At 57.9% G+C, this 55,943-nt stretch carries 58 protein-coding genes, 4 tRNA genes, 2 rRNA genes and 1 pseudogene (1 of these 65 running past the window's edge); 59 read left to right on the plus strand and 6 right to left on the minus strand.

Annotated features, from left to right (window positions below):
* From PFEN_RS05025 to bfr, 51 genes are all read left to right on the plus strand, one after another.
* Positions 1-1,540 (plus strand): 23S ribosomal RNA (locus PFEN_RS05025) (it extends 1,352 nt beyond the left edge of the window).
* Between the two features lie 171 nt (positions 1,541-1,711).
* Positions 1,712-1,827: ribosomal RNA gene (gene rrf / locus PFEN_RS05030) — 5S ribosomal RNA — on the plus strand.
* 197 nt (positions 1,828-2,024) lie between these two features.
* Positions 2,025-2,984 (plus strand): bifunctional biotin--[acetyl-CoA-carboxylase] ligase/biotin operon repressor BirA, encoded by a 960-nt coding sequence (gene birA, locus PFEN_RS05035; protein ID WP_191485928.1) that lies wholly within the window; start codon positions 2,025-2,027, stop codon positions 2,982-2,984.
* Between the two features lie 101 nt (positions 2,985-3,085).
* Complete coding sequence (locus PFEN_RS05040) at positions 3,086-3,532, plus strand: hypothetical protein (protein ID WP_191485929.1); 447 nt, start codon at positions 3,086-3,088, stop codon at positions 3,530-3,532.
* Between the two features lie 141 nt (positions 3,533-3,673).
* A tRNA-Tyr gene (locus tag PFEN_RS05045) sits at positions 3,674-3,758 on the plus strand.
* 26 nt (positions 3,759-3,784) lie between these two features.
* Positions 3,785-3,858 (plus strand) — tRNA-Gly (locus PFEN_RS05050).
* Between the two features lie 26 nt (positions 3,859-3,884).
* Positions 3,885-3,960, plus strand: a tRNA-Thr gene (locus PFEN_RS05055).
* 85 nt (positions 3,961-4,045) lie between these two features.
* A complete protein-coding gene (tuf, locus tag PFEN_RS05060; protein ID WP_100944345.1) occupies positions 4,046-5,239 on the plus strand; it encodes an elongation factor Tu in 1,194 nt (397 codons plus the stop codon).
* A gap of 54 nt (positions 5,240-5,293) precedes the next feature.
* Positions 5,294-5,369, plus strand: a tRNA-Trp gene (locus tag PFEN_RS05065).
* A 45-nt stretch (positions 5,370-5,414) separates the two neighbouring features.
* Positions 5,415-5,783 carry a preprotein translocase subunit SecE gene (gene secE / locus PFEN_RS05070; protein ID WP_191485930.1) on the plus strand — a complete coding sequence of 123 codons (369 nt, stop codon included), beginning with the start codon at positions 5,415-5,417 and terminating at the stop codon, positions 5,781-5,783.
* A 9-nt stretch (positions 5,784-5,792) separates the two neighbouring features.
* Positions 5,793-6,326 carry a transcription termination/antitermination protein NusG gene (gene nusG / locus PFEN_RS05075; RefSeq protein ID WP_010443972.1) on the plus strand — a complete coding sequence of 178 codons (534 nt, stop codon included), beginning with the start codon at positions 5,793-5,795 and terminating at the stop codon, positions 6,324-6,326.
* A gap of 117 nt (positions 6,327-6,443) precedes the next feature.
* Positions 6,444-6,875 carry a 50S ribosomal protein L11 gene (rplK, locus tag PFEN_RS05080; RefSeq protein ID WP_003176435.1) on the plus strand — a complete coding sequence of 144 codons (432 nt, stop codon included), beginning with the start codon at positions 6,444-6,446 and terminating at the stop codon, positions 6,873-6,875.
* A complete protein-coding gene (gene rplA, locus PFEN_RS05085; protein WP_100944347.1) occupies positions 6,875-7,570 on the plus strand; it encodes a 50S ribosomal protein L1 in 696 nt (231 codons plus the stop codon). Before rplK ends, rplA begins: the two co-directional genes overlap by 1 nt.
* Positions 7,571-7,768: 198 nt before the next feature.
* Positions 7,769-8,269, plus strand: a complete 501-nt coding sequence (gene rplJ / locus PFEN_RS05090; protein WP_191485931.1) for a 50S ribosomal protein L10 — start codon at positions 7,769-7,771, stop codon at positions 8,267-8,269.
* Positions 8,270-8,347: 78 nt separating this feature from the next.
* Positions 8,348-8,713 carry a 50S ribosomal protein L7/L12 gene (rplL, locus tag PFEN_RS05095; protein ID WP_191485932.1) on the plus strand — a complete coding sequence of 122 codons (366 nt, stop codon included), beginning with the start codon at positions 8,348-8,350 and terminating at the stop codon, positions 8,711-8,713.
* Positions 8,714-8,934: 221 nt separating this feature from the next.
* Entirely contained in the window at positions 8,935-13,008 is a 4,074-nt protein-coding gene (rpoB, locus tag PFEN_RS05100) for a DNA-directed RNA polymerase subunit beta (RefSeq protein WP_191485933.1), read from the plus strand.
* 64 nt (positions 13,009-13,072) lie between these two features.
* Complete coding sequence (rpoC, locus tag PFEN_RS05105) at positions 13,073-17,272, plus strand: DNA-directed RNA polymerase subunit beta' (RefSeq protein WP_191485934.1); 4,200 nt, start codon at positions 13,073-13,075, stop codon at positions 17,270-17,272.
* A 218-nt stretch (positions 17,273-17,490) separates the two neighbouring features.
* Entirely contained in the window at positions 17,491-17,862 is a 372-nt protein-coding gene (gene rpsL, locus PFEN_RS05110) for a 30S ribosomal protein S12 (protein ID WP_003186084.1), read from the plus strand.
* Between the two features lie 120 nt (positions 17,863-17,982).
* Positions 17,983-18,453 carry a 30S ribosomal protein S7 gene (gene rpsG, locus PFEN_RS05115; RefSeq protein WP_191485935.1) on the plus strand — a complete coding sequence of 157 codons (471 nt, stop codon included), beginning with the start codon at positions 17,983-17,985 and terminating at the stop codon, positions 18,451-18,453.
* Positions 18,454-18,483: 30 nt separating this feature from the next.
* Entirely contained in the window at positions 18,484-20,586 is a 2,103-nt protein-coding gene (gene fusA / locus PFEN_RS05120) for an elongation factor G (protein WP_191485936.1), read from the plus strand.
* A gap of 30 nt (positions 20,587-20,616) precedes the next feature.
* Entirely contained in the window at positions 20,617-21,810 is a 1,194-nt protein-coding gene (gene tuf / locus PFEN_RS05125) for an elongation factor Tu (protein WP_027924378.1), read from the plus strand.
* Positions 21,811-21,968: 158 nt separating this feature from the next.
* Complete coding sequence (rpsJ, locus tag PFEN_RS05130; protein ID WP_003186070.1) at positions 21,969-22,280, plus strand: 30S ribosomal protein S10; 312 nt, start codon at positions 21,969-21,971, stop codon at positions 22,278-22,280.
* 80 nt (positions 22,281-22,360) lie between these two features.
* Positions 22,361-22,996 carry a 50S ribosomal protein L3 gene (gene rplC / locus PFEN_RS05135; protein ID WP_007253310.1) on the plus strand — a complete coding sequence of 212 codons (636 nt, stop codon included), beginning with the start codon at positions 22,361-22,363 and terminating at the stop codon, positions 22,994-22,996.
* Positions 22,997-23,008: 12 nt separating this feature from the next.
* A complete protein-coding gene (rplD, locus tag PFEN_RS05140; RefSeq protein ID WP_121135086.1) occupies positions 23,009-23,611 on the plus strand; it encodes a 50S ribosomal protein L4 in 603 nt (200 codons plus the stop codon).
* Entirely contained in the window at positions 23,608-23,907 is a 300-nt protein-coding gene (gene rplW / locus PFEN_RS05145; protein ID WP_002555488.1) for a 50S ribosomal protein L23, read from the plus strand. The genes rplD and rplW overlap by 4 nt, the downstream gene beginning before the upstream one ends.
* A gap of 14 nt (positions 23,908-23,921) precedes the next feature.
* Positions 23,922-24,746 (plus strand): 50S ribosomal protein L2, encoded by an 825-nt coding sequence (gene rplB, locus PFEN_RS05150; protein ID WP_191485937.1) that lies wholly within the window; start codon positions 23,922-23,924, stop codon positions 24,744-24,746.
* Between the two features lie 16 nt (positions 24,747-24,762).
* The gene (gene rpsS, locus PFEN_RS05155; protein ID WP_002555486.1) at positions 24,763-25,038 is read left to right on the plus strand and encodes a 30S ribosomal protein S19; all 276 of its coding nucleotides are present in this window, start codon (positions 24,763-24,765) and stop codon (positions 25,036-25,038) included.
* An 11-nt stretch (positions 25,039-25,049) separates the two neighbouring features.
* Positions 25,050-25,382: a 50S ribosomal protein L22 gene (gene rplV / locus PFEN_RS05160; protein WP_003103908.1), complete on the plus strand. Its 333-nt coding sequence runs from the start codon at positions 25,050-25,052 to the stop codon at positions 25,380-25,382.
* Positions 25,383-25,395: 13 nt separating this feature from the next.
* Positions 25,396-26,082, plus strand: coding sequence for a 30S ribosomal protein S3 (gene rpsC / locus PFEN_RS05165; RefSeq protein WP_008065719.1), 687 nt, complete (start codon positions 25,396-25,398; stop codon positions 26,080-26,082).
* Positions 26,083-26,094: 12 nt separating this feature from the next.
* Positions 26,095-26,508: a 50S ribosomal protein L16 gene (gene rplP, locus PFEN_RS05170; RefSeq protein WP_003186052.1), complete on the plus strand. Its 414-nt coding sequence runs from the start codon at positions 26,095-26,097 to the stop codon at positions 26,506-26,508.
* A complete protein-coding gene (gene rpmC, locus PFEN_RS05175; RefSeq protein WP_002555481.1) occupies positions 26,508-26,699 on the plus strand; it encodes a 50S ribosomal protein L29 in 192 nt (63 codons plus the stop codon). The genes rplP and rpmC overlap by 1 nt, the downstream gene beginning before the upstream one ends.
* A 2-nt stretch (positions 26,700-26,701) precedes the next feature.
* Positions 26,702-26,968 (plus strand): 30S ribosomal protein S17, encoded by a 267-nt coding sequence (gene rpsQ / locus PFEN_RS05180; RefSeq protein ID WP_040071277.1) that lies wholly within the window; start codon positions 26,702-26,704, stop codon positions 26,966-26,968.
* Positions 26,969-26,991: 23 nt separating this feature from the next.
* On the plus strand, positions 26,992-27,360 hold the full coding sequence (gene rplN / locus PFEN_RS05185) for a 50S ribosomal protein L14 (RefSeq protein ID WP_002555479.1): 369 nt from the start codon (positions 26,992-26,994) through the stop codon (positions 27,358-27,360).
* An 11-nt stretch (positions 27,361-27,371) separates the two neighbouring features.
* On the plus strand, positions 27,372-27,686 hold the full coding sequence (gene rplX, locus PFEN_RS05190; RefSeq protein WP_007896770.1) for a 50S ribosomal protein L24: 315 nt from the start codon (positions 27,372-27,374) through the stop codon (positions 27,684-27,686).
* A gap of 20 nt (positions 27,687-27,706) precedes the next feature.
* The gene (rplE, locus tag PFEN_RS05195; RefSeq protein WP_040071276.1) at positions 27,707-28,246 is read left to right on the plus strand and encodes a 50S ribosomal protein L5; all 540 of its coding nucleotides are present in this window, start codon (positions 27,707-27,709) and stop codon (positions 28,244-28,246) included.
* Positions 28,247-28,259: 13 nt separating this feature from the next.
* Positions 28,260-28,565, plus strand: a complete 306-nt coding sequence (gene rpsN, locus PFEN_RS05200) for a 30S ribosomal protein S14 (RefSeq protein WP_100944356.1) — start codon at positions 28,260-28,262, stop codon at positions 28,563-28,565.
* Between the two features lie 211 nt (positions 28,566-28,776).
* Positions 28,777-29,169, plus strand: coding sequence for a 30S ribosomal protein S8 (gene rpsH / locus PFEN_RS05205; RefSeq protein ID WP_003228724.1), 393 nt, complete (start codon positions 28,777-28,779; stop codon positions 29,167-29,169).
* A 12-nt stretch (positions 29,170-29,181) separates the two neighbouring features.
* On the plus strand, positions 29,182-29,715 hold the full coding sequence (gene rplF, locus PFEN_RS05210) for a 50S ribosomal protein L6 (protein ID WP_003176412.1): 534 nt from the start codon (positions 29,182-29,184) through the stop codon (positions 29,713-29,715).
* Positions 29,716-29,725: 10 nt separating this feature from the next.
* Complete coding sequence (gene rplR, locus PFEN_RS05215; protein ID WP_003186037.1) at positions 29,726-30,076, plus strand: 50S ribosomal protein L18; 351 nt, start codon at positions 29,726-29,728, stop codon at positions 30,074-30,076.
* A gap of 3 nt (positions 30,077-30,079) precedes the next feature.
* Positions 30,080-30,580 carry a 30S ribosomal protein S5 gene (gene rpsE, locus PFEN_RS05220; protein WP_010443918.1) on the plus strand — a complete coding sequence of 167 codons (501 nt, stop codon included), beginning with the start codon at positions 30,080-30,082 and terminating at the stop codon, positions 30,578-30,580.
* 2 nt (positions 30,581-30,582) lie between these two features.
* Positions 30,583-30,759, plus strand: coding sequence for a 50S ribosomal protein L30 (gene rpmD / locus PFEN_RS05225; protein ID WP_191485938.1), 177 nt, complete (start codon positions 30,583-30,585; stop codon positions 30,757-30,759).
* Between the two features lie 3 nt (positions 30,760-30,762).
* A complete protein-coding gene (gene rplO / locus PFEN_RS05230; RefSeq protein WP_007924183.1) occupies positions 30,763-31,197 on the plus strand; it encodes a 50S ribosomal protein L15 in 435 nt (144 codons plus the stop codon).
* Entirely contained in the window at positions 31,198-32,526 is a 1,329-nt protein-coding gene (gene secY, locus PFEN_RS05235; protein WP_100944359.1) for a preprotein translocase subunit SecY, read from the plus strand.
* A 24-nt stretch (positions 32,527-32,550) separates the two neighbouring features.
* Entirely contained in the window at positions 32,551-32,667 is a 117-nt protein-coding gene (gene rpmJ / locus PFEN_RS05240; protein WP_002555468.1) for a 50S ribosomal protein L36, read from the plus strand.
* Positions 32,668-32,796: 129 nt separating this feature from the next.
* Positions 32,797-33,153 carry a 30S ribosomal protein S13 gene (gene rpsM, locus PFEN_RS05245; protein ID WP_003186020.1) on the plus strand — a complete coding sequence of 119 codons (357 nt, stop codon included), beginning with the start codon at positions 32,797-32,799 and terminating at the stop codon, positions 33,151-33,153.
* Positions 33,154-33,183: 30 nt separating this feature from the next.
* Entirely contained in the window at positions 33,184-33,573 is a 390-nt protein-coding gene (rpsK, locus tag PFEN_RS05250; protein ID WP_007924177.1) for a 30S ribosomal protein S11, read from the plus strand.
* Between the two features lie 18 nt (positions 33,574-33,591).
* Complete coding sequence (gene rpsD / locus PFEN_RS05255; protein ID WP_017123253.1) at positions 33,592-34,212, plus strand: 30S ribosomal protein S4; 621 nt, start codon at positions 33,592-33,594, stop codon at positions 34,210-34,212.
* A 22-nt stretch (positions 34,213-34,234) separates the two neighbouring features.
* Complete coding sequence (locus tag PFEN_RS05260; protein ID WP_003176403.1) at positions 34,235-35,236, plus strand: DNA-directed RNA polymerase subunit alpha; 1,002 nt, start codon at positions 34,235-34,237, stop codon at positions 35,234-35,236.
* Positions 35,237-35,278: 42 nt separating this feature from the next.
* The gene (gene rplQ, locus PFEN_RS05265; RefSeq protein WP_100944360.1) at positions 35,279-35,665 is read left to right on the plus strand and encodes a 50S ribosomal protein L17; all 387 of its coding nucleotides are present in this window, start codon (positions 35,279-35,281) and stop codon (positions 35,663-35,665) included.
* A 239-nt stretch (positions 35,666-35,904) separates the two neighbouring features.
* Positions 35,905-37,353 (plus strand): catalase, encoded by a 1,449-nt coding sequence (locus tag PFEN_RS05270; RefSeq protein ID WP_191485939.1) that lies wholly within the window; start codon positions 35,905-35,907, stop codon positions 37,351-37,353.
* 156 nt (positions 37,354-37,509) lie between these two features.
* On the plus strand, positions 37,510-37,974 hold the full coding sequence (gene bfr, locus PFEN_RS05275) for a bacterioferritin (RefSeq protein ID WP_191485940.1): 465 nt from the start codon (positions 37,510-37,512) through the stop codon (positions 37,972-37,974).
* Between the two features lie 196 nt (positions 37,975-38,170).
* Here bfr and uvrA read toward each other — a convergent pair whose 3' ends face one another.
* On the minus strand, positions 38,171-41,005 hold the full coding sequence (gene uvrA, locus PFEN_RS05280) for an excinuclease ABC subunit UvrA (RefSeq protein ID WP_191485941.1): 2,835 nt from the start codon (positions 41,003-41,005) through the stop codon (positions 38,171-38,173).
* A gap of 177 nt (positions 41,006-41,182) precedes the next feature.
* On the opposite strand from uvrA, the gene PFEN_RS05285 reads away from it, so the two are divergent.
* Positions 41,183-42,580, plus strand: a complete 1,398-nt coding sequence (locus tag PFEN_RS05285; protein ID WP_191485942.1) for an MFS transporter — start codon at positions 41,183-41,185, stop codon at positions 42,578-42,580.
* A 9-nt stretch (positions 42,581-42,589) separates the two neighbouring features.
* Positions 42,590-43,114 (plus strand): single-stranded DNA-binding protein, encoded by a 525-nt coding sequence (locus PFEN_RS05290; protein ID WP_191485943.1) that lies wholly within the window; start codon positions 42,590-42,592, stop codon positions 43,112-43,114.
* Between the two features lie 666 nt (positions 43,115-43,780).
* Here PFEN_RS05290 and PFEN_RS05295 read toward each other — a convergent pair.
* From PFEN_RS05295 to PFEN_RS05305, 3 genes and pseudogenes are all read right to left on the minus strand, one after another.
* A pseudogene (locus PFEN_RS05295) lies at positions 43,781-44,059 on the minus strand (DUF3077 domain-containing protein).
* A 225-nt stretch (positions 44,060-44,284) separates the two neighbouring features.
* Complete coding sequence (locus tag PFEN_RS05300; RefSeq protein ID WP_191485944.1) at positions 44,285-44,791, minus strand: AAA family ATPase; 507 nt, start codon at positions 44,789-44,791, stop codon at positions 44,285-44,287.
* A 166-nt stretch (positions 44,792-44,957) separates the two neighbouring features.
* On the minus strand, positions 44,958-45,896 hold the full coding sequence (locus PFEN_RS05305) for a LysR substrate-binding domain-containing protein (protein WP_191485945.1): 939 nt from the start codon (positions 45,894-45,896) through the stop codon (positions 44,958-44,960).
* 278 nt (positions 45,897-46,174) lie between these two features.
* Between PFEN_RS05305 and PFEN_RS05310 the strand changes: the two genes are divergently transcribed.
* Both PFEN_RS05310 and PFEN_RS05315 read left to right on the plus strand, forming a co-directional pair.
* Positions 46,175-47,479 (plus strand): dicarboxylate/amino acid:cation symporter, encoded by a 1,305-nt coding sequence (locus PFEN_RS05310; RefSeq protein WP_191485946.1) that lies wholly within the window; start codon positions 46,175-46,177, stop codon positions 47,477-47,479.
* 11 nt (positions 47,480-47,490) lie between these two features.
* Complete coding sequence (locus PFEN_RS05315) at positions 47,491-48,990, plus strand: amino acid racemase (RefSeq protein WP_191485970.1); 1,500 nt, start codon at positions 47,491-47,493, stop codon at positions 48,988-48,990.
* Positions 48,991-48,992: 2 nt separating this feature from the next.
* Here PFEN_RS05315 and PFEN_RS05320 read toward each other — a convergent pair whose 3' ends face one another.
* The gene (locus tag PFEN_RS05320) at positions 48,993-49,649 is read right to left on the minus strand and encodes a response regulator (protein ID WP_191485947.1); all 657 of its coding nucleotides are present in this window, start codon (positions 49,647-49,649) and stop codon (positions 48,993-48,995) included.
* Positions 49,650-49,750: 101 nt separating this feature from the next.
* Entirely contained in the window at positions 49,751-50,455 is a 705-nt protein-coding gene (locus tag PFEN_RS05325) for a response regulator transcription factor (RefSeq protein ID WP_224770893.1), read from the minus strand.
* Positions 50,456-50,795: 340 nt separating this feature from the next.
* Between PFEN_RS05325 and PFEN_RS05330 the strand changes: the two genes are divergently transcribed.
* The 4 genes from PFEN_RS05330 (at position 50,796) to PFEN_RS05345 (ending at position 55,928) form a co-directional block, all read left to right on the plus strand.
* Entirely contained in the window at positions 50,796-51,374 is a 579-nt protein-coding gene (locus tag PFEN_RS05330) for a fimbrial protein (protein ID WP_191485948.1), read from the plus strand.
* 90 nt (positions 51,375-51,464) lie between these two features.
* Positions 51,465-52,229 carry a molecular chaperone gene (locus PFEN_RS05335; RefSeq protein WP_191485949.1) on the plus strand — a complete coding sequence of 255 codons (765 nt, stop codon included), beginning with the start codon at positions 51,465-51,467 and terminating at the stop codon, positions 52,227-52,229.
* Between the two features lie 20 nt (positions 52,230-52,249).
* Entirely contained in the window at positions 52,250-53,017 is a 768-nt protein-coding gene (locus PFEN_RS05340) for a molecular chaperone (RefSeq protein WP_191485950.1), read from the plus strand.
* Between the two features lie 256 nt (positions 53,018-53,273).
* Complete coding sequence (locus PFEN_RS05345; protein ID WP_191485951.1) at positions 53,274-55,928, plus strand: fimbria/pilus outer membrane usher protein; 2,655 nt, start codon at positions 53,274-53,276, stop codon at positions 55,926-55,928.
* The last annotated feature ends 15 nt before the right edge of the window (positions 55,929-55,943 follow it).

Here is a 55,943-nt window from a genome sequence, read left to right on the forward strand (position 1 = left end):
AAAAGCGTAGTCGATGGAAAACAGGTTAATATTCCTGTACTTCTGGTTATTGCGATGGAGGGACGGAGAAGGCTAGGCCAGCTTGGCGTTGGTTGTCCAAGTTTAAGGTGGTAGGCTGGAATCTTAGGTAAATCCGGGATTCCAAGGCCGAGAGCTGATGACGAGTTATCTTTTAGATGACGAAGTGGTTGATGCCATGCTTCCAAGAAAAGCTTCTAAGCTTCAGGTAACCAGGAACCGTACCCCAAACCGACACAGGTGGTTGGGTAGAGAATACCAAGGCGCTTGAGAGAACTCGGGTGAAGGAACTAGGCAAAATGGCACCGTAACTTCGGGAGAAGGTGCGCCGGTGAGGGTGAAGGACTTGCTCCGTAAGCCCATGCCGGTCGAAGATACCAGGCCGCTGCGACTGTTTATTAAAAACACAGCACTCTGCAAACACGAAAGTGGACGTATAGGGTGTGACGCCTGCCCGGTGCCGGAAGGTTAATTGATGGGGTTAGCTAACGCGAAGCTCTTGATCGAAGCCCCGGTAAACGGCGGCCGTAACTATAACGGTCCTAAGGTAGCGAAATTCCTTGTCGGGTAAGTTCCGACCTGCACGAATGGCGTAACGATGGCGGCGCTGTCTCCACCCGAGACTCAGTGAAATTGAAATCGCTGTGAAGATGCAGTGTATCCGCGGCTAGACGGAAAGACCCCGTGAACCTTTACTATAGCTTTGCACTGGACTTTGAATTTGCTTGTGTAGGATAGGTGGGAGGCTTTGAAGCGTGGACGCCAGTTCGCGTGGAGCCAACCTTGAAATACCACCCTGGCAACTTTGAGGTTCTAACTCAGGTCCGTTATCCGGATCGAGGACAGTGTATGGTGGGTAGTTTGACTGGGGCGGTCTCCTCCTAAAGAGTAACGGAGGAGTACGAAGGTGCGCTCAGACCGGTCGGAAATCGGTCGTAGAGTATAAAGGCAAAAGCGCGCTTGACTGCGAGACAGACACGTCGAGCAGGTACGAAAGTAGGTCTTAGTGATCCGGTGGTTCTGTATGGAAGGGCCATCGCTCAACGGATAAAAGGTACTCCGGGGATAACAGGCTGATACCGCCCAAGAGTTCATATCGACGGCGGTGTTTGGCACCTCGATGTCGGCTCATCACATCCTGGGGCTGAAGCCGGTCCCAAGGGTATGGCTGTTCGCCATTTAAAGTGGTACGCGAGCTGGGTTTAGAACGTCGTGAGACAGTTCGGTCCCTATCTGCCGTGGACGTTTGAGATTTGAGAGGGGCTGCTCCTAGTACGAGAGGACCGGAGTGGACGAACCTCTGGTGTTCCGGTTGTCACGCCAGTGGCATTGCCGGGTAGCTATGTTCGGGAAAGATAACCGCTGAAAGCATCTAAGCGGGAAACTTGCCTCAAGATGAGATCTCACTGGAACCTTGAGTTCCCTGAAGGGCCGTCGAAGACTACGACGTTGATAGGCAGGGTGTGTAAGCGCTGTGAGGCGTTGAGCTAACCTGTACTAATTGCCCGTGAGGCTTGACCATATAACACCCAAGCAATTTGCAGGCTTCGAGCTGAAGAGCGAAGGAGCACCAGATTGCGGTGTGTGAAGACGAAACGAACCGAAAGTTTGCGACTCACAAAACACCGAGCTGTCACATACCCATTTGCTGGAGCGTGATCTCGCAAGAGAAAACGAGCTGGCTACCGAATTTCTTGACGACCATAGAGCATTGGAACCACCTGATCCCATCCCGAACTCAGCAGTGAAACGATGCATCGCCGATGGTAGTGTGGGGTTTCCCCATGTGAGAGTAGGTCATCGTCAAGATTAAATTCCAGAACCCCTGATTGCTAACGCGATCAGGGGTTTTGTTTTTGTGGCGTCGAAATATTGGGTGCGGGGCTTGAGGGCCTATTCGCCGCACCGCCGCGAAGAGGTCGAATAGGCGCTGCAAGGCCCAAGGATCATATGCAAGCCCTCGACGCATGGCTATCATGCCTACCTCATCGTGAATCGAGACCTGCATGCTGACGTTGTTGAAACTCCTCAAAGATGGTCGATTCCACTCCGGGCAAGCGCTAGGGGTGGCGTTGGGTGTAAGCCGCAGCGCCGTCTGGAAGCAGCTCCAGCAACTGGAGGCGGAATTCGGGCTGGTTATCCATAAGGTCCGTGGCCGGGGTTACCAACTTGCCAGTCCGCTGGTGCTATTGAACGAGCTGGAGATAGCAGCTGCAAACCCCATGGCATCCTGGCCAGTGCATGTCTACGACACCATTGACTCAACCAATGCCGAGGCGCTACGTCTGGTGGAGAAAGGCGTTGCCGCGCCTTTTATCGTGGTGGCCGAGCGGCAAACCGCCGGGCGAGGACGTAGAGGGCGGCAGTGGGTCAGCCCGTTCGCCGAAAATATCTATTACAGTCTGTTGCTCAGGATTGAAGGCGGCATGCGCCAGCTGGAAGGCCTGAGCCTGGTGGTCGGCCTGGCCGTGTTAACCGTATTGCGTGAGCTCGGCATCGCCCGGGCCGGGCTGAAGTGGCCAAATGACGTGCTGGTCGACAACAAGAAGATCGCCGGCATTCTTCTGGAGTTGGTCGGCGATCCGGCGGATGTCTGTCATGTCGTGCTGGGTGTTGGGATCAACGTCAATATGCAAACGGCCGACCAGGTGGATCAGCTGTGGACGTCGGCCCGGCTGGAAACGGGGCGCTCGATCGATCGCAACCAACTGATCGCCAGTCTGGGAGAAAAGCTGCGCTTTTACCTGGATTGGCATCAGTCCTCCGGTTTTGCCGCGATCCAGGCGGAGTGGGAGCAGAATCATCTCTGGCAGGGGCGCAAGGTTGCCCTGGTCGCCGGGGTGAACCAGGTCGAAGGGATCGTGCTGGGCATCGATCAGCAGGGCGCGCTTCGTTTGCAGGTGGATGGCGTGGAAAAGGTCTTCAGTGGTGGCGAGCTCAGCCTGCGCTTGCGCGATGATGCTTGAGTTCTGGGCTGCGGACGGCTTTGGCAAGGGCTGGGTGCGTCGGATGCCCGTCCCGGTGTTGGTTGGCTTGGCGGTGGTCTATCCGCTCGATTGAGGTTCCTATGCGTTGGTTGTTTCTATTGCTGCTGGTGCTCAATGGTGTCTATTACGTCTGGCACCAGCAGGAAGCACCCTTGAGGGCCAAGGAAGTCGCTCCTCTTTCGCTGTACCGTAGTGCTCACCAGGATATCCAGTTGTTGAGCGAGTCGGATGGCGCCGGGGCGCGTCGTGCGGCTTCTGGAGCGCCCGAGCGCGAGGGTGATTGTGTCTATCTGGGGCCTGTTGCTCGCCAGGATCTGGCGCAATCCATTGCCCAGCGTCTCCAGGGTGGAAATATCAAAGCGCGGATCGGACAGCTCAATGTGCCGGATTCGGCCGGCTACTGGGTGCGGATCGCACCTGAAAGCCAGCATTTGCTGGACGACGCGCTGTTGCAGAACCTTGCTAAAGAATTCAATGAGTTAAAACATAAAATAATGCCGTGCGAAGGCATTGCAACTGTCGAATAGTTTGAATAGAATGGCGCCCGCTTCGCAGTGAACACCTCTTGAGGGACTGGCTACGAAGCGGGTCAACGCAGCTAACCTCATAATTTAAATGAGAAAATGCTTGACAGAAGGCTGGCATGATGTAGAATGCCGGCTCGCTTAGGAGGGGTTCCCGAGCGGCCAAAGGGATCAGACTGTAAATCTGACGTCTACGACTTCGAAGGTTCGAATCCTTCCCCCTCCACCATAATTTAAGCGTGAGCTGCAAGCTCCGCGGGTATAGTTTAGTGGTAGAACCTCAGCCTTCCAAGCTGATGATGCGGGTTCGATTCCCGCTACCCGCTCCAAGTTTGCTGTTTGTGCACCGTGTTTCGCTCTTGTAGCTCAGTTGGTAGAGCACACCCTTGGTAAGGGTGAGGTCAGCGGTTCAAATCCGCTCAAGAGCTCCATAATAACAAGGCAGATATGCAAATATCTGCCTTTGTTTTAATGGCTGATGTAGCTTGCTAAATTCTTCTCCTGAGGGTGATTTCGATGGCTAAGGAAAAGTTCGAACGTAATAAGCCGCACGTCAACGTTGGTACTATCGGTCACGTCGACCATGGTAAGACCACGCTGACCGCAGCCCTGACCCGCGTTTGTTCCGAAGTGTTCGGTTCGGCCAAGGTTGACTTCGACAAGATCGATAGCGCTCCGGAAGAAAAAGCTCGCGGCATCACCATCAACACCGCTCACGTTGAATACGATTCGGCCGTGCGTCACTACGCACACGTTGACTGCCCAGGTCACGCCGACTATGTAAAAAACATGATTACCGGTGCTGCTCAGATGGACGGCGCTATCCTGGTTTGCTCGGCCGCTGATGGTCCGATGCCGCAAACCCGTGAGCACATTCTGCTGTCCCGTCAGGTAGGCGTTCCTTACATTGTGGTCTTCCTGAACAAGGCTGATCTGGTGGATGACGCCGAGCTGCTGGAACTGGTTGAAATGGAAGTGCGCGATCTGCTGAGCACCTACGATTTCCCAGGCGATGACACGCCTATCATTATCGGTTCGGCCCGTATGGCGCTGGAAGGTAATGATGAAAATGGCATGGGGACTTCGGCTGTCAAGAAGCTGGTCGAGACTCTGGATAGCTACATTCCCGAGCCTGAGCGTGCTATCGACAAGCCTTTCCTGATGCCGATCGAAGACGTTTTCTCGATCTCCGGTCGCGGCACTGTGGTAACTGGTCGCATTGAGCGCGGTATTGTTCGTGTTCAAGATCCGCTGGAGATCGTAGGTCTGCGTGACACCGCTGTCACCACCTGCACCGGTGTTGAAATGTTTCGTAAACTGCTCGACGAAGGTCGTGCGGGTGAAAACTGCGGCGTTCTGCTGCGCGGCACCAAGCGTGACGATGTCGAGCGTGGCCAGGTACTGGTCAAGCCAGGTTCGGTCAAGCCGCACACCAAGTTCACCGCCGAAGTCTACGTTCTGAGCAAGGAGGAAGGCGGTCGTCATACTCCGTTCTTCAAAGGTTACCGCCCACAGTTCTACTTCCGTACGACTGACGTGACGGGTAACTGCGAGCTGCCGGAAGGTGTTGAAATGGTAATGCCGGGTGACAACATTCAGATGACTGTCACGCTGATCAAGACCATTGCGATGGAAGATGGCCTGCGTTTCGCTATCCGCGAGGGTGGTCGTACCGTCGGTGCTGGTGTCGTAGCAAAAGTAATCGAATAAGTAGTTGAAATACCTCTCTCAGGCCGACATAATGGTCGGCCTGATTCAAGTTTTAGGTCAGTAGCTCAATTGGCAGAGCGACGGTCTCCAAAACCGTAGGTTGGGGGTTCGATTCCCTCCTGACCTGCCAGATTCACTCGGTGTGTCTGGCTTTCTTTTCACAGGATCCTCTTAGATGACCTCCAACGCTGAAGCCCAAGGCTCTCGCTTCGATCTTCTCAAGTGGCTCGTCGTAGTCGCTTTGGTGGTGATTGGTGTTGTTGGCAACCAGTACTATCATGGTTCGCCGATCCTGTACCGCGTGCTGGCTCTACTTGTCATTGCTGCTGTAGCTGCCTTTGTAGGCCTGCAGACCGCGAAAGGCAAGTCGTTCTTCGTGCTGGCAAAGGAAGCTCGTGCCGAGATTCGTAAAGTCGTGTGGCCGACTCGCCAAGAAACCACGCAGACCACGTTGATCGTGGTGGCTGTTGTTCTGGTTATGGCGTTGCTGTTGTGGGGGCTTGATTCCCTGCTCGGCTGGCTTGTTTCCTTGATTGTAGGCTAAGGGTGTCCCGTGGCTAAGCGTTGGTACGTTGTGCATGCTTACTCGGGTTACGAGAAGCATGTCATGCGCTCGTTGATCGAGCGTGTAAAGCTGGCAGGCATGGAAGATGGCTTCGGCGAAATTCTGGTCCCTACTGAAGAAGTAGTGGAAATGCGTAACGGCCAGAAGCGCAAAAGCGAACGCAAGTTCTTCCCTGGCTATGTGCTGGTACAGATGGACATGAACGAGGGTACTTGGCACTTGGTCAAGGATACGCCTCGGGTGATGGGTTTTATCGGCGGTACCGCCGACAAGCCCGCACCGATCACCGACAAAGAGGCGGAAGCGATTCTGCGTCGAGTCGCTGATGGTAGCGACAAGCCGAAGCCGAAGACATTGTTCGAACCGGGCGAAGTCGTACGTGTTACCGATGGTCCGTTCGCCGATTTCAACGGCACCGTCGAAGAGGTCAACTACGAAAAGAGCCGCATCCAGGTGGCTGTGCTCATTTTCGGACGCTCTACTCCGGTAGAGTTGGAGTTCAGTCAGGTCGAAAAGGTCTAGCTGAACAAGCATCCCAACCCCACAGTCCAAGGCTGTGGGGTTTTGTCGTCACTGGGATAAACGCGCAAGTAACCGGGGAGCCTTTCGAGGCGTTCGAACCCGTAATTGGAGTGCCTCATGGCCAAGAAGATTACCGCTTACATCAAGCTGCAAGTGAAGGCCGCCCAGGCCAACCCTAGCCCACCCGTCGGTCCAGCTCTGGGTCAGCACGGCGTGAACATCATGGAATTCTGCAAGGCCTTCAACGCCCGTACCCAGGGTCTTGAGCCAGGTCTGCCGACTCCAGTGATCATCACTGTCTACAGTGACCGCAGCTTCACTTTCGAAACCAAGTCCACCCCGGCTTCGGTTCTGCTGAAAAAGGCCGCCGGCCTGACCAGCGGTTCCGCTCGTCCGAACACCGTTAAGGTTGGCACCGTGACCCGTGCTCAGCTGGAAGAAATCGCGAAAACCAAAAACGCGGATCTGACTGCAGCTGATATGGATGCAGCCGTGCGTACCATCGCCGGTTCTGCTCGTAGCATGGGCCTTAACGTGGAGGGTGTGTAATGGCTAAGCTGACCAAGCGCCAAAAGGCTATCGCCGGCAAAATCGAAGCAGGCAAGGCCTACAACTTTGTAGAAGCCGCTGCTCTGCTGACCGAGCTGTCGACTGTCAAGTTCAGCGAGTCGTTTGACGTTGCTGTAAACCTGGGCGTTGACCCACGTAAATCCGACCAGGTCGTCCGTAGCGCTACCGTGCTGCCACACGGCACTGGCAAGACCGTTCGCGTTGCTGTGTTCACCCAGGGCCCGGCTGCTGAAGCCGCTCTGGCTGCCGGCGCCGATCGCGTTGGCATGGACGACCTGGCTGCCGAAATGAAAGGCGGCGACCTGAACTATGACGTCGTTATTGCTTCCCCGGACGCAATGCGTGTTGTAGGTCAATTGGGTCAGATCCTCGGCCCACGTGGCCTGATGCCTAACCCGAAAGTCGGTACCGTAACCCCAGACGTCGCCACCGCGGTGAAAAACGCCAAGGCCGGTCAGGTTCGTTATCGCACCGACAAGAACGGTATTATCCACACCTCCGTTGGCAAGATCGGCTTCGATGCCGTCAAGCTGAAGGAAAACGTTGAAGCCCTGATCGCTGATCTGAAGCGTATCAAACCGGCTTCCTCGAAAGGTATCTACGTCAAGCGCGTTACCCTGAGCACCACCATGGGTCCAGGCCTGGTCATCGACCAAGGTTCGCTGGAAGCGTAAGACCCGATGGGTGCAAGCGATTGCATCCATCGAAAAAATTGGGGTCCCTGCCTGGCGGGGGCTATCCAAGACCGTAGGCGACGCAAGTCTTAAACCTCAAGCCTACGCAGATGGTGCTCCCGGTTCCTTACCGAATCAGACACCAAAACGACATCCGGCTCCGGCCAGATGAAACGGTAACAAGCAGGAGTTAAACCCGTGGCAATTAAACTCGAAGACAAGAAGGCCATCGTCGCTGAAGTCAACGAGGCTGCCAAAGTCGCTCTGTCCGCTGTCGTGGCTGATGCCCGTGGCGTAACAGTAAGCGCGATGACCGGACTCCGTAAAGAGGCCCGCGAAGCTGGCGTATACGTGCGTGTCGTACGTAATACCCTGCTCAAGCGCGCCGTTGAAGGCACCGAGTACTCGGTTCTCAACGACGTGTTCAAAGGCCCGACCCTGATTGCTTTCTCCAAGGAACACCCGGGCGCTGCTGCTCGTCTGTTCAAAGAGTTCGCAAAGGGTCAGGACAAGTTCGAGATCAAGGCAGCTGCGTTCGAGGGCAAGTTCCTCGCAGCGAATCAGATCGACGTACTGGCAACCTTGCCGACCCGTAACGAAGCTATCTCCCAGCTGATGAGCGTGATCCAAGGCGCTACCAGCAAGTTGGCTCGTACTCTGGCGGCTATTCGCGACCAGAAAGAAGCTGCAGCAGCCTAAGGCTCGGCACTTCCTTCCGCGTATTTTTGTTTATTTCGATGGTCGCGTAGGCCGTCCCCCAATTCAGGAATTAGAGTCATGTCTATCTCTCAAGACGATATCCTCAACGCCGTAGCTGAAATGTCCGTTCTGCAGGTTGTTGAGCTGATCAAAGCTTTCGAAGAAAAATTCGGTGTTACCGCTGCTGCTGCTTCGGCAGGTCCTGCTGCTGCTGCCGCTGTTGTTGAAGAGCAAACCGAATTCAACGTCATGCTGCTGGAAGCTGGCGAGAAGAAAGTTAACGTGATCAAGGCTGTACGTGAACTGACCGGTCTGGGCCTGAAAGAAGCCAAGGCTGTAGTTGACGGCGCTCCTGCCCTGGTTCTGGAAGCTGTTGCCAAAGACGCAGCTGACAAAGCCAAAGCAGCACTGGAAGAAGCAGGCGCTAAAGTCGAGCTGAAGTAAGCTCTGACCTTGCGTCTCCAGCCCGAGCGTTAAGCGACAGGCTGATGGCTGGTGGCTCTTGCCACCGGCCTTTTTCCGTTACTGGCGGCCGATCCGGTCGGTGCCTCTAACGTGCTTCAACCACCCGATGCGGTGGCGCAAACCATGGGGTTTGCACGATTTTCTGGCTGCTCCCGTCGGGGAGGGGCCAAACAAGCAGGTGACCAAGCTGGGGAACGCTGATGGCTTACTCATATACTGAGAAAAAACGTATCCGCAAGGACTTTAGCAAGTTGCCGGACGTCATGGATGTGCCGTACCTCCTGGCCATCCAGCTGGATTCGTATCGTGAATTCTTGCAGGCGGGAGCGACTAAAGATCAGTTCCGCGACGTGGGCCTGCATGCGGCCTTCAAATCCGTTTTCCCGATCATCAGCTACTCCGGCAATGCTGCGCTGGAGTACGTCGGTTATCGCCTGGGCGAACCGGCATTTGATGTCAAAGAATGCGTATTGCGCGGTGTGACTTACGCCGTACCTTTGCGGGTAAAAGTGCGCCTGATCATTTTCGACAAAGAATCGTCGAACAAAGCGATCAAGGACATCAAAGAGCAAGAAGTCTACATGGGTGAAATTCCCCTGATGACCGAGAACGGTACCTTCGTTATCAACGGTACCGAGCGCGTGATCGTTTCCCAGCTGCACCGTTCCCCGGGCGTGTTCTTCGACCACGACCGCGGCAAGACGCACAGCTCCGGCAAACTGCTGTACTCCGCGCGGATCATTCCTTACCGCGGTTCGTGGCTGGACTTCGAGTTCGACCCGAAAGACTGCGTCTTCGTGCGTATCGACCGTCGTCGCAAGCTGCCGGCTTCCGTGCTGCTGCGCGCTCTGGGCTACGCCACCGAGGAAGTGCTGGACGCGTTCTACACCACCAACGTTTTCCACGTGAAGGGCGAAACCCTGAGCCTGGAGCTGGTGCCTCAGCGCCTGCGCGGTGAAATCGCCGTCCTCGACATCCTCGATGACAAAGGCAAGGTGATTGTCGAGCAGGGTCGCCGTATTACCGCTCGCCACATCAACCAGCTGGAAAAGGCCGGGATCAAAGAGCTGGATGTGCCGCTGGACTACGTCCTGGGCCGCACCACCGCCAAGGTCATCGTGCACCCGGCTACCGGCGAGATCCTGGCCGAATGCAACACCGAGCTGAACACCGAGATCCTGGCGAAAATCGCCAAGGCCCAGGTCGTTCGCATCGAGACGCTGTACACCAACGACATCGACTGCGGTCCGTTCATCTCCGACACGCTGAAGATCGACTCCACCAGCAACCAACTGGAAGCACTGGTCGAGATCTATCGCATGATGCGTCCTGGTGAGCCACCGACCAAGGATGCCGCCGAGACCCTGTTCAACAACCTGTTCTTCAGCCCTGAGCGCTATGACCTGTCCGCGGTCGGCCGGATGAAGTTCAACCGTCGTATCGGGCGTACCGAGATCGAAGGTTCGGGTGTTCTGAACAAGGACGATATCGTCGCGGTCCTCAAGACCCTGGTCGACATCCGTAACGGCAAGGGCATCGTCGACGACATCGACCACCTGGGTAACCGTCGTGTTCGCTGTGTCGGCGAAATGGCCGAGAACCAGTTCCGTGTTGGCCTGGTACGCGTTGAGCGTGCGGTCAAGGAACGTCTGTCGATGGCTGAAAGCGAAGGCCTGATGCCGCAAGACCTGATCAACGCCAAGCCAGTGGCTGCGGCGGTGAAAGAGTTCTTCGGTTCCAGCCAGCTGTCGCAGTTCATGGACCAGAACAACCCGCTGTCCGAGATCACCCACAAGCGTCGTGTCTCCGCACTCGGCCCAGGTGGTCTGACCCGCGAACGCGCGGGCTTCGAAGTCCGTGACGTACACCCGACGCACTACGGTCGTGTTTGCCCGATCGAAACGCCGGAAGGTCCGAACATCGGTCTGATCAACTCCCTGGCCGCCTATGCGCGCACCAACCAGTACGGCTTCCTGGAAAGCCCGTACCGTGTGGTGAAAGACGCCCTGGTCACCGACGAGATCGTGTTCCTGTCCGCCATCGAAGAGGCCGATCACGTGATCGCCCAGGCTTCGGCGACCATGAACGAGCAGAAAGTGCTGATCGACGAGCTGGTAGCCGTGCGTCACCTGAACGAGTTCACCGTCAAGGCGCCGGAAGACGTCACCCTGATGGACGTTTCGCCGAAGCAGGTTGTCTCGGTGGCTGCGTCGCTGATCCCGTTCCTCGAGCACGACGACGCCAACCGTGCGTTGATGGGTTCCAGCATGCAGCGTCAGGCTGTACCGACCCTGCGTGCCGACAAGCCGCTGGTAGGTACCGGCATGGAGCGCAACGTTGCCCGTGACTCCGGTGTTTGCGTTGTGGCTCGCCGTGGTGGCGTGATCGACTCCGTCGATGCCAGCCGTATCGTGGTTCGTGTTGCCGATGATGAAGTTGAAACTGGCGAAGCCGGTGTCGACATCTACAACCTGACCAAGTACACCCGCTCGAACCAGAACACCTGCATCAACCAGCGTCCGCTGGTGCGCAAGGGTGATCGCGTTCAGCGCAGCGACATCATGGCCGACGGCCCGTCCACCGACATGGGTGAACTGGCACTGGGTCAGAACATGCGCATCGCCTTCATGGCATGGAACGGCTTCAACTTCGAAGACTCCATCTGCCTGTCGGAACGCGTTGTTCAGGAAGACCGTTTCACCACGATCCACATCCAGGAACTGACCTGCGTGGCGCGTGACACCAAGCTTGGGCCAGAGGAAATCACCGCGGACATCCCGAACGTGGGTGAAGCCGCTCTGAACAAACTGGACGAAGCCGGTATCGTCTACGTCGGTGCCGAAGTCGGCCCGGGCGACATCCTGGTTGGTAAGGTCACTCCGAAAGGCGAGACCCAACTGACTCCGGAAGAAAAACTGCTGCGTGCGATCTTCGGTGAGAAGGCCAGCGACGTCAAAGACACCTCCCTGCGCGTACCGACCGGTACCAAGGGTACCGTCATCGACGTACAAGTCTTCACTCGTGATGGCGTCGAGCGCGATAGCCGCGCGCTGTCCATCGAGAAGAGCCAGCTCGACGAGATCCGCAAGGACCTCAACGAAGAGTTCCGCATCGTTGAAGGCGCGACCTTCGAACGTCTGCGTTCCGCGCTGGTTGGCCACAAGGCCGAAGGCGGCGCTGGCCTGAAGAAAGGTCAGGACATCACCAACGAAGTGCTCGACGGTCTTGAGCACGGCCAGTGGTTCAAACTGCGCATGGCTGAAGATGCGCTGAACGAGCAGCTCGAGAAGGCCCAGGCCTACATCGTTGATCGCCGCCGTCTGCTGGACGACAAGTTCGAAGACAAGAAGCGCAAGCTGCAGCAAGGCGATGACCTGGCTCCGGGCGTACTGAAGATCGTCAAGGTCTACCTGGCTATCCGTCGCCGCATCCAGCCGGGCGACAAGATGGCCGGTCGTCACGGTAACAAGGGTGTGGTCTCCGTGATCATGCCGGTTGAAGACATGCCGCACGATGCCTATGGCACCCCGGTCGACGTCGTCCTCAACCCGCTGGGCGTACCTTCGCGTATGAACGTCGGTCAGATCCTCGAAACCCACCTGGGCCTGGCGGCCAAGGGCTTGGGCGAGAAGATCAACCGTATGATCGAGGAGCAACGCAAGGTCGCTGACCTGCGCAAGTTCCTGCACGAGATCTACAACGAGATCGGCGGTCGCAACGAGGACCTGGACAGCTTCTCCGACCAGGAAATCCTCGACTTGGCACACAACCTGAAAGCTGGTGTGCCAATGGCCACCCCAGTATTCGACGGTGCCAAGGAAGTTGAAATCAAGGCCATGCTGAAACTGGCAGACCTGCCGGAAAGCGGCCAGATGCAACTGTTCGATGGTCGTACCGGCAACAAGTTCGAGCGTCCGGTTACCGTTGGCTACATGTACATGCTGAAGCTGAACCACTTGGTAGACGACAAGATGCACGCCCGTTCTACCGGTTCGTACAGCCTGGTTACCCAGCAGCCGCTGGGTGGTAAGGCGCAGTTCGGTGGTCAGCGTTTCGGGGAGATGGAGGTCTGGGCGCTGGAAGCATACGGCGCGGCATACACTCTGCAAGAAATGCTCACAGTGAAGTCGGACGATGTGAACGGTCGGACCAAGATGTACAAAAACATCGTGGACGGCGATCACCGTATGGAGCCGGGCATGCCCGAGTCCTTCAACGTGTTGATCAAGGAAATTCGTTCCCTCGGCATCGATATCGATCTGGAAACCGAATAACACGTGACGCGAATCGAGAGCGGGGCCGTACTGCCCGCTCTCTGCTCCGCCAGGAGGAAAGGCCTTGAAAGACCTACTGAATTTGCTGAAAAACCAGGGTCAAGTCGAAGAGTTCGACGCCATCCGTATCGGATTGGCCTCGCCTGAGATGATCCGTTCGTGGTCGTTCGGTGAAGTTAAAAAGCCGGAAACCATCAACTACCGTACGTTCAAACCTGAACGTGACGGCCTGTTCTGCGCCAAGATCTTTGGCCCGGTCAAGGATTACGAGTGCCTGTGCGGTAAGTACAAGCGCTTGAAGCACCGCGGTGTGATCTGCGAGAAGTGCGGCGTTGAAGTCGCCCTGGCCAAGGTTCGTCGTGAGCGCATGGCGCACATCGAACTGGCTTCGCCGGTTGCCCACATCTGGTTCCTGAAGTCCCTGCCGTCGCGTATTGGCTTGCTGATGGACATGACCCTGCGTGATATCGAGCGCGTTCTCTACTTCGAGAGCTATGTCGTTATCGATCCGGGCATGACCACCCTTGAAAAAGGCCAGTTGCTGAACGACGAGCAGTACTTCGAAGCCCTCGAAGAGTTCGGTGATGACTTCGACGCCCGCATGGGTGCTGAAGCTGTCCGCGAACTGCTGCACGCGATCGACCTGGAGCACGAGATTGGCCGTCTGCGCGAAGAAATTCCGCAAACCAACTCCGAAACCAAGATCAAGAAGCTGTCCAAGCGTCTGAAGTTGATGGAAGCCTTCCAGGGTTCCGGCAACCTGCCAGAGTGGATGGTGCTGACCGTTCTGCCGGTTCTGCCGCCAGACCTGCGTCCGCTGGTTCCGCTCGATGGCGGTCGCTTCGCGACTTCCGACCTCAACGATCTGTATCGTCGAGTGATCAACCGTAACAACCGTTTGAAGCGCCTGCTGGACCTGTCCGCGCCTGACATCATCGTGCGCAACGAAAAGCGCATGCTGCAGGAAGCGGTGGATGCCCTGCTGGACAACGGTCGTCGCGGTCGCGCCATCACCGGTTCGAACAAGCGTCCTCTGAAATCCCTGGCCGACATGATCAAGGGTAAGCAAGGTCGTTTCCGTCAGAACTTGCTCGGTAAGCGTGTTGACTACTCCGGTCGTTCGGTAATTACCGTAGGTCCGACCCTGCGTCTGCACCAGTGCGGTCTGCCGAAGAAGATGGCTCTCGAGCTGTTCAAGCCGTTCATTTTCGGCAAGCTGGAAATGCGTGGTCTGGCGACCACCATCAAAGCCGCCAAGAAAATGGTCGAGCGTGAACTGCCAGAGGTTTGGGACGTTCTCGCTGAAGTGATTCGCGAACACCCGGTCCTCCTCAACCGTGCACCGACCCTTCACCGTCTGGGTATCCAGGCGTTTGAACCGGTACTGATCGAAGGTAAGGCTATCCAGCTGCACCCTCTGGTCTGTGCTGCGTACAACGCCGACTTCGACGGCGACCAAATGGCCGTGCACGTACCGCTGACGCTGGAAGCCCAGCTTGAAGCGCGTGCGTTGATGATGTCGACCAACAACATCCTGTCGCCAGCCAACGGTGAGCCAATCATCGTTCCGTCGCAGGACGTTGTATTGGGTCTGTACTACATGACCCGTGAAGCGATCAACGCCAAGGGCGAAGGCCGTATCTTCGCCGACCTGCAGGAAGTCGACCGGGTATTCCGCGCCGGCGAAGCGGCCCTGCATGCCAAGATCAAGGTTCGGATCAACGAAACCGTCAATGATCGTGATGGTGGCAGCGTCAAGAACACCCGTATCGTCGACACCACTGTCGGCCGTGCGCTGTTGTTCCAGGTGGTTCCGGCCGGCCTGTCGTTCGACGTCGTCAACCTGCCGATGAAGAAGAAGGCGATCTCCAAGCTGATCAACCAGTGCTACCGCGTGGTTGGTTTGAAAGAGACCGTGATCTTCGCTGACCAGTTGATGTACACCGGTTTTGCCTATTCGACCATTTCCGGCGTTTCCATCGGTGTTAACGACTTCGTTATCCCGGATGAAAAAGCCCGCATCATCGGTGCTGCCACCGACGAAGTGAAAGAGATCGAAAGTCAGTACGCCTCCGGCCTGGTTACCCAGGGCGAGAAGTACAACAAAGTGATCGACTTGTGGTCCAAGGCGAACGACGAAGTGTCCAAGGCGATGATGGCCAACCTCTCGAAAGAGAAGGTCATCGACCGTCATGGCGACGAAGTCGACCAGGAATCCTTCAACTCGATGTACATGATGGCCGACTCGGGTGCGCGGGGTTCCGCTGCACAGATCCGTCAGCTGGCCGGTATGCGTGGCCTGATGGCCAAGCCGGACGGCTCGATCATCGAGACGCCGATCACCGCGAACTTCCGTGAAGGCCTGAGCGTACTCCAGTACTTCATCTCCACTCACGGTGCTCGTAAGGGTCTCGCGGATACCGCGTTGAAAACCGCGAACTCCGGTTACCTGACCCGTCGTCTGGTAGACGTGGCGCAGGATCTGGTGGTGACCGAAGTCGACTGTGGCACTGAGCAAGGCTTGCTCATGACGCCGCACATCGAAGGCGGTGACGTTGTCGAGCCGTTGGGTGAGCGCGTTCTGGGTCGAGTCATCGCCCGTGACGTATTCAAGCCGGGCACCGAGGAAGTTATCGTTCCCGCCGGTACCCTGGTCGACGAGAAGTGGGTTGAATTCATCGAGCTGAACAGCATCGACGAAGTCATCGTGCGCTCGCCAATCAGCTGCGAAACCCGTTATGGCATCTGCGCCAAGTGCTACGGCCGTGACTTGGCTCGTGGTCACCAGGTGAACATCGGTGAAGCGGTCGGCGTTATTGCTGCCCAGTCCATCGGTGAGCCGGGTACCCAGCTGACCATGCGTATGTTCCACATCGGTGGTGCGGCAAGCCGGACCTCCGCGGCCGACAGCGTTCAGGTGAAGAATGGCGGTACCGTCCGTCTGCACAACCTGAAGCACGTTGAGCGAGTGGATGGCCACCTGGTTGCCGTGTCCCGTTCCGGTGAACTGGCGATTGCCGACGACTACGGTCGTGAGCGCGAGCGCTACAAGCTGCCGTACGGTGCGGTGATTTCGGTTAAAGAAGGTGACAAGGTCGACGCTGGCGCAATCGTCGCCAAGTGGGATCCGCACACTCACCCAATCGTTACCGAAATGAAAGGTACCGTGACCTACGTGGGCATGGAAGAAGGCATCACGATCAAGCGTCAGACAGACGAATTGACCGGTATGACCAACATTGAAGTACTCGACGCGAAAGACCGTCCGGCAGCCGGCAAGGACATTCGTCCTGCGGTGAAGATGGTCGACGACAACGGCAAGGATCTGTTGCTGCCAGGCACTGACGTAATCGCTCAGTACTTCCTGCCAGCCAACGCCCTGGTCGGTGTGGCGGACGGTGCGAAAATCGCGATCGGCGACGTTATCGCGCGTATCCCGCAAGAGACTTCGAAGACCCGTGACATCACCGGTGGTCTGCCGCGTGTTGCCGACTTGTTCGAAGCTCGTCGTCCGAAAGAAGCCTCTATTCTGGCTGAAGTCAGCGGTACCATCGCGTTCGGTAAGGAGACCAAGGGCAAGCGCCGTCTGGTCATTACCCCGAACGACGGTAGCGATCCGTATGAAGAGCTGATTCCGAAGTGGCGTCACCTGAACGTCTTCGAAGGCGAACAAGTGAACCGCGGCGAAGTTATCTCCGACGGTCCAAGCGATCCACACGACATCCTGCGTCTGTTGGGTGTGAGTGCGCTGGCCAAGTACATCGTCAACGAGATCCAGGACGTTTACCGTCTGCAAGGCGTGAAGATCAACGATAAGCACATCGAGACCATCCTGCGTCAGATGCTGCGTAAAGTTGAAATCGCTGAATCCGGCGATTCCACTTTCATCAAGGGCGACCAGATGGAATTGACTCACGTCCTGGTAGAGAACGAGCGTTTGGCTGCGGACGACAAGTTCGTGTCCAAGTTCACTCGTGTTCTGCTGGGTATCACCAAGGCGTCGTTGTCGACCGAATCGTTCATCTCCGCGGCCTCTTTCCAAGAGACCACCCGCGTACTGACCGAAGCGGCCGTTACCGGCAAGCGCGACTACCTGCGCGGCCTGAAAGAAAACGTGGTTGTGGGTCGTCTGATCCCGGCCGGTACCGGTCTGGCTTATCATAGCGAGCGTAAGCGTCGTCGTGAACTGGACAAACCGTTGCGCGTAAGCGCCAGTGAAGTGGAAGCTGCACTGACCGAAGCGCTGAACTCTAGCGGTAACTGAGTTCCGCGGTAGTGAGAACAAGGCCCTGATAGCCTCCGCCAGCGCCATCGCGACATTTTTTGTTGCGATGGTCGGTGTGAGGAGGTCGGGGCCTTGTCTTGACTGGGGGCAAGATCCTCTTTAGACTCTTGTACCCCTAAATTTGGCGGGAACTCGTTCCTGCCATTTTGCTTTTCTTGTAAGACAATAGCGTCGCAAGACAACAGTGGAGCTAGTAGATGGCAACTATCAACCAGCTGGTACGTCAGCCGCGTAAGCGTATCGTCGAGAAATCCGACGTACCTGCGCTGCAGAACTGCCCGCAACGTCGTGGCGTGTGCACCCGTGTGTACACCACCACGCCGAAAAAACCTAACTCGGCACTGCGTAAAGTATGCCGGGTGCGCCTGACCAACGGTTTCGAGGTTTCCTCGTACATCGGCGGTGAAGGCCACAACCTGCAAGAACACAGCGTGGTACTGATTCGTGGCGGTCGTGTAAAAGACTTGCCAGGTGTTCGTTATCACACCGTTCGCGGCTCCCTGGATACCTCCGGCGTCAAAGGTCGTAACCAAGGTCGTTCGAAATACGGTACCAAGCGTCCGAAGTAATCGGTCGTTTGCTGCAGTAACTGATTTTTATTTTTTTGAGTCGATAAGAGTAAGGTCGGGCGTACATCCACTGGGTGTCATGTTCCCGGGCTAACCTGAAGACCGTTTGAGGGCTTATCAATGCCAAGACGTCGTGTAGCAGCCAAGCGTGAGATTCTGGACGATCCGAAATACGGTAGCCAGATTCTCGCCAAATTCATGAACCACGTGATGGAAAGCGGCAAGAAAGCCGTGGCCGAGCGTATCGTTTATGGCGCGCTGGAAAAAGTGAAAGAGCGCAAGAACACCGACCCCCTGGAACTCTTCGAGAAAGCACTCGACGCCATCGCTCCGCTGGTCGAAGTGAAGTCGCGCCGTGTAGGCGGTGCTACTTACCAGGTTCCGGTCGAAGTTCGTCCGTCCCGTCGTAACGCCCTGGCAATGCGCTGGTTGGTAGACTTCGCCCGCAAGCGCGGCGAGAAGTCCATGGCTCTGCGCTTGGCTGGTGAACTGTTGGATGCCGCTGAAGGTAAAGGTGCTGCAGTTAAGAAGCGTGAAGACGTGCACCGTATGGCTGAAGCCAACAAGGCTTTCTCGCACTACCGCTTCTAATTTTGGCGTCACTCAATTTGCGAGGGCTTTATGGCTCGTACAACCGATATTAAACGCTACCGTAACATTGGTATCGTTGCTCACGTGGACGCGGGTAAGACCACGACCACTGAGCGCGTCCTGTTTTACACGGGCGTAAACCACAAAATGGGCGAGGTGCACGACGGCGCCGCGACCATGGACTGGATGGTGCAGGAGCAGGAGCGGGGTATTACCATTACCTCCGCTGCGACCACCGCATTCTGGGAAGGTTCTGCCAAGCAGTTTCCCAAGCACCGCTTCAACATCATCGATACCCCCGGCCACGTTGACTTCACCATTGAAGTAGAGCGTTCGCTGCGTGTACTCGACGGTGCGGTCGTGGTGTTCTGCGGTACCTCCGGTGTCGAGCCTCAGTCTGAAACCGTATGGCGTCAAGCCAACAAGTACGGTGTTCCACGTCTCGTTTACGTGAACAAGATGGACCGTGCCGGTGCCAACTTCCTGCGTGTAGTTGCGCAGATCAAGCAGCGCCTGGGTCACACTCCGGTGCCTATCCAGTTGGCTATCGGTTCCGAAGACAACTTCCAGGGTCAGATCGATCTGATGTCCATGGAAGCCGTCTACTGGGACGACGCTGACAAGGGCATGGTTGCTCGTCGCGAGGCTATCCCTGCTGAGCTGCAGGAATTGGCCGAAGAGTGGCGCAGCAACATGGTCGAGGCAGCTGCCGAAGCCAATGAAGAGCTGATGAACAAGTACCTCGAGGGCGAAGAGCTCACCATCGAGGAAATCAAGGGCGCTCTGCGTCAGCGTACCATCGCTGGTGAGATCGTTCTGGCTGTTTGCGGTTCTTCCTTCAAGAACAAGGGTGTTCCCCTGGTTCTCGACGCCGTTATCGACTACCTGCCGGCACCAGTCGACATTCCCGCCATCAAGGGTTCCGACCCGGATGACGAGACTATCGCCATGGAGCGTCATGCAGACGACAACGAGCCGTTCTCGGCTCTGGCGTTCAAGATCGCTACCGACCCGTTTGTTGGTACGCTGACATTTGCTCGCGTTTACTCGGGCGTGTTGAACTCCGGCGACGGCGTGATCAACTCGGTCAAGGGTAAGAAAGAGCGCGTGGGTCGTATGGTGCAGATGCATGCCAACACCCGTGAAGAGATCAAGGAAGTGCGCGCTGGCGACATCGCGGCCCTGATCGGCATGAAGGACGTCACCACCGGTGACACCCTGTGCTCCGCTGACAAGCCAATCATCCTGGTTCGCATGGACTTCCCGGAGCCGGTTATTTCGGTTGCCGTTGAGCCAAAGACCAAGGATGACCAGGAAAAAATGGGTATCGCTCTGGGCAAGCTTGCTCAGGAAGACCCATCTTTCCGCGTCAAAACTGATGAAGAGACTGGTCAAACGATCATCTCCGGCATGGGCGAGTTGCACCTGGACATCCTGGTTGACCGGATGCGCCGTGAGTTCAACGTCGAAGCCAACATCGGTAAGCCTCAGGTTTCCTATCGTGAGAAAATCACGAAGAATTGCGAAATCGAAGGCAAGTTCGTTCGTCAGTCCGGCGGTCGTGGCCAGTTCGGTCACTGCTGGATTCGTTTTGCTCCTGCTGACGAAGGTCAGGAAGGTCTGCAATTCGTGAACGAAGTGGTCGGTGGTGTGGTTCCTAAGGAATACATCCCGGCTATCCAGAAGGGTATCGAAGAGCAGATGAAGAACGGTGTTGTTGCCGGCTATCCGCTGATCGGCCTGAAGGCTACTGTGTTTGATGGTTCTTACCACGACGTCGACTCCAACGAGATGGCGTTCAAGGTGGCTGCTTCCATGGCGACCAAGCAACTCGCGTCCAAGGGCGGCGGTGTTGTACTTGAGCCGATCATGAAGGTAGAAGTTGTAACACCTGAGGACTACATGGGTGACGTGATGGGTGACCTGAACCGTCGTCGTGGCCTGATCCAGGGTATGGAAGATACGGTTTCCGGCAAGGTAATCCGCGCCGAGGTTCCGTTGGGCGAAATGTTCGGTTATGCGACCGATGTTCGTTCCATGTCCCAGGGTCGCGCGAGCTACTCTATGGAATTCTCCAAATACTCCGAAGCTCCGTCGAACATCGTCGAAGCTCTCGTTAAAAAACAAGGCTGATTCAGCCCTTTAGGCTAGGAGTTAATTGTCGTGGCTAAAGAAAAATTTGATCGTTCCCTCCCGCACGTCAACGTTGGCACCATCGGTCACGTCGACCACGGTAAAACCACGCTGACCGCTGCTCTGACTCGTGTTTGCTCCGAAGTTTTCGGTTCGGCTATCGTTGATTTCGATAAAATCGACAGCGCGCCAGAAGAAAAAGCTCGTGGTATCACCATCAACACCGCGCACGTCGAGTACAACTCGAAGATTCGTCACTACGCTCACGTTGACTGCCCAGGTCACGCTGACTACGTGAAGAACATGATCACTGGTGCTGCCCAGATGGACGGCGCGATCCTGGTTTGCTCGGCCGCCGATGGTCCGATGCCACAAACCCGTGAGCACATCCTGCTGTCCCGTCAGGTAGGCGTTCCGTACATCGTGGTCTTCCTGAACAAGGCTGACCTGGTAGACGACGCTGAGCTGCTGGAACTGGTTGAGATGGAAGTGCGCGATCTGCTGAGCACTTACGACTTCCCAGGTGATGACACTCCAATCATCATCGGTTCCGCGCGTATGGCGCTGGAAGGCAAAGACGACAACGAAATGGGCACCACTGCCGTTCGTAAACTGGTTGAAACCCTGGACAGCTACATCCCAGAACCAGTTCGCCTGACCGACAAGCCATTCCTGATGCCAATCGAAGACGTATTCTCGATCTCCGGTCGCGGTACTGTTGTGACTGGTCGTATCGAGCGCGGTATCGTTCGCGTTCAAGATCCACTGGAAATCGTTGGTCTGCGTGACACCACCGTCACCACCTGCACCGGTGTTGAAATGTTCCGTAAACTGCTCGACGAAGGTCGTGCGGGCGAGAACTGCGGCGTTCTGCTGCGTGGTACCAAGCGTGACGACGTTGAGCGTGGCCAGGTTCTGGTCAAGCCAGGTTCGGTCAAGCCGCACACCAAGTTCACCGCCGAAGTCTACGTTCTGAGCAAGGAAGAAGGCGGCCGTCATACTCCGTTCTTCAAAGGCTACCGTCCACAGTTCTACTTCCGTACTACTGACGTGACTGGTAACTGCGAGCTGCCAGAAGGCGTTGAAATGGTAATGCCAGGTGACAACATCCAGATGACTGTCACTCTGATCAAAACCATCGCGATGGAAGACGGTCTGCGTTTCGCTATCCGTGAAGGCGGTCGTACCGTCGGCGCTGGCGTCGTAGCCAAAATCATCGAGTAAGCTTCTCTTTTGAGATAGCTTCGATGCTTTGAAAAAACCCCCGTCTAACGGGGGTTTTTTTATTAGGTTGACACCTATCGGGGCCGTCTATAGAATTGCGCCTCCTTTTAACGGGCGTATTGCGCTCGGTGGGAATAGCAGCCGGAGTCTGAAATCCAATGCAAAATCAGCAAATCCGTATCAGGTTGAAGGCTTTTGACCATCGCCTGATCGACCAATCCACCCAGGAAATCGTGGAAACCGCGAAACGTACTGGTGCTCAAGTGCGTGGTCCAATTCCACTGCCTACCCGTAAAGAGCGGTTCACCGTTCTGGTCTCCCCGCACGTCAACAAAGACGCGCGCGACCAGTACGAGATCCGTACTCATAAGCGTGTACTGGACATCGTCCAGCCAACGGATAAAACCGTTGATGCGCTGATGAAGCTTGATCTTGCGGCAGGTGTGGAAGTGCAGATCAGCCTCGGCTAAGACTCGGTCTTAGTCGTGTAACGCTCTGAAATGGGCGGCCATAGCGGGTGAAAGCCCCGTACACTCATGAGGTTTACAACATGACTATTGGTGTAGTCGGTCGTAAATGCGGTATGACCCGTATTTTCACCGAAGAAGGTGTCTCCATTCCGGTTACGGTCATTGAGATCGAGCCGAATCGCGTCACCCAGTTCAAAACTGAAGAGACCGATGGCTATCGTGCAGTGCAAGTCACTGTCGGCGAGCGTCGTGCTTCGCGTGTTACAGCTGCTCAAGCTGGCCACTTCGCTAAAGCGAACGTTGCCGCTGGTCGTACCGTAATGGAATTCCGCCTTGAAGAAGGCGACTACCAGGCCGGCGATCTGATCAACGCTGAAATCTTCGCTGCTGGTCAACTGGTTGATGTAACCGGCCAGTCCAAAGGTAAAGGCTTCCAGGGTACGATCAAGCGCTGGAATTTCCGCGGGCAAGATAATACCCACGGTAACTCCGTGTCCCACCGCGTTCCAGGCTCTATCGGCCAGTGCCAGACTCCTGGTCGTGTATTCAAGGGCAAAAAAATGTCCGGTCATATGGGCGCTGAGCGCGTGACCGTGCAGTCCCTCGAAGTAGTGCGCGTGGACGCTGAACGCAATCTGTTGTTGGTCAAGGGCGCGGTTCCTGGCGCTACTGGCGGCAACCTGGTTGTACGTCCAGCAGCCAAGGCTCGCGGTTAAGGGGAAGCTGACATGCAATTAAATGTAAATGACGCTCAAGCGATCGAAGTTTCCGAACTGACATTTGGCGGCGAATTCAACGAGACGCTGGTTCACCAAGCAGTCGTGGCCTACATGGCTGGCGGCCGTCAGGGTAGCAAGCAGCAAAAGACCCGTTCCGACGTTTCCGGTGGCGGCAAGCGCCCATGGCGTCAGAAAGGTACTGGCCGTGCTCGTGCCGGTACTATCCGTAGCCCAATCTGGCGTGGCGGCGGTACCACTTTCGCAGCTCGTCCTCAGGATCACTCCCAGAAGCTGAACAAGAAGATGTATCGCGCAGCAATGCGTTCCATCCTTGCTGAGCTGGTGCGTACTGATCGTCTGGTCGTGGTTCAGGATTTCGCTGTTGAAACACCGAAAACCAAAGACCTGCTGAACAAGCTGACTGGCATGAGTCTGACCGACGTTCTGATCGTGTCTGACGCTGTTGATCAGAATCTGTACCTGGCTGCTCGCAACCTGCCACACGTTGATGTCCGTGACGTGCAAGGTTCCGATCCAGTTAGTCTGATCGCATACGACAAGGTGTTGATCACCGTGTCGGCCGTGAAGAAATTCGAGGAGCTGCTGGGATGAACCAGGAACGCGTATTTAAAGTTCTGCTTGGCCCGCACGTTTCCGAGAAGGCTACGGTCCTGGCAGACAAGAAAGGTCAGTTCGTTTTCAAGGTTGCGACTGACGCAACCAAGCTGGAAATCAAGAAGGCCGTCGAAAGCCTGTTCAGCGTGAAAGTAGAGCGTGTGACTACCCTGAATGTTCTGGGTAAAAGCAAGCGCACTGCTCGCGGTCTGGGCAAGCGTAATGACTGGAAGAAGGCAGTTATCTCCCTTCAGCCAGGCCAAGATCTCGATTTCAGCAGCAGTGCTGAGTAAGGAAGGGGTGCATCATGGCAATCGTTAAATGCAAACCGACTTCCCCTGGCCGCCGTTTTGTGGTCAAGGTGGTCAACAAGGAGCTGCATAAAGGCGCTCCTCACGCACCGCTGCTCGAGAAAAAATCGAAGTCTGGTGGTCGTAACAACAATGGCCGTATTACCACTCGTCACATCGGTGGTGGTCATAAGCAGCATTATCGTCTGGTCGATTTCCGTCGCAATGACAAAGATGGCATCGCTGCCACTGTCGAGCGTATCGAATACGATCCAAACCGTACTGCTCACATCGCTCTGCTGCTGTACGCAGACGGCGAGCGTCGCTACATCATCGCCCCTAAAGGCGTGAGTGCTGGCGACCAGCTGATCGCAGGCGCGCTGGCTCCAATCAAGCCAGGTAACGCTCTGCAACTGCGCAACATCCCAGTAGGTTCCACCGTACACGGCATCGAACTGAAGCCAGGTAAAGGTGCACAGATCGCTCGTTCCGCTGGTGCTTCGGCTCAGCTGATCGCTCGTGAAGGTGTCTACGTGACCCTGCGTCTGCGCTCCGGTGAAATGCGTAAAGTGCTGTCGGAATGCCGTGCAACGCTGGGCGAAGTCTCGAACTCCGAGCACAGCCTGCGTTCCCTGGGTAAAGCCGGTGCCAAACGCTGGCGTGGCGTTCGCCCAACCGTTCGTGGTGTTGCCATGAACCCGGTTGACCACCCACATGGTGGTGGTGAAGGTCGTACCTCTGGTGGTCGTCATCCGGTATCGCCGTGGGGCTTCCCGACTAAGGGCGCGAAGACTCGTGGTAATAAGCGTACCGACAAAATGATCGTCCGTCGTCGCAAGTAAATAGAGGGATACGACAGTGCCACGTTCTCTGAAAAAAGGTCCTTTTATCGATCTTCACCTACTGAAGAAGATCGAAGTGGCGGCGGAAAAGAACGATCGCAAACCAGTTAAGACCTGGTCGCGCCGTTCCATGATCCTGCCACAAATGGTCGGTTTGACCATTGCTGTGCATAACGGTCGTCAACACGTCCCCGTTCTCGTGAACGAAGACATGGTCGGCCACAAACTGGGCGAGTTTGCCGGTACCCGCACTTATCGTGGGCACGTGGCTGACAAGAAAGCCAAGCGTTAAGGGGTTAGGAAATGGAAGTAGCCGCTAAGTTGTCGGGCGCTCGAATCTCCGCCCAGAAAGCCCGCTTGGTCGCCGACCAGATCCGCGGGAAGAAGGTGGGCGAAGCGCTCAACCTGTTGGCTTTCAGCAGTAAGAAAGCCGCCGAGATCATGAAGAAAGTGCTGGAGTCGGCCGTAGCCAACGCCGAGCATAACGAAGGCGCAGACGTTGATGACCTGAAGGTCAGCACCGTTTTCGTCAACGAAGGGCGTTCGCTGAAGCGCATCATGCCGCGTGCCAAGGGCCGGGCTGATCGCATCGTCAAGCGGTCTTGCCATATCACTGTCAAGGTTGCTGACAAGTAACGGAGTCGAAGAGATGGGTCAGAAAGTACATCCCATTGGCATTCGCCTGGGAATCGTCAAGGAGCACACCTCCGTCTGGTACGCAGACGGTCGGACTTATGCGGACTATTTGCTCGCAGATCTGAAAGTGCGTGAGTACCTCCAAGACAAACTAAAAAGCGCGTCCGTAAGCCGTATCGATATCCATCGTCCGGCTCAAACTGCACGCATCACCATCCACACCGCTCGTCCAGGTATCGTTATCGGGAAGAAAGGTGAGGATGTTGAGAAACTGCGTCAGGACCTGACCAAGCAAATGGGTGTGCCTGTGCACATCAATATCGAAGAGATCCGCAAGCCGGAACTCGACGGTATGCTGGTTGCCCAGAGCGTAGCTCAGCAGCTGGAGCGTCGTGTGATGTTCCGTCGCGCCATGAAGCGCGCCGTACAGAACGCCATGCGCATTGGTGCCAAAGGCATCAAAATCCAAGTGAGCGGTCGTCTCGGCGGTGCTGAAATCGCACGTACTGAATGGTATCGCGAAGGTCGTGTGCCTCTGCACACCCTGCGTGCCGACATCGACTATGCCAACTACGAAGCTCACACCACTTACGGTGTGATCGGTGTAAAGGTTTGGATCTTCAAAGGCGAAGTAATTGGTGGTCGCCAAGAAGAGCTGAAGCCACAAGCACCAGCGCCTCGTAAAAAAGCTGCTAAGTAAGGGGTACGCCAAATGTTGCAACCAAAGCGTACGAAGTTCCGCAAGCAGATGACCGGCCACAACCGTGGTCTGGCACTGCGCGGTAGCAAAGTCAGCTTCGGCGAGTTCGCGCTGAAGTCTGTTGCTCGTGGTCGTCTCACCGCTCGTCAGATCGAGTCAGCGCGTCGTGCTCTGACCCGTCACGTAAAACGTGGCGGCAAGATCTGGATCCGTGTGTTCCCGGACAAGCCTGTTACCAAGAAGCCACTCGAAGTTCGGATGGGTAAAGGTAAGGGTAACGTGGAGTACTGGGTTGCCCAGATTCAGCCAGGCAAAGTCCTGTATGAAATCGAGGGTGTTTCTGAAGAGCTGGCGCGTGAGGCTTTCGCCCTGGCTGCTGCAAAGCTGCCGCTCGCCACCTCCTTTGTTAAACGGACGGTGATGTGATGAAAGCGAATGAACTTCGTGAAAAATCAGCACAGCAGCTGAACGAGCAACTGCTCGGCCTGCTGCGCGACCAGTTCAATCTGCGTATGCAGAAAGCAACTGGCCAGTTGGGGCAGTCTCACCTGCTCTCGCAAGTTAAGCGCGACATCGCTCGTGTGAAGACTGTGCTCAACCAGCAGGCAGGTAAGTGATCATGGCTGAAGCCGAAAAGACCGTCCGTACGCTGACTGGCCGTGTTGTCAGCGACAAAATGGACAAGACCATCACCGTTCTGATCGAGCGTCGCGTCAAGCACCCGATCTACGGTAAATATGTTAAGCGTTCGACTAAGCTGCACGCGCACGACGAAACCAACCAGTGCCACATCGGCGACAAGGTCACGATTCGTGAAACTCGTCCGATGGCCAAGACCAAGTCTTGGGCGCTGGTTGATATCCTCGAACGCGCTGTGGAAGTCTAAGGGCTAGGGGTCGGAGAAATTATATGATTCAGACTCAATCCATGCTCGATGTGGCCGATAACAGCGGCGCTCGCCGCGTTATGTGCATCAAGGTGCTGGGTGGCTCCCATCGTCGTTACGCTGGTATCGGTGACATCATCAAAGTAACCGTCAAGGAAGCAATTCCGCGCGGTAAAGTGAAGAAAGGCCAAGTGATGACTGCTGTCGTAGTCCGCACTCGCCACGGTGTTCGTCGTGCTGACGGCTCCATTATCCGCTTTGATGGCAACGCTGCTGTTCTGTTGAACAACAAGCAAGAGCCGATCGGCACCCGTATCTTTGGGCCAGTGACCCGTGAACTTCGTACTGAGAAGTTCATGAAGATCGTCTCGCTCGCCCCAGAAGTGCTGTAAGGAGATCCGACATGCAAAAGATTCGTCGTGACGACGAGATCATCGTGATCGCCGGCAAAGACAAAGGTAAGCGCGGTAAGGTGCTCAAGGTTCTCGCTGACGACCGTCTGGTCGTTGGTGGTCTGAACCTGGTCAAGCGTCATACCAAGCCTAACCCGATGTCGGGCGTACAGGGCGGTATCGTCGAAAAAGAAGCGCCACTGCACGCTTCCAACGTCGCCATTTTCAACGGCGAAACTAACAAGGCTGACCGCGTTGGTTTCAAAGTAGAAGACGGCAAGAAAATTCGTGTCTTCAAGTCGACCCAAAAAGCGGTTGATGCTTGAACACTGCTAGGTAGAAGACCATGGCACGACTGAAAGAGATTTACCGGAAGGAAATCGCTCCGAAGCTTAAGGAAGAACTTAAGCTGGCGAACGTGATGGAAGTTCCGCGCATTACCAAGATCACCCTGAACATGGGTCTGGGCGAAGCGATCGGTGACAAGAAAGTCATCGAACACGCTGTGGCTGACCTGGAGAAGATCACCGGCCAGAAAGTCGTTGTGACTCACGCTCGCAAATCCATCGCTGGCTTCAAAGTCCGCGAAGGATGGCCGATCGGTGTCAAAGTGACCCTGCGTCGCGATCGTATGTATGAGTTCCTGGATCGTCTGCTGTCGATCTCCCTGCCTCGGGTTCGCGACTTCCGCGGCCTGAATGCCAAGTCCTTCGACGGTCGTGGCAACTACAGCATGGGCGTGAAAGAGCAGATCATCTTCCCGGAAATCGACTACGACAAGATCGATGCTCTGCGCGGTCTGGACATTACCCTGACCACCACTGCCAAGAACGATGATGAAGGTCGCGCATTGCTGCGTGCTTTCAAATTCCCGTTCCGCAACTGATTGGAGTAGGAAAATGGCCAAGAAGAGCATGAAGAACCGTGAGCTGAAGCGTCAGCTCACCGTTGCCAAGTACGCGACCAAGCGTGCAGCGCTGAAAGCTATCATCGTCGATCTGAACGCAAGTCCAGAAGCGCGTTGGGAGGCTTCCGTCGCCCTGCAGAAGCAGCCACGTGACGCCAGCGCTTCGCGCATGCGTAACCGCTGCCGCATCACCGGTCGTCCGCACGGCGTTTACCGCAAGTTCGGCCTCGGCCGTAACAAGCTGCGTGAAGCGGCCATGCGTGGTGACGTACCAGGTCTGGTTAAAGCCAGCTGGTAAGCCATACCGCCCAAGTCACCGCGGTCGGGCTCGCAAGAACCGACCGCCGGCGACCTTGAGTATGCATCAAGCCCCTTTTGGGGCTTGATTCATTTCCGGGGTGTGTCTAGAATGACCGGCTCGCCTGAGCCTGCACTTTTTACGTGTGGAGATACTCGGCGACAGTTGTAGCCGCAAGGCTAATTCTTTTTGTATCAGGAGCGTCTAGCCCATGAGTATGCAGGACCCGTTAGCGGACATGCTAACTCGAATCCGTAATGCCCAGATGGCTGAAAAGTCCGTCGTAAGCATGCCGTCTTCCACGTTGAAGGTGGCTGTAGCAAAAGTCCTGAAGGACGAAGGTTACATCGCGGGTTATCAGATCAGCAGCGAAACCAAGCCGTTGCTGTCCATCGAGCTGAAATACTTCGAAGGCCGTCCAGTCATCGAAGAAGTGAAGCGCGTTAGCCGTCCAGGCCTGCGTCAGTACAAGTCCGTTGAAGATCTGCCGAAAGTTCGTGGCGGTCTCGGCGTGTCTATCGTCTCCACCAACAAAGGTGTGATGACGGATCGTGCTGCGCGCGCTGCCGGTGTCGGCGGCGAAGTTCTTTGCACTGTGTTCTAAGGGGGGATAAGCATGTCTCGCGTCGCTAAGAACCCCGTTAAGCTGCCAGCCGGTGTCGAAGTCAAATTCGCAGGCCAACAGCTTTCGGTGAAGGGTGCCAAGGGTACTCTTGAACTGAACATCCATTCGTCCGTTGAGATCGTTGAAGAAGCTGGTGAGCTGCGTTTCGCTGCTCGCAATGGCGATCAACAAACTCGCGCAATGGCCGGTACCACGCGTGCGTTGGTAAACAACATGGTCCAAGGCGTAAGCCAAGGCTTCGAGCGCAAGCTCCAGCTGGTCGGTGTTGGTTACAAAGCGCAAGCAAAAGGCACGGTGTTGAACCTTGCCCTTGGCTTCTCGCACCCAGTGGATTACGAACTGCCGGAAGGCATCACCGCTGAGACCCCTAGCCAAACCGATATCCTGATCAAGGGCATCGATAAGCAGCTGGTAGGTCAGGTGGCCGCTGAGATCCGCGACTTCCGTCCACCAGAGCCGTACAAAGGCAAAGGTGTGCGCTACGCGGACGAAGTCGTCCGTCGTAAAGAAGCCAAGAAGAAGTAGGGCATAGCAAATGACCGACAAAAAAGTTACTCGACTGCGTCGCGCTCGCAAAGCACGCCTGAAAATGCACGAACTCGAAGTCGTGCGTCTCTGCGTGTTCCGCTCTTCGCAGCACATCTACGCCCAGGTCATTTCGGCCGACGGCAACAAAGTCCTGGCAAGTGCCTCGACTTTGGACAAAGAACTGCGTGATGGTGCCACTGGCAACATCGACGCGGCCACTAAGGTTGGCCAGCTGGTCGCTACGCGTGCTAAAGCCGCTGGCGTCTCGCAGGTGGCTTTCGACCGCTCTGGCTTCAAGTATCACGGCCGCGTCAAGGCGCTGGCTGATGCTGCTCGTGAAGCTGGGCTGGAGTTCTAAGTTATGTCAAATAACGACCAAAAGCGCGACGAAGGCTACATCGAGAAGCTGGTTCAAGTTAACCGCGTAGCCAAAACCGTTAAAGGCGGCCGTATCTTCACCTTCACCGCGTTGACCGTGGTAGGTGATGGCAAGGGCCGTGTAGGCTTCGGCCGTGGCAAGTCACGTGAAGTGCCTGCCGCGATCCAGAAGGCTATGGAAGCTGCTCGTCGCAACATGATCCAGGTGGACCTGAACGGTACCACTCTGCAGTACGCCATGAAATCCGCCCACGGCGCTTCCAAGGTTTACATGCAGCCTGCTTCTGAAGGTACCGGTATCATCGCTGGCGGCGCTATGCGTGCTGTCCTCGAAGTGGCTGGTGTGCAGAACGTTCTGGCCAAGTGCTACGGCTCGACTAACCCGGTAAACGTGGTTCACGCCACTTTCAAAGGTTTGAAAGCCATGCAGTCCCCTGAGTCCATTGCTGCCAAGCGCGGCAAAACTGCAGCGGAGATCCTGTGATCATGGCAACCGTAAAAGTAACGCTGATCAAAAGCATGACCGGCCGCATCCCTAACCACAGACTGTGTGTCAAGGGCCTGGGTCTGCGTCGCATCGGTCACACTGTAGAAGTCCAGGATACTCCCGAGAATCGCGGGATGATCAACAAGGCTTACTACATGCTGCGTGTAGAGGGTTAATCGATGAAACTCAATGATCTGAGTCCAGCGCCGGGTTCCCGTCGCGAAAAGCATCGTCCGGGCCGTGGTATCGGTAGTGGTTTGGGCAAGACTGGTGGCCGTGGTCACAAAGGTCAGACTTCCCGCTCCGGTGGCACCATTGCTCCAGGCTTTGAAGGCGGTCAACAGCCGCTGCATCGTCGCCTGCCGAAGTTCGGTTTCGTTTCCCTGAAAGCCATGGACCGCGCAGAAGTGCGTCTGTCCGAGCTGGCCAAAGTGGAAGGCGACATCGTCACCGTGCAGTCCCTGAAAGATGCCAACGTGATCAACCAGAACGTACAGCGTGTGAAAATCATGCTGTCGGGCGAAGTGACTCGCGCAGTAACTATCAAGGGCATCGCAGCCACCAAAGGTGCGCGTGCGGCTATCGAAGCAGCTGGCGGCAAGTTCGAGGAATAAATGGCTAAGCAAGGTGCTCTCTCAGCGCTCAGCAAAGGCGGGTTATCCGAGCTCTGGGCTCGACTGCGTTTTCTATTCCTGGCGATTATCGTCTACCGGATAGGCGCACACATCCCAGTTCCAGGTATCAACCCGGACCGGCTGGCGGACCTGTTTCGACAGAATGAGGGGACCATTCTTAGCTTGTTCAACATGTTTTCCGGCGGCGCGCTGGAACGGATGAGCATCTTTGCACTGGGGATCATGCCGTACATTTCGGCATCGATCATCATGCAGCTGATGTCCGCCGTCAGCCCGCAGCTGGAGCAGTTGAAGAAGGAAGGTGAGGCTGGTCGTCGTAAGATCAGCCAATACACCCGCTATGGCACCGTCGTCCTGGCACTTGTTCAAGCCATTGGCATGTCCATTGGCCTGGCTAACCAGGGCGTCTCGTTTAGTGCTGGCTTCAGCTTCCATTTCGTTGCGGTGTCCACTTTCGTGGCCGGCGCGATGTTCATGATGTGGTTGGGTGAGCAGATTACCGAGCGCGGTGTGGGTAACGGTATCTCGATGTTGATTTTTTCGGGTATCGTCGCCGGTCTTCCGAGAGCGATTGGGCAGTCTTTCGAGTCTGCACGTCAGGGCGATATCAACATCTTCGCTCTGGTTGCCATCGGTTTGCTGGCAGTAGCGATCATCGGTTTCGTGGTGTTCATTGAGCGTGGTCAGCGTCGTATTGCTGTTCACTACGCCAAGCGTCAGCAGGGCCGCAAGGTCTTCGCCGCGCAGACCAGCCACCTGCCGCTGAAGGTGAATATGGCCGGTGTTATTCCTGCTATCTTCGCGAGCAGCATCTTGCTCTTCCCGGCTTCGCTGGGTGCCTGGTTCGGTCAGTCTGAAGGTATGGGCTGGTTGCAGGACATCTCGCAGTCGATCGCTCCTGGTCAGCCGTTGAATATTCTGCTGTTTAGTGCAGGGATTATTTTCTTCTGCTTCTTCTATACGGCGTTGATGTTCAATCCGAAAGACGTAGCGGAAAACCTGAAGAAGTCCGGTGCCTTTATTCCGGGTATCCGTCCAGGCGAGCAGTCGGCGCGCTACATTGATGGCGTTCTGACCCGTTTGACCATGTTCGGTGCTCTTTATATGACGGCCGTGTGCCTGTTACCCCAGTTCCTTGTGGTCGCGGCAAACGTTCCGTTCTACCTTGGCGGGACCTCGTTGCTGATCGTGGTCGTGGTTGTGATGGACTTCATGTCCCAAGTACAATCGCACCTCGTTTCGCACCAGTACGAATCCCTGATGAAGAAAGCCAACCTGAAGGGTTACGGCAGCGGCATGCTGCGCTGACCCATAAGGTTCGAGGAGTTGGTGATGAAAGTTCGTGCATCGGTGAAAAAGCTGTGCCGTAACTGCAAGATTATTCGCCGCGAAGGTGTGGTTCGAGTAATTTGCAGCGCGGAACCGCGTCACAAACAGCGCCAAGGCTGAGTGTGATCTGCTAAAAGCCCAGCAGCTAGTGCGCTGCTGGGTTGATTATTTGTTATTACAGCGATATTATCTCGCGCCCTATTTCTTGGCTTCCGGGGCGTAGGTAGCTGTCAATTGGAGTCCCACTGAATGGCCCGTATTGCAGGCGTTAACATTCCAGATAACAAGCACACTGTTATCTCGCTGACCTACATCTATGGTGTTGGTCGCACTACTGCACAGAAAATTTGTGCAGTGACTGGGGTCAACCCAGCCGCAAAGATCAAGGATCTGAGCGACGAGCAGATTGAACAGCTGCGTGGCGAAGTGGCGAAGTTCACCACTGAAGGTGACCTGCGTCGCGAAATCAACATGAAAATCAAACGCTTGATGGACTTGGGCTGCTACCGCGGTCTGCGCCATCGTCGTGGTCTGCCAGTACGCGGTCAGCGTACCAAGACCAACGCGCGTACTCGCAAAGGTCCGCGTAAGCCGATCCGCAAGTAATCGCACCAGCGAATCGACAGGAATCTAGTCATGGCAAAACCTGCTGCTCGTCCTCGTAAGAAAATCAAAAAGACAGTGGTTGATGGCATCGCCCACATCCACGCGTCTTTCAACAACACCATCGTGACCATTACCGACCGTCAAGGTAACGCTCTTTCCTGGGCTACCTCCGGTGGTTCGGGTTTCCGCGGTTCCCGCAAGTCCACCCCGTTTGCTGCTCAAGTAGCTGCTGAACGTGCTGGTCAAGCTGCGCTGGAATATGGCCTGAAAAACCTCGACGTCAACGTCAAAGGTCCAGGTCCAGGTCGTGAGTCCGCTGTCCGTGCATTGAACGGCTGTGGCTATAAGATCGCCAGCATCACCGACGTGACGCCAATCCCGCATAACGGGTGCCGTCCGCCGAAGAAGCGCCGCGTGTAATCCAGGAGATTGTAAAGAATGGCTCGTTACATTGGTCCAAAATGCAAACTGGCTCGTCGCGAAGGCACCGATCTCTTCCTGAAGAGCGGCGTGCGCGCTATCGAATCCAAGTGCAACATCGAAGCAGCACCTGGTATCCACGGCCAGCGCCGCGGTCGCCAGTCCGACTACGGCACCCAACTGCGTGAAAAGCAGAAGGTCCGTCGTATTTATGGCGTTCTTGAGCGTCAGTTCAGCGGCTACTACAAAGAAGCCGCCGGCCGTAAAGGCGCAACCGGTGAAAACCTGCTGCAACTGCTCGAATGCCGTCTGGACAACGTTGTATACCGTATGGGTTTTGGCTCGACTCGTGCCGAATCCCGTCAACTGGTATCGCACAAGTCGATCAGCGTTAACGGCAAAACCGTCAACGTCCCGTCCTACCAGGTTCGTGCTGGTGACGTGGTAGCTATTCGCGAGAAAGCTAAGAATCAACTGCGCATTGTCCAGGCTCTCGATCTGTGTGCCCAGCGTGGCCGCGTAGAATGGGTAGAAGTGGACACTGAGAAGAAGTCGGGCGTTTTCAAGAACGTGCCTGCTCGCAGTGACCTCTCCGCCGACATCAACGAAAGCCTGATTGTCGAGCTCTACTCCAAGTAAGGGCTAGAAAATAGGTGCATCCATGCAGATTTCGGTAAATGAGTTCCTGACACCCCGTCACATTGACGTGCAGGTTGTCAGTCCAACCCGCGCTAAAATCACCCTCGAGCCTCTCGAGCGTGGTTTTGGCCACACCCTGGGCAACGCGCTGCGCCGCATCCTGTTGTCCTCAATGCCAGGCTGTGCAGTAGTCGAGGCCGAGATTGACGGTGTGCTCCACGAGTACAGCGCCATCGAAGGTGTACAGGAAGACGTCATTGAAATCCTGTTGAACCTTAAAGGTCTGGCTATCAAGCTGCACGGCCGTGACGAAGTTACGCTGACCTTGTCGAAGAAGGGTTCGGGGGTGGTTACCGCTGCCGATATTCAGCTGGATCATGATGTCGAGATCGTTAACCCCGATCACGTAATCGCTAACCTGGCGTCTAACGGCGCCTTGAACATGAAGCTCACCGTAGCTCGTGGTCGTGGTTATGAACCAGCAGACTCGCGTCAGAGCGATGAAGACGAAAGCCGCAGCATCGGTCGCTTGCAGCTCGACTCTTCGTTCAGCCCGGTTCGCCGTATCGCTTACGTGGTGGAAAACGCCCGTGTCGAGCAGCGTACCAACCTGGACAAGCTGGTTATTGATCTGGAAACCAACGGTACTCTGGATCCTGAAGAGGCTATCCGCCGCGCTGCAACCATCCTGCAACAGCAGTTGGCTGCGTTCGTCGACCTCAAAGGTGACAGTGAGCCAGTGGTAATCGAGCAAGAAGACGAGATCGATCCGATCCTGCTTCGCCCGGTTGACGATCTGGAACTGACTGTACGTTCGGCCAACTGCCTTAAGGCGGAAAACATCTACTACATCGGTGACCTGATTCAGCGTACCGAAGTAGAGCTGTTGAAGACTCCGAACCTGGGCAAGAAATCCTTGACTGAAATCAAGGACGTTCTGGCCTCCCGCGGTCTGTCCCTCGGCATGCGCCTCGACAACTGGCCGCCTGCAAGTCTTAAGAAGGACGACAAGGCGACTGCCTGATCGTCGTAATCACCGAACGTAGTGTTTGGTAAGGAATGAACCATGCGTCATCGTAAAAGTGGTCGTCACCTGAGCCGCACCAGCTCGCACCGCAAGGCCATGTTTCAAAACATGGCGGTGTCGCTGTTCGAGCACGAGCTGATCAAAACGACTCTGCCAAAAGCCAAAGAACTGCGCCGCGTTGCTGAGCCGCTGATCACTCTGGCTAAAGTAGATAGCCTGGCTAACCGTCGTCTGGCTTTCGACCGTACTCGTTCGAAAGCTATCGTTGGTAAGCTCTTCAACGACCTGGGCAAGCGTTATGCTACCCGTGAGGGTGGCTACCTGCGCATCCTCAAGTGCGGTTTCCGCACTGGCGACAACGCGCCTATGGCGTACGTCGAGTTGGTTGATCGTGCTACTGCCGGCGAAGCTGTATCTGCCGAGTAAGACGTCAGTCTGAAACAAGAAACCGGGCCTAGCGCCCGGTTTTTTGTGCCCGCAAGAAACGCATCGTATGTACAAGCTTCTACACTGCGCCTGACTGCACGCTATGAGCTGGAGTCGTTGGTAGTCATTTTCTATTGATGTAAGCAAATTAATGAATTTGTCTGCGTCACATTGATGGTCAATACTCCTTCTCAGCCGATTAGCCGGCGGTTCAAAGACTGACAGAGGAAGACGATCACATGAGCCAGAACAAAACCCTTACGACCGCCAGTGGCGCTCCTGTCGCTGACAATCAGAATTCCCGTTCCGCCGGGCCCCGTGGCCCGCTGTTGCTCGATGACTTTCACCTGATCGAAAAGCTCGCTCACTTCAATCGTGAGAACATTCCCGAGCGCCGTGTACACGCCAAGGGCTCGGGTGCCTACGGTACGTTCACCGTTTCCAAAGACATTACCCAGTACACCAGCGCCAAGCTGTTCGAATCCGTGGGCAAGCAGACCCCGACTTTCCTGCGCTTCTCGACTGTCGGTGGTGAACGTGGTTCGGCCGACACCGAACGTGATCCGCGTGGTTTTGCCTTGAAGTTCTACACCGAGGAAGGTAACTGGGACATCGTTGGCAACAACACGCCAGTGTTCTTTATCCGCGATCCGCTGAAATTCCCCGACTTTATCCATACCCAGAAACGTCTGCCGCAAAGCAACCTGAAGAGCGCGCAGGCGATGTGGGATTTCTGGTCGCACTCGCCCGAGGCACTGCACCAGGTCACCATCCTGTTCTCGGATCGTGGGATCCCGGACGGCTACCGGCACATGCATGGTTTTGGTAGCCACACCTACAGCCTGATCAACGCCAAGGGCGAGCGGCACTGGGTCAAGTGGCACTACAAGACCAAGCAGGGCATCAAGAATCTGGCGCCGGCCGAGGCGGCACGCCTGGCGGGCACCGATCCGGATTACGCCCAGCGTGATCTTTTCGGCGCCATCGAACGCGGCGACTTCCCGAAATGGACTGTCTGTATCCAGATCATGACCGAAGCCCAGGCCGCGGCGCATTACGAGAACCCTTTCGACGTGACCAAGACCTGGTCGCAGAAAGAGTTTCCGCTGATCGCAGTCGGCGAGCTCGAGCTCAACCGTAACCCGCTGAACTACTTCGCCGAAGTCGAACAGGCAGCTTTCGGTCCGAGCAACATGGTGCCGGGTGTTGGTCTGTCACCGGACCGCATGCTGCAAGGCCGCGTCTTCGCCTATGCCGATGCCCACCGCTACCGTGTCGGCACCAATCATCAGCAGTTGCCGGTGAACGCCCCGCGCAGCCCGGTCAACACCTACCAGCGTGACGGCTCCATGGCCTTTGGCAGCAACGGTGGCGCGACGCCGAACTACGAGCCCAACAGCTACGTCGAAGCGCCCAAACAGGCGCCTCACTACGCTGAGCCGGCGTTGGCCCTCAGTGGTGCGGCGGATCGTTACGATCACCGCGAAGATACCGATTACTACAGTCATGCCGGTGCGCTGTTCCGTTTGATGAGCACCGAGCAGAAAGCGCTGCTGATCAGCAATATCGCTGGCGCGATGTCGGGTGTATCCGATGACGTGGTCGAGCGCCAGTTGCAGCATTTCTTCAAGGCCGACCAGGCATACGGCGAAGGTATCGCCAAGGCGCTGGGTGTAGTGCTGAACTAAGTCTGAACGAGAAGCAGAACCGCCCTCACTCAGGGCGGTTTTTGCGTTTTTTAGGCTGCTTTTCTCTGGAAATCTTTGCTTTGTTTGTGTTTTTCCAGTGACCTCCCGGTCAGCATGGTTCAAAATGCAGCCTTTCAAGCAGGGAGATGTAGGGCGATGCAAGGTAACCAGGTCGTAGTCGACTACCTCAACACGTTGCTGACCGGTGAGCTGGCAGCCCGTGATCAGTATTTCATCCATTCGCGGATGTATGAGGACTGGGGCTTCAGCAAGCTCTACGAGCGCATCAATCACGAGATGGAAGAAGAGGCGCAACATGCCGATGCGTTGATGCGCCGGATCCTGATGCTCGAGGGCACGCCGCGCATGCGTCCGGACGACCTGGACATCGGTAGCAACGTGCCTGACATGTTCGCCGCCGACCTGCGCTTGGAGAACAAGGTGCGTGCCGCGCTGTGCAAGGGCATCGAGCTCTGCGAGCTGCACAAGGATTACGTCACCCGCGAGATCCTGCGTGTGCAGTTGGCTGATACCGAGGAAGATCACACCTACTGGCTGGAGAAGCAGTTGGGGCTGATCAAGTCCATCGGGTTGCAGAATTACTTGCAGTCGCAGTTCTGAGAATGGCCGCTGCTGCGCGGCGGATCGTCGGAACGCCGCGCGCAGCACGCTGATTCCTACAAGCGAGAGTTGTCGCTCGCAAGATCGTGAGTGGACGCGGAACCTGTAGGAGCCAGCTTGCTGGCGATAGCGATTTCAGCTCCACAAAAAAGCCCCTGTCATCACTCAATGACAGGGGCTTTTTCATGCTATCCGGTTACGCCCGGTCGCGCAGCAACAGCGGCTTCAGGTAATGCCCGGTATGGGATTGGGGCATCTCCGCCACTTGCTCCGGCGTACCGACCGCAATGATCTGCCCGCCCTTGGAACCCCCTTCAGGCCCAAGGTCGACCAACCAGTCGGCGGTCTTGATCACATCCAGGTTGTGCTCGATCACCACCACGGTATTGCCGTGGTCGCGCAGGCGATGCAGAACGTCGAGCAACTGCTGGATATCTGCGAAGTGCAGGCCAGTGGTCGGCTCATCGAGGATATACAGGGTCTTGCCGGTATCGCGCTTGGACAACTCGCGGGACAGCTTGACCCGTTGCGCCTCGCCGCCGGACAGGGTGGTCGCCGACTGCCCCAGCTTGATATACGACAGGCCCACGTCCATCAGCGTCTGCAGCTTGCGGGCCAGCGCCGGCACCGCGTCGAAGAACTCCCGTGCTTCCTCGATCGTCATCTCGAGGACCTCGTGGATGCTCTTGCCCTTGTACTTGACCTCCAGGGTTTCGCGGTTGTAGCGCTTGCTCTTGCACACATCGCACGGCACATAGATGTCCGGCAGGAAGTGCATCTCCACCTTGATCAGGCCGTCGCCCTGGCAGGCTTCGCAGCGTCCACCCTTGACGTTGAACGAGAAGCGCCCCGGGCCGTAACCCCGCGAGCGGGATTCCGGCACGCCGGCGAACAGCTCGCGGATCGGTGTAAACAGACCGGTATAGGTGGCCGGGTTCGAGCGTGGGGTACGACCGATGGGGCTCTGGTCGATGTCCACCACCTTGTCCAGGTGCTGCAGGCCGTTGATGCTGTCGTGGGCCGCGGCTTCCAGTGTCGTCGCGCCATTGAGCGCGGTGGCGCTGAGCGGGAACAGGGTGTTGTTGATCAGTGTCGACTTGCCGGAGCCGGACACACCGGTCACGCAGGTCAGCAGACCCAGCGGGATCTCCAGGTCGACATTGCGCAGATTGTTGCCACGCGCGCCTTTGAGGTGCAGTGCCAGTTTCTTGTTGCGCGGTGTGCGCTTGGCCGGGACTTCTATCTTCACCCGGCCGGACAAGTACTTGCCGGTCAGCGAGTCGGGATGCGCCATGACCTCGGCCGGTGTCCCTTCGGCAACGATATGTCCGCCATGCACGCCGGCACCCGGGCCGATATCGACCACATAGTCCGCCAGGCGGATCGCGTCTTCATCGTGTTCGACCACGATCACCGTGTTGCCGATATCGCGCAGGTGCTTCAGCGTGCCGAGCAGGCGGTCGTTGTCCCGTTGGTGCAAACCGATGGACGGCTCATCGAGGATGTACAACACCCCCACCAGGCCGGCGCCAATCTGGCTGGCCAGGCGAATCCGCTGTGCTTCGCCACCGGAAAGGGTGTCGGCACTGCGATCCAGGGACAGATAGTCCAGGCCGACGTTGACCAGGAACTGCAGGCGCTCGCGGATTTCCTTGAGAATCTTGTCGGCGATTTCCCCACGGCGACCGGTCAGCTTCAGCCCGCCAAAGTATTCGCAGGCATCGCCGATCGGCAGGTTGGTCACCGCTGGCAGGGTCTTTTCGCCGACCCATACGTGCCGCGCCTCGCGACGCAGGCGCGTGCCACGGCAGTCCGGGCACGGCTGGGTGCTGAGGAACTTGGCCAGCTCCTCGCGCACGGTGGCCGATTCGGTTTCGCGGTAGCGGCGTTCCAGGTTCGGCACGATGCCTTCGAACGGGTGCGAGCGCTTGACGATATCGCCGCGGTCGTTGAGGTACTTGAAGTCGACGTTCTGGCTGCCGCTGCCTTGCAGGATGAACTTCTGCTGGTCCGCTGGCAGACTGCCGAACGGCACTTCCAGGCTGAAACCGTAGTGGGCGGCCAACGATCCGAGCATCTGGAAGTAATAGACGTTGCGCCGGTCCCAGCCGCGTATTGCCCCCTCGGCCAGGGTCAACTCGCCATTGACCAGGCGCTTGATGTCGAAGAACTGTTTCACCCCCAGGCCGTCACAGGTCGGACAGGCGCCAGCCGGGTTGTTGAAGGAGAACAGCTTGGGTTCCAGCTCGCTGATGGCATGACCGCAGATCGGACAGGCGAAGCGCGCGGAGAAGATCATCTCCTCGCCGGGTTCGTCGTCCATCGGCGCCACCAGGGCAATGCCGTCCGCCAGCTTCAGCGCGGTCTCGAAGGATTCGGCCAGGCGCTGTTGCAGATCGGCGCGGACCTTGAAGCGGTCGACCACCACATCGATGGAGTGCTTTTTCTGTTTATCGAGCTTGGGCACTTCGTCCAGCTCGCAGAGCCGGCCGTTGACCCGCGCGCGGACAAAGCCCTGCGCCCGCAGCTCTTCGAACACCGACAGGTGCTCGCCCTTGCGCTCGCGGATCACCGGCGCCAGCAGCATCAGCTTGGCGCCCTCGGGCTGGGCCAGCACCAGGTCGACCATCTGGCTGACGGTCTGGGCTTCCAGCGGAATATCGTGGTCCGGGCAGCGCGGGGTGCCGACGCGGGCATACAGCAGGCGCAGGTAGTCGTAGATCTCGGTGATGGTCCCGACCGTCGAACGCGGGTTGTGCGAAGTCGACTTCTGCTCGATGGAGATCGCCGGCGACAGGCCTTCGATGGTGTCGACGTCCGGCTTTTCCATCATCGACAGGAATTGCCGGGCATAGGCCGACAGCGATTCCACATAACGGCGCTGACCTTCGGCGTACAGTGTATCGAAGGCCAGGGACGACTTGCCCGACCCGGACAGGCCGGTGATCACGATCAGCTTGTCCCGGGGCAGGGTCAGGTCGATGTTCTTCAGGTTGTGGGTTCGAGCCCCACGAATCAGGATCTTGTCCAAGATGGCCTCGCACGGCGGGCGGTAAACGCAAGAGTATAAGGCTAAATACTGGATGGATGCACACTATCGGACGACAGTGTTTCAGTCTTGCATGACAGCTCGCGACAAAGCGTCGCCATGTATCCCCACTATCGATGGGACTGGTAGAATCGCCGCCGGTTCACACGAGGTTTTTCCATGCACGATCCCCACAGCGACCGCATGAGTGGCGGCGAGACCCGCGCGGCAAGCGGTCTGGCCCTGGTGTTCGCTTTCCGTATGCTTGGCATGTTCATGGTGTTGCCGGTTCTGGCTACTTACGGGATGGATCTCGCGGGGGCGACGCCGACCCTGATCGGCCTGGCGATCGGCGCCTATGGCCTGACCCAGGCGGTATTCCAGATTCCCTTCGGGATCATTTCCGACCGTATCGGCCGCCGCCCGGTGATCTACCTGGGGCTGGTGGTCTTCGCCCTGGGCAGCTTGCTGGCGGCCAATGCCGATTCGATCTGGGGCGTGATCGCCGGGCGCATCCTGCAAGGTGCCGGGGCGATTTCCGCGGCGGTCATGGCGTTGCTCTCGGACCTGACCCGCGAACAGCACCGGACCAAGGCCATGGCGATGATCGGCATGACCATCGGTCTGTCGTTCGCCGTGGCAATGGTCGTCGGGCCCTTGCTGACTCGCGCCTTCGGCCTCTCGGGGCTATTCCTGGCCACCGGTGGCATGGCGTTGCTGGGGATCCTGATCATCGCCTTCATGGTGCCGCGCGCCACCGGTCCGTTGCAGCACCGAGAGTCCGGCGTGGCCCGCCAGGCGTTGCTGCCGACCCTCAAGCATCCCGATCTGTTGCGTCTGGACCTGGGGATCTTCGTTCTGCACGCGATGCTGATGTCCAGCTTCGTCGCCTTGCCCCTGGCCCTGGTGCAAAAGGCCGGGCTGCCCAAGGAGCAGCACTGGTGGGTATACCTGACCGCGCTGCTGATTTCCTTCTTCGCCATGATTCCGTTCATTATCTATGGCGAGAAGAAACGCAAAATGAAACGAGTTTTACTCGGCGCCGTGACGACCCTGATGCTCACTGAGCTATTCTTCTGGGAGTTCGGCGACAGCTTGCGGGCCCTGGTGATCGGTACGGTGGTGTTCTTCACCGCGTTCAATCTGCTGGAAGCCTCCTTGCCATCGCTGATCAGCAAGGTTTCGCCGGCGGGCGGCAAGGGTACGGCGATGGGGGTGTATTCCACCAGCCAGTTCCTCGGTTCCGCGCTTGGCGGCATCCTCGGCGGCTGGATGTTCCAGCATGGCGGTTTGTCGGCGGTTTTCCTTGGATGCGCCGGTCTGGCTGCCCTCTGGTTGGCCTTTGCTGTTACCATGCGCGAACCTCCCTACGTGACCAGCCTGCGCGTGCCGTTATCGCCCGAGGCGATCCGCGAAGCCGGTCTGGTCGAGCGCCTGAAGGCGATGGTAGGGGTAACCGATGCAGTAGTGGTGGCCGAAGAGGCCGCCATTTACATCAAATTGGACACCGAATTGTTGGATCGCACGACTCTCGAACGCCTGGTCAACGAGCCGGCGCCACAAGCGTGCGAAGCCTAGGAGAACGTTATGGCCCGTGGGGTTAACAAAGTCATATTGGTCGGCACGTGCGGCCAGGATCCTGAGGTTCGCTATCTGCCTAACGGCAACGCCGTGACCAACCTGAGTCTGGCGACCAGCGAACAGTGGACCGACAAGCAGACCGGTCAAAAGGTCGAGAAGACCGAGTGGCACCGTGTGTCGATGTTCGGCAAGGTTGCCGAGATTGCTGGCGAGTACCTGCGTAAAGGTTCGCAGGTCTACATCGAAGGCAAGCTGCAGACCCGTGAGTGGGAAAAAGACGGCATCAAGCGTTACACCACTGAAATCGTCGTCGACATGCAGGGCACCATGCAGTTGCTCGGTGGCCGTCCACAACAGGGCGACCAACAAGGCGGCTACGATCAGTCCGCGCCACGGCAGCAGGCTCCTCGCCCACAACAGGCGCCGCGTCCACAGCAGTCGGCCCCGCAGCAATCGCGCCCGGCGCCACAGCAAGCCGCACCGCAGCCGGCTCCGGATTTCGACAGCTTTGATGACGATATTCCGTTCTGAGGAATAGCAGAGACTTTGCTGTAAAGTGTCTCTTTGAAGCCCCCGCCCTGCGGGGGCTTTCTCGTTTCTGGCCGGTAAAAATAGTTGATGCTTTTTACTCGTCTCACGCCTTGAGTTTGCGTGAGGCTGGTCTGTGGGCGCATTTGGAAATAAAGCGGGTCAAGACAGCTGCTTGGCCCATGCCAGCACTACCCGCAAACGCTGGGGAATTGATGAAAGGGTTGGCTGTTGCTAATTACCGATGAGGGCTCAATAAGAGCATTGTTGTTTGGTATCACGGTATCTATTGGCCGACAGTGCGGCTTGCGGGACGTCACCTTCCTGCGGTAGCGGCAACCTTGCGACCCAGTCTCTTGAGACTAGCTAAGTAAGCGCTGCGACTACCAGCCCTCCTAGACTTCTCTAGAAAAGACACCCAATGGGCTAATGCCTGTCAGCTAACAAAATTTCAGTCGAGCGCGGTCTTGTGGCGAGCGGGCTTGCCCGCGCTCGGCTGCGAAGCAGTCGTAAACCTGTGACTGCGTTCTGCCTGACACAATGCAATCGCTGATTTTAGGGCCGCTTCGCGTCCCAGCGCGGGCAAGCCCGCTCGCCACAAATCTCGGCCAGACTTAAGATCGCTTTTAACTGACTGGCATTAGTCCAATGGGCGCCTTTATGACCCGCTTACACCGACGCCCCGCGCAACATGCCCTGCGTCAAATCATCGATGACCGCCTTGCCCATTTCACCCAGATAATGCGATACCCAGGCGTAGCGTTCGCCGTCGCTTTCCAGGGCCGCATCGAGGGAGAGTGCTTTGGCGCAGTAGAGCAGGAGCGACGCGTGTTCCATGGCTTACAGAATGGGAGCGCCGGGGCATACGCGAAACAGTTCACGACCCTGGGAGCCACACTGGGAAAAGGTGATGACGCCGAGGGTTTTGATGTCGGTGTGATTGCTCATCACACACCTCCGGCATCAGTCATGAAATGGCTGTGTTTCTGAGTACTGTTGAATGTTGCGAGGAAAGTGAGATTTACGAGTGTACTGAAAGCCTGCATGGATAAAACTCCCGTATCAATGTGAGAGCTACCACGTTCGTTACCAAGCGAATAGGTGGCAGCTGTGCGCAGGTTGGTAAACCGGAGATACAGCTCGCCTCTTGCTACGTTGGGATTTTAGCTGGCGCTATTCCTTGGATAAAAATTGTTTGGCGATCATTGCCACTGCCTCCGTCGCAGACGTCAGGGCTGTGTCTATATCAAACGGGGCGTTATCCCACGGCTCATATTCATGAGCCAATACAGACTGCCAGGTGGGTGGCGCCAGCCCAGGAATATCAATCTTCCTGGCTTCTACCCGTCGCTGATGTTCAGGTTTATCAGAACAAACCACCTGGATATTCACTAACGGAACACCCGCGCGTATGGCGATTTCGTTCCACGCTTTACGGCTTTCGCTTACTGGGTTAACACAGTCGACTATGACCGTGCTGCCAAAACGAAGATTGTTCAGAGCAAGCTCATTGGCGACCATGTAACCGCTTCGCCCCACGTCTTGTGCCAGAGCGCCGGAATTTCGGATAGCCTGCTCAATCGTATCGATCCGCAGATATACGGCACTTGTTCTGGTGGCAAGGCCACTTGCGATAGTCGTTTTTCCGGTACCAGGAAGGCCGCTGAAGACAATGAGCATTCTATGTCCTTCGGTTAGTGGGTGAACCCAGTTTAGGCGCCCGCTGAGACCGTGAAACATATTCAGCCAAGCCCATGATGAAAATCTTAATTTTTGGTTCGACCACGCAGTTTTTCTTCGGTCAGCCAAGAAAATCTTAAGATTTGCAGAAAAGCTCAACTTTTTCTTAAGCCGTCGGTGCGATCTTCAACTCGCTCACCTCCCGCGAAGCCTTCCCCAAGGTTTCCCACAACTCGCGCATGGTCGGGTTCTGGTTAGCCAGCGAGCAATAGGCTCGGATCTCCAGGCCAGTGTTCCATTCGTTGCCACCGGTTTGCACCAACTGCCCGCTGTTCACGGCTGGCGCGGCAGCGCTCTGTGGTAGCCAGGCCACTCCATAGCCTTCGATGGCCATCTGCATCAGCAGCATGGTCATGTCGGCCTCATAGCAGCGCGTCAGTTCGCAGGACGTTATCGTGTTCTTGAGAATCAGGTCGGCCACGCGTCCGAGGAAGGTCGTGGCGGTGTAGGCCAGGTAGGGCACCGCTTTGCCGGCCTTGCCCGGCAGCCGGTACAGCGGCTTGCCGCTACGGTCCGGCGCACAGAACGGCAGAAAGGCGTCCCGGCCCAGGGGCAGGCTGGCGAACTTGTTGGCGTCGATCAGGATCGGTGCCTGGGGATGGTGGTACACGATCATCAGGTCGCAATTACCTTCCGCCAAGGCAATCACCGCGTCATGGATATTCGCCGCGACCACCCGCACGTTGAACGGCTCGTGGTGCTTTTGGAATTGCGCCAGCCACTTGGGCAGGAAGGTGATCGACAGGCTGTGGCCCGCGGTGATCTGAATCGAACGCCCAGGCATTTTTTCGTCCTGGCGCAGGGTCGAGCGTAATTCCAGCAGGGCCGCCAGCGCTTCGCGGCCCTGTTCGCAAAACAGCTGGCCGGCCTGGGTCAATTGCACCGGATAGGTACCACGGTCGACCAGTTGCGCGCCAACCCAATCTTCCAGCGAGCGAATCCGTCGCGACAGCGCCGATTGAGTGACGCAGCGCACCTCGGCGGCCCGGGAGAAGTTCTTGTATTGCTCGATCGCCAGCAGATCGTCCAGCCACTTGATTTGCATGCTGCCCACCTCGGTCGCGGTGATCACGAGTCTACGTCAGCGCCTTCGAGGCTTCGTCGGATTTTTCGTAACTATTCCAAAAGCGCATCAGGTAATGGCGATTACTCATCATCTGCTGGGCGGGCTGACCCTAGAATCGGCCTATGGACAAGCCCTGCTCCTACAGGACCGAGGTGTTTGTGAGTTATGCACCTGGGCGCGGCGCCGCAGAGCAGCCGGGCCAACGATATTTTTCCTGCCAAGCAAAAAAAACCGACAACAGACTTGAGGGAAACACCATGAACAAAAACAGATTGCCCCGTCACATCGCCATCGGCATTGCCGCCGGCGTCCTGGTCGGCTGGCTGTGCCATCACTTCGCGGCCGACACCAAGTCGGCCAAGGACATCGCCGCCTACTTTTCGATGGTCACCGATATCTTCCTGCGAATGATCAAGATGATTATCGCACCGCTGGTGTTCGCCACCCTGGTGGGCGGTATCGCCAGTCTCGGCAGTTCGCGCTCGGTCGGGCGTATCGGTACCCGTGCCATGGCCTGGTTTATCAGCGCCTCGCTGATCTCCCTGCTGATCGGCATGTTGCTGGTCAATTTGTTCCAGCCCGGGGCGGGGATGAACCTGCACCTCGGCCAGGGCGCGGTCGCGTCCCCAGTAGTGAATACCGGCGACTTCAGCCTCAAGGTGTTTGTCAGCCACGTATTCCCGCGCAGTATTGCCGAGGCCATGGCCAACAACGAAATCCTGCAGATCGTGGTGTTCTCGCTGTTTTTCGGTTTCGCCCTGGCGGGGCTGAAGCAGGCCGGTTTCCCTCGGATCACCAGCCTGGTGGATGAGCTGGCCAAGGTGATGTTCAAAATCACCGACTACGTCATGGCCTTCGCGCCCATTGGTGTGTTCGCCGCCATTGCCAGTGCGATCACCACCGAAGGCCTCGGCCTGCTGTTGGACTATGGCAAACTGATCGCCGAGTTCTACCTGGGTATCGCTCTACTCTGGGCGGTGCTGTTCGGTGCCGGTTACCTGTTTCTCGGACGCTCGGTGTTCACCCTCGGCAAACTGATCAAGGAGCCGATCCTGCTGGCGTTCTCCACCGCCAGCAGCGAATCCGCGTACCCGAAAACCATGGACGCCCTGGAGAAGTTTGGCGCGCCGAAACGCATATCCAGCTTCGTCCTGCCCCTTGGTTATTCGTTCAACCTGGACGGCTCGATGATGTACCAGTCCTTTGCCATCCTGTTTATCGCCCAGGCCTACAACATCGAGCTGAGCTTCACCCAGCAGTTGCTGATCCTGCTGACCCTGATGGTCACCAGCAAGGGCATGGCCGGGGTCGCCAGGGCCTCGGTCGTGGTGGTGGCCGCGACCCTGCCGATGTTCAACCTGCCCGAAGCCGGCCTGTTGCTGATCATCGGCATCGACCAGTTTCTCGACATGGCGCGAACCGCGACCAATGTGGTCGGCAACAGCATCGCCACCGCAGTGGTCGCCCGCGCCGAGCAGGCGCATGAGGTCGAGGCGGAACGGGGCGAGTTGCCCGCCGCCCAGTCCGTCGCGCTGGCGCGTACTCCGGCGACCACGGTGTGAGCGCCATGACCATGAACGCAAAAGGCAAAAAAGTCGCCGCGCCGCCGGTCGCCCGCACGCTGGGTATCGTCGGTGGCCTCGGCTCGCTGGCCGGCGGCGACCTGTTCTTCAAACTGGTCAAGTCCAGGGCGGTGCTGGCCGATCAGGGGCGCTACCATTTCCTCTTCGAGCAGCATCCGTTCAAGGATGTGCTGCTGCCCCTGGACCGCGACGCGAGCATGACCGCGCGCAAGTTCTACGTGTTCCAGGTCTGCCAGTCCTTCGAGGCGGGCGGGGTCGACGCGGTGGTGCTGCCCTGTTTCGCCAGCCAGACGTTCCGTGAAGAGATCCAGCAGGAATTGGCTATTCCCGTTCTCGACCTGATGGCGGCCCTGGCCGAACACATCCGCCGGATTGCCGAGCCGGGCACGCGACTGGGGATTCTGGCCTCGGACTATGTGCGTTACTCCGGGTTGTTCGAGCGCTACCTGGGAGGCGATTTCCAGCTGGTCTATCCGCCGGAACCGGACCAGCGCGGCTTGATGGACGCGATGTACGGTATCAACGGTATCAAGGACGGCCACCTGCAAGGCGTACCGCTGGAAGGGGTGTACCAGGCTTGTCTGGCGCTGCAGGCGCAGGACGCGCGCCTGATCGTGCCGGGCCTGACCGAGCTTTCGCTGGTCTGCGCCGATTTGCAACGGCGTGGCCTGAGCGTGCTCGACATCAACGAGATCTATGCCGCCGCCGTGACCACGGCGGCCGACCAACCCGCGCACGCGCCCTTCAAGCTGGGGATCGTCGGCGGTGTCGGTCCGGCGGCGACCGTGGACTTCATGGCCAAGGTGGTCCGTCATACTCCGGCGGGTCGCGACCAGGAACATATCAAGATGGTGGTGGAGCAGAACCCGCAGATCCCGGACCGCACGGCCAATCTGCTGTTCGACGAAGCCGACCCGAGCCTGGCGCTGTACGCCACCTGCAAGCGCCTGGAAAGCGCGGGCGCGCAGGCCATCGCCATTCCGTGCAACACCGCCCACGCCTTCGTCGAGCGGCTCCAGCCTTACCTGCGGGTGCCGATCGTCAACATGCTCAGCGAAACCGTCGAGGCGATTGCCCGGCAGCACGGCGGTGGCAAACGCGTCGGCTTGCTCGCCACCTCGGGTACGGTGCGGAGCCAGGTCTACCACCAGGCCGCTCGCCATGCCGGCTTGCCCCTGCTGATTCCCGGCTTCGATTATCAGGAGCTGGTGATGAGCGCCATTTATGGCGAGCGCGGCATCAAGGCCGGCTTCACCGATGGCCTGTGCAAGGAGCAATTGCTGCTGGCGGTCGAGCACCTGTGCGAACTGGGGGCCGAGGTAATCATCCTCGGCTGCACGGAACTGCCTTTGGTGCTCAGCCACGGTGCAGACTTTCAGGTGCGCGGCCATCGTGTGGCGTTGGTGGACCCGACCACCGTTCTGGCGCTACGTTGTGTCAGTCTGGCGGGGGCCGATGGCGGACGGGGTTATTCCATCTCGGCCAGTTGAGACTAGTGATACCAGTGTTCAATAGCCTGCAGCAGTTGTGCAATAGCGTCCCAGAGGGTCGTATCGTCGGCCTTGGCGCCGATGGCCTGCTCAGTCGCCTTGGCTGCCTCGGCAATTGCCTGGGCGCCCATCATCAACCCGGCACCTTTTATCCGGTGGGCCCGGTGACTGGCCTCGGGAAAATCCGCACGGCTGATCGCGCCCTGGAGCGCCGCCAGGTCTTTTTCCAGGGCCTCGCGGTACAGCGACTGCAACATGGCGGCGTCGTAGTGCGCTACTGACCGGGTAGCGGGCGAGGGTTCATGGTCAAGCCATAACTGCAACAGATTGCGCAATGCGTCCAGGTACAGCGGCTTCTTCAGCACCCCATCCATGCCGCTGTCCATGCAACGCTTCTGGTGGGCCGGGCCGCTCTGCACGGAGAGGGCGATGATCGGCAAATAGTCCGGCCCGGGCTCCCGCGCCCGAATGCGCCGTGCAACCTCGTAGCCGCTGATTTCCGGCATGTAGCAGTCCAGCAGCACCAGTCGGATGGCCTGTTGCTCTATGACCTGCAAGGCTTGCGCGCCGCTCGACACCACCACGGCGCGGACGCCCAGTATCTTGAGTTGTTCATTGAGGATAAAACGGTGGGCGGGCTGATCGTCGACGACCAGCACGGCGCCGGGCTCAACGCCGATCCGAGTGTGTTCGCGGTGGGCCTGGACAGGTCGAGCGTCTCGTCCGGCATTGCCAACCGCCTTGTTACCTGACAGTTGCGTTATTCCTGAGAAACCGATTCTCGGGTCTGATGGAAGATCTTGAACAGCTCGCTGTCGTTCTTGATACCGAGCTTGCGATAAGCCGATTGCTTTTGCGTGCTGATGGTATTGGCGCTGCGGGAAAACTTCGCGGCGATTGCGTTCACGGACATGCCATCGAGAAAACAACGCAGCACTTCCTGCTCTCTCGGAGAGAGGTTGGAACTCTGGGTCAACGAACTTGAAAGTTCGCTGGTCGAGCCCATGTGCGCCAAGGCGAAACCGGATGGCACCTCCGCTATTTGTGCGGTCATGGACGGCTGTAGGTAGATCCGACCTTGCGCGACGGTTCGAATGGCGGTGGCCAGTTCGCCCAGGTTCTGCACCTTGCCCAGGAAGCCCCGGCCCCCGGCCTTCAGCGACAAGGCAACGGTTGCCGGTGTGTAGTGCGAGGACAGCACCAGTGGCTTGCATTGGCCGAACCGTCGCTTCAGGACCCGGATCAGGTTGATGCCATCGATTTCCGAAGGTCCCAGGATGAAGTCGATGACCACCACGTCCGCCTGTCGCTGCGTCAGTGCCGTGACCAGCTCCCTGCCCGTGCCAAAGGAGCCTATCACCTCAAGATCGGCCTCCTTGGCCAGGCCGATTTCGATCCCTTGGCGAACCACCTCATGGTCGTCTAACAACATCACGGTGTATGGGCTGGAAAACGAAGGGGACATGAGGAAGATCCGTGTTGTAGGTGTAATTCTTCGTAAGAATTATCTGTCTTTATGGTCAAGTTATAACGTATGTGCAAAGTGGCTGCAATCTGCTCTTCGGCAGGGTCAAGCCGTGCTGGAAGTGTTCCTGAAAGTCTAGTGTGAGGGCGTTTGCCTCGCTTGGGGGGAGGCTGTGTGAGTTTTCGAGAAATCACGAGTGAAGACTCGTGATTTCTCGATGGGTAATACCACCGTTCATAGCCAAAGTAGGGTTTCCCCCGTCGACGAGGTCTTCCCGGAACTTCAGGTACCGAGCCCCCGATCGCCGCGGGAGCCTCTTAAACCTACGAACGGGAACGCCATGAAAATTACTGCACTCTCCACCGTCGCCGCTTCTCTGGCCCTGGCCGCCGCGGTGTCGCTACCCGCGTCCGCCAACGACGGCGTGATCAATTTCAGCGGTCTGGTGACCGATGTGACCTGCACAGTCGAAGGTGCGGCGCCGGGTACTGGTGCCGTGGTCAAGGACGTGAACCTGGGCGGTGTTTCCGCTTCGCGTCTGGCCAACGCGGGAGATCGCGCCAACCTGACCGGTTTCACCATTCGCATCGGCGCGCCGGGCGAGGGCGCCTGCACCAACGGTCGTACCGCCATGGTCGCGTTCGATCCGACCAGCCCGGCCATTGATGTCGCCACTGGTCGCTTGAACATCGATGGCCACGATGATCCGAGCGACACCGACACCGCCAAGAACGTCCAGGTCGAAGTGACCAGCCGCGAGGGGCGGCCGCTCAACGTCTACACCGAGAAATCCGAAGGCGTGGTCATTGCCGACAACCAGGCGGTCATCCCGCTGGCCGCACAGATGTATGCCAGCGGCCTCGCCAGCGAGGGGACGGTCAATACCCGGGTCGGCTTCATGGTCGAGTACGCCGACTAAGGGCGATCAGGTCGGCATTCGCAGACCTGGCCTGCCCGGGACCTGCGCCAACCGCGCAGGTCCTTCCCTCAGACCCGAAGAGAACCGTTGATGAAAAGCATGGCCCGCTTCGCTTTTGCCTCCTGTGCTTTTGCCCTGTTGGCGCTGCACGTGCTGCCCTCCCAGGCCGGCGTGATCATTCATGGTACGCGTGTGATCTATCCCGCCGAGCAGCAGGAAGTCATTGTGCGCCTGGAGAACAAGGGCAGCCGCCCGGCATTGATCCAGACCTGGCTGGACGATGGCGACCGGCACTCGACGCCGGCGACCGCGCGAGCACCGTTCACCCTGACCCCGCCAATCTTCCGGATCGAACCGCATCAGCAGCAGGCAGTGCGTCTGCGCTATTCCGGCGAGCCGTTGCCGATGGATCGCGAGAGCCTGTTCTGGCTGAACGTGCTGGAAGTGCCGCCGAGCTCCGCCGATGCCGGACAAAGAAACCAGATCGAATTGTCCTTCCGCACGCGCTTGCGGGTGTTCCTCCGACCACAGGCGCTGCCTTACCCGGTCAACAGCGCGGCGTCGAAGCTGCAATGGAAACTGGTGCCCCATGATCAGGGCTATGCCCTGCAAGCCACCAATCCGACGCCGTACCACGTCTCGCTCGCCTCGGTCGATCTGCTCGGCGATGGCAAGCGTTACAGCAAGGCGGCGAACCAGGCGGCCAACGACAGCCTGCTGCTGCCCTCGGGTGACGTCAAACTGTTTGCCTTGCCCGGGCTACCGGCCCGGCCCAATGGTGTGGCGAAGGTCGAATTTACCGCCGTCAGCGACTTCGGTGCCCGCGTGCGCCACTCGGCTGGTGTGACTCTTTAATACAGCGGAAAACCCTCTCCATGAATGCGACTCTGATTTCCCGCACCCTGGTGTCGGCCATGGCCTTGATGATGGCGCTGTTGGCCGGTCTTCCGGTGCAGGCGAGTGTCGTCCTCGGCGGCACTCGCATTGTCTACCCGCAGAACGAAAAGGAAGTGACGGTCAGGCTCGAGAGCAAGAACCAGAGGCCGGTCCTGCTCCAGGTGTGGCTGGACAATGGCGATGAGCAATCCACGCCGGATCTGGCCGGGATACCGTTTCTGGTCACGCCACCGATCTTTCGCATGGAATCAGACCAGCATCAGGTACTGCGCCTGGCCTATACCGGTGAGTCGTTGCCGCAAGAGCGCGAGAGTCTGTTCTGGTTCAACGTGCTGGAGGTGCCTTCACAGGCGCTGGACGCCGAACAGAGCAACCAGTTGCAGTTGGCTTTCCGCTCCCGAATCAAACTGTTCTTCCGCCCGACGAAGCTGCCTTACGAGGTCGAGGCCGCCGCCGCGAAACTGCAATGGCGACAGGTTTCCACCGAGCAGGGGCAGGCACTGGAAGTCTACAACCCGACGCCTTACCACCTGAGCTTCGATCAGATCGAACTGGTGACGGCGGGGCAGCGTCACGCCCGGGAGCCCGGTGCGACGGGCACCGAGAACATGGTGCTGCCCCATGACCGTAACCGCTTCCCGCTGCCGAGCCTGAAGTCACCGTCGGGTAGCGCGATGACCGCCGAATTCCAGACGATCGATGATTTCGGGGTCAGGGTCTCGCACAAAGCCAGGATCGCGCCATGACCGTCCGAGCGCCTTGTCTTCCGCCGTAGCTGCTCGCCAATGGGGTATTGAACGTAGGAGCAGAGCTTGCTCGCGAAGAGGTCAGTGAGTACGCCAAGAGCTTCGCGGGCAATCGAGCGTCGACCGGCCGCTCCTGCGGGGACGGTGTTCGCCCTTAACTGATCCGTCTTACCTCAAGCCCGGTTTTGCCCATCCATCAGGGCAGGGGCTCGCTTTGCCGAAACTCGGACAGAACCTACTTTTTGGAACGCCACAGATGAGTTCGAACACGCCAGCCGGAGCAAGAAATTGGTCCTTGTCACGCCACCGATTGACGCTCATTGCCCGCAGCCTGATGTTGCTTGGAGGTGCCCATGCCATGGTGAGCCATGGGGTCGAGCACGTGTCGTTCAACCCGGCCTTCTTTCCGGGCGGGGCGGCCGGTATGCAGGTCGATATTTCAAGGTTCAACCAGGGCAATGTGGTGCTGCCCGGTAGCTACCGTTCCGATGTCTACCTCAATGACCAGTGGATCGGGCGCGAAACCTTGTCCTTCGCCGCCGTCGAGGGCCAGGACGCCGCGCAACTGTGCCTGGAGCGTGACACCTTGCTCACCTTCGGCGTGGATCTGGACGGTGTCGCCGAGCAGGCCGCCAAGGCGGGTGAAACAGCACCGCCGGCGTTTCCCGGCGAGTCGATCTGCGGCGATATCGCCACTTACATACCGGGCGCCAGTGCCCGCTTCGACTCGGGCGAAAACCGCCTGAACCTGCAGGTCCCGCAGCTTTACCTGGCGCGCAAGGCGCGCGGTTATGTCAGCCCGGCGCAATGGGACAGTGGCGTCGATGCGGCCTTTGTGCGCTACAACGCCAACACCTATGCCACCGAGGCCAACGGCCAGTCGCTTGCGTCCAGTTACCTGGGCCTGAACACCGGGCTCAACCTCGGCGATTGGCACTTTCGCCATAACGGCAGCTACAGCCGTTCCAACGCTGGCGGCGCTGGCTACCAGAGCAGCTCCAGCTATGTGCAACGCGAGTTGTCCCCACTGCAATCGCAACTGATGGCGGGCGAGATCTACACCGCCGGCGAGCTGTTCGACAGTGTCCGTCTGCGTGGCGCCAGCCTGTTTACCGATGACCGTATGTTGCCGGATTCCCTGACCGGTTTTGCCCCGGTGGTGCGTGGGGTGGCGGAGACCAACGCCAGGGTCAGCGTGCGTCAGCGCGGCATCCTGTTGGACGAGGTCAGCGTGGCGCCCGGCCCGTTCGTGCTCGACGATCTGTTCCCCACCGGTTATGGCGGCGACCTGGAGGTTACCGTCACCGAGGCCGACGGTCGCCAGCGCCAGTTCATTGTGCCGTTCGCCGCCAACGCCAACCTGCTGCGTCCCGGCTACAACCGCTATGCATTGAGTGTCGGGCAACTGGATGAGCTCGGCCTGCGGCGGCCGCCGACGCTGATGCAGGCGACCTACCAGCACGGCCTCAGCAACCTGCTGACTGGCTATACCGGGGCAGTGGTGGGCGAGGACTATCACTCGCAGTTGTTCGGTGCGGCGTTCAACACCCCGTGGGGGGCGCTGTCGTTCGACCTGACCCATTCGAACGCGCGGATCCCGGGGCACGGCTCGCGCCAGGGGCAAAGTGCGCAGTTGCGCTACAGCAAGAACTTCGCCGACACCGGCACTCACTTCGCCCTTGGCGCCTACCGTTATTCCACCGAGGATTTCCTCAGCGTGCGCGATGCCGCCCGGGTCCGTGATCTCGCCCTCGATGGGCGCAGCCTGGACAACGTGTCGCGTCTGCGCGACCGCATGGACATCAGCCTCAACCAGAGCCTGGGCAATGGCTCGGTGTATCTCACCGGCTCTTCGCAGAACTACTGGAATCGCAAGAACGGCAACCTGACCTTTACCACCGGCTACACCGGCACCTGGAAGGGGCTGCACTACACCATCGGCGCCCAACGCAGCCGCGACCTGTTGAGTGACCGGGTCGACAAGCAGGTCGACTTGACCCTGAGCATGCCGCTGGGCGGTGGCGCCCGCTCGCCGACCCTGACCACCGCGGCGTACCACGGCGACCAGAGCAGCGGTGAGCGCGTCAGCCTGGGTGGCAGCTTCGGCGAGCGTAGCGAATTCATCTACGGTACCAGCGCCAGCCGTAATCAGGGCAGCGGCAGTGCCGCCAGCGCCGACCTGCAGTACCTGGGCCGGCATGGCGTGGTGTCCGGCAGCTATGGCCAGGGTCGCGCCTACCGTTCGGCGTCGCTGGGCATGACCGGCGGCATCGTCGCCCACCCGGGCGGCGTGACCCTGGCCCCGGAGCTGGGCGACACCCTCGGCGTCGTGGAAGTGCCCGAGGCCGTGGGCGCGCGGATCAACGGCAACCATGGTGGGCAAGTGGGGGCGAGTGGTTTTGCCGTGGTCCCCCATCTCACCCCCTACCGCAAGAACATCGTCGAGCTGGACCCCAAGGACCTGTCCGTCGACGTGGAGCTCAAGACGGCCGCGCAGAACGTGGCGCCACGGGCCGGTTCAGTGGTGATGCTCAAGTACGAGACCGTCAGCGGCCAGGCCCTGCTGATCTCGGCGCTGCGCGAGGATGGCAGCCCACTGCCATTTGGCGCCGATGTGTTCGATGAAACCGGCGCCAGCGTCGGCATGGTCGGGCAGGGCGGCAAGGCCTTTGTGCGGGTGCCACGGGAGCGGGGGCAGTTGACGGTCAAGTGGGGGGCTATTACCGCGGCCGCATGCCAGATTGGTTACGACCTCGGGTCGGGGCGTTCCGGCACCGAGCGCTTGCGGCAGATGGAGGGGATGTGCCAGTCCGAGGTCTTGGCCGTCGCCGACGAAGAGTCGGTTCTGGCCGGCGAAAACGATCAAGCGAATAACGCGGACGTTATCACAGACGCTGGACCACACAGTTGATTGTGAGCGTTCCTG

Source organism: Pseudomonas sp. FEN, assembly GCF_904067045.1.
In the GTDB taxonomy this organism is placed as follows: domain Bacteria; phylum Pseudomonadota; class Gammaproteobacteria; order Pseudomonadales; family Pseudomonadaceae; genus Aquipseudomonas.

Bases quoted from the DNA above. Each gene is read 5' to 3' on its own strand.
- rplF (WP_003176412.1), top strand. From the start codon at position 29,182: ATGTCTCGCGTCGCTAAGAACCCCGTTAAGCTGCCAGCCGGTGTCGAA.
- rpsM (WP_003186020.1), top strand. From the start codon at position 32,797: ATGGCCCGTATTGCAGGCGTTAACATTCCAGATAACAAGCACACTGTT.
- bfr (WP_191485940.1), top strand. From the start codon at position 37,510: ATGCAAGGTAACCAGGTCGTAGTCGACTACCTCAACACGTTGCTGACC.
- PFEN_RS05315 (WP_191485970.1), top strand. From the start codon at position 47,491: ATGAACGCAAAAGGCAAAAAAGTCGCCGCGCCGCCGGTCGCCCGCACG.
- rplV (WP_003103908.1), top strand. From the start codon at position 25,050: ATGGAAGTAGCCGCTAAGTTGTCGGGCGCTCGAATCTCCGCCCAGAAA.
- rplX (WP_007896770.1), top strand. From the start codon at position 27,372: ATGCAAAAGATTCGTCGTGACGACGAGATCATCGTGATCGCCGGCAAA.
- PFEN_RS05335 (WP_191485949.1), top strand. From the start codon at position 51,465: ATGAAAAGCATGGCCCGCTTCGCTTTTGCCTCCTGTGCTTTTGCCCTG.
- rpmC (WP_002555481.1), top strand. From the start codon at position 26,508: ATGAAAGCGAATGAACTTCGTGAAAAATCAGCACAGCAGCTGAACGAG.
- rplQ (WP_100944360.1), top strand. From the start codon at position 35,279: ATGCGTCATCGTAAAAGTGGTCGTCACCTGAGCCGCACCAGCTCGCAC.
- rplK (WP_003176435.1), top strand. From the start codon at position 6,444: ATGGCCAAGAAGATTACCGCTTACATCAAGCTGCAAGTGAAGGCCGCC.
- rpsE (WP_010443918.1), top strand. From the start codon at position 30,080: ATGTCAAATAACGACCAAAAGCGCGACGAAGGCTACATCGAGAAGCTG.
- rpsQ (WP_040071277.1), top strand. From the start codon at position 26,702: ATGGCTGAAGCCGAAAAGACCGTCCGTACGCTGACTGGCCGTGTTGTC.
- PFEN_RS05345 (WP_191485951.1), top strand. From the start codon at position 53,274: ATGAGTTCGAACACGCCAGCCGGAGCAAGAAATTGGTCCTTGTCACGC.
- PFEN_RS05325 (WP_224770893.1), bottom strand. From the start codon at position 50,455: ATGTCCCCTTCGTTTTCCAGCCCATACACCGTGATGTTGTTAGACGAC.
- secE (WP_191485930.1), top strand. From the start codon at position 5,415: ATGACCTCCAACGCTGAAGCCCAAGGCTCTCGCTTCGATCTTCTCAAG.
- rplD (WP_121135086.1), top strand. From the start codon at position 23,009: ATGCAATTAAATGTAAATGACGCTCAAGCGATCGAAGTTTCCGAACTG.
- tuf (WP_100944345.1), top strand. From the start codon at position 4,046: ATGGCTAAGGAAAAGTTCGAACGTAATAAGCCGCACGTCAACGTTGGT.
- rplA (WP_100944347.1), top strand. From the start codon at position 6,875: ATGGCTAAGCTGACCAAGCGCCAAAAGGCTATCGCCGGCAAAATCGAA.
- PFEN_RS05300 (WP_191485944.1), bottom strand. From the start codon at position 44,791: ATGCTCATTGTCTTCAGCGGCCTTCCTGGTACCGGAAAAACGACTATC.
- PFEN_RS05285 (WP_191485942.1), top strand. From the start codon at position 41,183: ATGCACGATCCCCACAGCGACCGCATGAGTGGCGGCGAGACCCGCGCG.
- rpsC (WP_008065719.1), top strand. From the start codon at position 25,396: ATGGGTCAGAAAGTACATCCCATTGGCATTCGCCTGGGAATCGTCAAG.
- PFEN_RS05305 (WP_191485945.1), bottom strand. From the start codon at position 45,896: ATGCAAATCAAGTGGCTGGACGATCTGCTGGCGATCGAGCAATACAAG.
- rplN (WP_002555479.1), top strand. From the start codon at position 26,992: ATGATTCAGACTCAATCCATGCTCGATGTGGCCGATAACAGCGGCGCT.
- secY (WP_100944359.1), top strand. From the start codon at position 31,198: ATGGCTAAGCAAGGTGCTCTCTCAGCGCTCAGCAAAGGCGGGTTATCC.
- rplW (WP_002555488.1), top strand. From the start codon at position 23,608: ATGAACCAGGAACGCGTATTTAAAGTTCTGCTTGGCCCGCACGTTTCC.
- rplE (WP_040071276.1), top strand. From the start codon at position 27,707: ATGGCACGACTGAAAGAGATTTACCGGAAGGAAATCGCTCCGAAGCTT.
- rplP (WP_003186052.1), top strand. From the start codon at position 26,095: ATGTTGCAACCAAAGCGTACGAAGTTCCGCAAGCAGATGACCGGCCAC.
- rpmJ (WP_002555468.1), top strand. From the start codon at position 32,551: ATGAAAGTTCGTGCATCGGTGAAAAAGCTGTGCCGTAACTGCAAGATT.
- rpsH (WP_003228724.1), top strand. From the start codon at position 28,777: ATGAGTATGCAGGACCCGTTAGCGGACATGCTAACTCGAATCCGTAAT.
- rpsG (WP_191485935.1), top strand. From the start codon at position 17,983: ATGCCAAGACGTCGTGTAGCAGCCAAGCGTGAGATTCTGGACGATCCG.
- birA (WP_191485928.1), top strand. From the start codon at position 2,025: ATGCTGACGTTGTTGAAACTCCTCAAAGATGGTCGATTCCACTCCGGG.
- PFEN_RS05040 (WP_191485929.1), top strand. From the start codon at position 3,086: ATGCGTTGGTTGTTTCTATTGCTGCTGGTGCTCAATGGTGTCTATTAC.
- rpoB (WP_191485933.1), top strand. From the start codon at position 8,935: ATGGCTTACTCATATACTGAGAAAAAACGTATCCGCAAGGACTTTAGC.
- PFEN_RS05270 (WP_191485939.1), top strand. From the start codon at position 35,905: ATGAGCCAGAACAAAACCCTTACGACCGCCAGTGGCGCTCCTGTCGCT.
- PFEN_RS05290 (WP_191485943.1), top strand. From the start codon at position 42,590: ATGGCCCGTGGGGTTAACAAAGTCATATTGGTCGGCACGTGCGGCCAG.
- rpsN (WP_100944356.1), top strand. From the start codon at position 28,260: ATGGCCAAGAAGAGCATGAAGAACCGTGAGCTGAAGCGTCAGCTCACC.
- rplL (WP_191485932.1), top strand. From the start codon at position 8,348: ATGTCTATCTCTCAAGACGATATCCTCAACGCCGTAGCTGAAATGTCC.
- rpsL (WP_003186084.1), top strand. From the start codon at position 17,491: ATGGCAACTATCAACCAGCTGGTACGTCAGCCGCGTAAGCGTATCGTC.
- rplC (WP_007253310.1), top strand. From the start codon at position 22,361: ATGACTATTGGTGTAGTCGGTCGTAAATGCGGTATGACCCGTATTTTC.
- rpsD (WP_017123253.1), top strand. From the start codon at position 33,592: ATGGCTCGTTACATTGGTCCAAAATGCAAACTGGCTCGTCGCGAAGGC.
- PFEN_RS05310 (WP_191485946.1), top strand. From the start codon at position 46,175: ATGAACAAAAACAGATTGCCCCGTCACATCGCCATCGGCATTGCCGCC.
- rplB (WP_191485937.1), top strand. From the start codon at position 23,922: ATGGCAATCGTTAAATGCAAACCGACTTCCCCTGGCCGCCGTTTTGTG.
- rpmD (WP_191485938.1), top strand. From the start codon at position 30,583: ATGGCAACCGTAAAAGTAACGCTGATCAAAAGCATGACCGGCCGCATC.
- PFEN_RS05330 (WP_191485948.1), top strand. From the start codon at position 50,796: ATGAAAATTACTGCACTCTCCACCGTCGCCGCTTCTCTGGCCCTGGCC.
- rpsK (WP_007924177.1), top strand. From the start codon at position 33,184: ATGGCAAAACCTGCTGCTCGTCCTCGTAAGAAAATCAAAAAGACAGTG.
- PFEN_RS05260 (WP_003176403.1), top strand. From the start codon at position 34,235: ATGCAGATTTCGGTAAATGAGTTCCTGACACCCCGTCACATTGACGTG.
- rplO (WP_007924183.1), top strand. From the start codon at position 30,763: ATGAAACTCAATGATCTGAGTCCAGCGCCGGGTTCCCGTCGCGAAAAG.
- rplR (WP_003186037.1), top strand. From the start codon at position 29,726: ATGACCGACAAAAAAGTTACTCGACTGCGTCGCGCTCGCAAAGCACGC.
- fusA (WP_191485936.1), top strand. From the start codon at position 18,484: ATGGCTCGTACAACCGATATTAAACGCTACCGTAACATTGGTATCGTT.
- PFEN_RS05340 (WP_191485950.1), top strand. From the start codon at position 52,250: ATGAATGCGACTCTGATTTCCCGCACCCTGGTGTCGGCCATGGCCTTG.
- rpsJ (WP_003186070.1), top strand. From the start codon at position 21,969: ATGCAAAATCAGCAAATCCGTATCAGGTTGAAGGCTTTTGACCATCGC.